The organism is Dankookia sp. GCM10030260, assembly GCF_042666655.1.
Classification (GTDB): domain Bacteria; phylum Pseudomonadota; class Alphaproteobacteria; order Acetobacterales; family Acetobacteraceae; genus Paracraurococcus.
Map to the genome: position 1 here is coordinate 504,499 of NZ_JBHTDE010000003.1, position 55,858 is coordinate 560,356.

The window sequence follows — 55,858 nt, forward strand, 5'->3', positions numbered from 1 at the left end:
GCCGGCGGCGGCAGCGCATAGGTCACGGCCCCGGTCGGGCAGACCGCGGCGCAGGCGCCGCAGCCGGCGCAGATCTCGGCGGAGATGAGGACGTGGTCCAGGGTGCGACCCGTCGCGCCGTCCTTCCCCGGCGCGATCGCCCCGGTGGGGCACAAATCGAGGCAGCGGGTGCATCCCGTGCGCCTGTTGCGGCCATGCGCGCAGAGGCCGGCCTCGAAGGTGACGAAGCGCGGCTTGTCGAATTCGCCGACCAGCCCGGCCGCCGCGGCGATGGCGGCCTCGACCGCCGCCGGGTCGCCCGGGTCGGCCCGCAGGTAGCCCTGCCGCACCGCATGCGTGGGGAAGAGCGGCGCCCCGCCGGTGAGATCCAGGATGATGTCGCAGCGGCTGGCCGCGCCATCGCGCGGCGGGCCCCAGCGGTAGGCCTCGCGCGAGGCGGGGCTCGGCGCCGCATAGCCATCGACGACGACATCGAAATTCCCCAGCCAGCCGGTCGCCGTCCGCGCCCGGCCGCGCAGCACGGGGAAGGCCGCGGCCCGGGCCGGGCTGACCGGCTCCACCCCGGTCAGCAGCACCGTCAGGTCGAGCCGGTCGGCCAGCCGCTCGGCCGCGGCGATGGCGCCGGCGTCGCGGCCGAGCACCAGGGTGACGCCCTCGCTCCGCAGCGGCACCAGCGGGGTGGGCGGCAGCGGCACCGCGGCGGCGGCCAGCAGCCCGGCCATCTTCGGCCCGGCCGCCGCCCCCTCCCGCGCCCAGCCGGCCTGTTCGCGGATATTGACGAAGGCCAGCGGCGCGGTGCTGCCGGCCGCCGCGGCCTCCTGCGCGAACAGCGGCGCTTCCTGGGTGCAGGCGACGGTGACGGGGCGGTCTTCCCCCAGCGCGCCGAGGAAACGGTCGAGCTGGGCGCGGCAGAGCTGCTCGGCGGTGCGCAATTCGGTGCCGCGGGCGGCGCAGCCGCGGGCGAGCGCCCGCGCGTCGAGGACCATCGTGTCCTCGCAGCTGCAGACGAAGGTAATGGGGCCGACCCGCTCGCTCATCCGAAACGCATTCTCCTGGGCGCGCCGCCTGGGCGCGGCGGGGCAGCGCGCATATATGCCGCGCTTCCGCCGCTTGCGACCCTTGGCCCGGAGCCGTCCCGATCCTGACCCCCGACCTGCCCGACCTGCCCAGCGTCTTCGCCCCCGTCCCGCTGCGCGAGGGCGGCGATGCGATGGCGCGCGCGGTGGCCCTGGCGGCCGGACGCGGCGCCGGCACGCTGGCCTGGGTGCGCTCCGCCGGCCGGGCCGAGGCTGCGGTGGTGCTGGAGCCGGAACTGCCGCTGGCCGCCGCCCGCCTGGCTTTCCTGGCCGCCGCCAATGCCCTGGCCGATGCCCTGGCCTCGGAGGGCCCGCCGGAGATCCCGGTGGCCTTCGCCTGGCCCGGCACCCTGCGGGTCAACGGCGCCGCCTGCGGCATGGTGCGGTTCGCGGCGCCGACCGGCTGCGCCGAGGCCGAGATCCCCGCCTGGCTGGTGGTGGGGATGGAGGCGCGGCTCACCTTGTCCCTGGCGGTCGAGCCGGGCGAGCGGCCCGACCTCACCGCCCTGTCCGAGGAGGGCTGGGAGGGGCTGGGCGCGGCGGAGCTCACCGCCGGCTGGGCGCGGCACCTGATGGCGGGGCTCGACGACTGGCAGGCGAAGGGACCGCGCCGGCTGTCGGAGCATTTCCTGGCCCGGCTGCTGGACGCGCGCGACGTGCCGGGCCAGCGGCGCGGGGTCGACCCCGCCACCGGCGACCTGGTGCTGGACCGGGACGGGGTGCGGACGAGCCTTTCCTTGCGCGAGGCGCTGGCGTGACGGCCGGAAAGGCAAGGCTGGGGGAGAAAGTATTCTCCCCCAGACCCCCTCATCTAGTTCTGGGAGTCGGGACCCGACGCGCGGCAGGTGCCATCCCACAAAATGGCGGGGTGGGGCCTGGGGAGGGGATACTTTCCCCTCCCCAGCCTTCCTGGCAGACCCCATGAAGCTCCCCCGCACCCTCCGCCTCGACCCGTCCGACCTGGTCGTCTTCACCGCCGCGGCCGAGCCGGGCGAATGGGCGGTGCCCGGCGGCTTCGCCTTCTGGGACGAGGACCCGGCGGCGCTGGCGGGCAAGCGCCGGCAGGAATTCCGCGCCGGCTTCCTCGGCCTCGGCTCCTTCGGCTGGTCCACGCTGGTCGAGGTGGCGGAGGCCTCGCCCGAGCAGCGCGAGCAGGCCACCGCCGCGCTGGCGGCGCATATCGAGGCCCGCTACGGCGCCCCCGATGCGGCGGCGGCCCGCGCCGCGGCGGAGGAGGAGATCGGCTTCGCCGCCGGCCTCTGCGACCACCCGCCCGGCACGGTCCTGGCCCTCGCCCGCGTCGTCGAGGCGGGCGCCGTACGCGAGCGCTTCCGCACCCTGCACCGGCGCGAGACCCCCCACGGCGACTTCGGCGCCCTGCCGGTCTTCGCCATCGCGGAGATCGAGGGCGAGGACCCGGACCATCCCGACCTGACCAGGCTGCCCCCCGCATGACCGATTTCTGGGTGGCCTCCGGGCACCTCTTCTGCGACCGCGATGCGGCCGGGCGGCTGCTGCCGACGCCCGACCTCTGGCGCGCCTTCCTCGCCCGGCCCGAATTGCTGCCCCCGGAGGAAGCCTGCGACGCCGAGCTGGCGTTGCACACCGGCCTGCTGGCCGACCCGCTGCGTGCCGTGCCGGCCGCCCAGGTGGCGGCGCTGGCGGACGCCGACGCGCGGGAGAACTGGCAGGTCTTCCTCGGCTTCCGCGACCGGGTCCAGGCGCAGCCCAGCCTGGAGGCCGCCTGGCTGGCGCTGTTCCGGGGCGACGTGCGCGGCGTCCCGCCGCTGTTCCTGCAGATGCTGACGCATCTGGTCGCCCGCGCCGCCTTGGACGGGGAGGCCGACCCCTACGCGCTCCGCGCCGCCGAGCTGTTCTTCCGCCCGCAGCGCGCCGCCATCCACCAGGGCGCGACCCTGCTGGCGGACGAGGAATTCCTCGACGCCCGCACCGCCGACGGCGATCTCGGCACCATCGGCCGGCTGCTGACCGAGGCCGGCGCCGCGCCGCGCGAGGTGGAGCTGGAGGTGCTGGCGGAGGCCAATGCCGCCGGCTACCGCGCGCGGTCGGACGCGCACGACCTCGCGCTCGACATCGCCGAGGACCGGCCCGGCCAGCACGGCCTGGCCCGGGCCCTCGAACGCTTCATAGGGCATGTGCTGGGAGAGGCGGTCACCATCCGCCCGGTCCCGGTGATCGAGGACCGCAACTGGACCTGGCATGTCGGGCTCGACCCGGAAGCCACGGCGATCGCCAATGACCTGTGGCACGGCAGGCCGGTGCAACAGAATCGGCTCGCGCGCATTCTGTGGCTGGGCGTTCTGGAGTTCGCGGAGATGTCGCGCGTGCTGCCACGGGCGGCGGGCCGGCCGGTCTATCTGGCCCTGGCGATGGATGCGGCGCAGCGGGTGCGGCTGAAGCCGCAGAACCTGGTCGGCCTGCCCCTGGCCTTGCCGGGGGAAGGCGCATGAGCGGCCGGCTCGAAGTCCCCGGCACGATCCGCATCCCCGTCGCGGTGCTGGTCGAGCGCCGCCCCGGCGTGACCCAATGGGCGGAATGGTCCTGGCGCCCGGTCGAGGTGCTGGAGGACGCGCCCGACCTGCCGCCCTGGACCGTGCTGCGCGAGACCGCCGGCCGCACCCTGTTCCTGGCTGGCCGGGCCGAGGTCGAGATGCACCCGACCGACACCACCAATTACCGCGACAACCTGACCTCCGCCGCGCCCTCGGCCTGGGTGGTGCTGCGGGCGACGGATGCCGCGCCGGGCCTTGCCCTGCACCTGGTCACGGTGGATGCCGGGGAGGCGCATATCTACGCCGATGCCGGCAACGACCTGCTGGAGGCAGTGCCCATGCCGCCCGGCCTGCGCGCGGCGGCGGAGGCCTTCGTCGCCGAGCACCATGTCGAACGCATCTTCCGCAAGCGTCGCCGCGACCGCGCCGACCCCGAGGCGCTGGCGCATGGCGGCGCCCGCGGCGGGACGCGGCCGGAGCCGGAGGAGGAGGCCGGATGAGCGAGGATCGTGACCAGGAACGTGCCTCCGGCTTGCATGACCAGGAACGCGCCTCCGGCGCGACGGGATTCCTCGGCCGCTGGTCGCGCCGCAAGCGCGCCGCCCTGGCCCCGGCGACGGTCGAGGCCCCGCCGGCCGCAGTGGCATCGCCCGCCGAGGCGCTGCCCGAATTCGACCCGGCCAGCCTGCCGCCGGTCGAGAGCCTGACCGCCGAGAGCGACATCGCCGCCTTCCTCCGGCCGCAGGTGCCGGCGGCGCTGCGGACCGCGGCGCTGCGCCGGGCCTGGACCCTGGACCCCGCGATCCGCGACTATATCGGCCCGGCCGACTATGCCTGGGACTTCAACGCCCCGGACGGGATGGCCGGCTTCTCGCTGGAACTCGGCGGCGACGTGAAGCGGCTGCTGGCCCAGGCGATCGGGCTGGTCGAGGAGGAAAAGCCGCCGGCGGCGGAAACGGCGGATGGGTCTGTGCCTGCCTCGGCGGAGCCGGTCGGCCTGGCCCCGGCGGAGCCGGTCGACCTGGCCCAGGCCGAGCCGCTCGCCTTGCCCCCGGCGGCGTCGGTCCGGCTGGGCGAGGCGGCGCCCGAGGCGCTGATCCGCCAGGACGAACCGACTTCCCCACCCGCGGCCGCCGCGCCGGCCCGCCGGCACGGCAGCGCCCGCCCCGCCTGAGCCCGCCACCCGGTTCATTTCGCAACCGCGAAGTGACTGTCTTGCCAAACCGGCACCGAATCGTCAGGTACACACACCAACGCGAGCGGCCGGCAGGGCCGCCGATCCAACGGGACAGCATGGCAGCAACGGACACAGTGCAACGGGATTCCGTGGAGGCGGAGCGGGCCCAGCTCTTCGCCCTGCTCGCGCGGCTGCTGGCCGCGGTCCCGGATGCCGCCTTGCTACGCAACATCGGCCGGCTGTCCGGCGATGCCAGCCCCATCGGCGCGGCGGTCGGTGGCCTGGCCCGGGCCGCTGCGGCGGCCCAGCCCGCGCCGCTGGACCGCGAGTATTTCGACCTCTTCACCGGTGTCGGCCGCGGTGAGCTGCTGCCCTATGCCTCCTATTACCTCACCGGCTTCCTGCACGAGCGGCCGCTGGCCGAGCTGCGCGGCGACCTCGCCCGGCTCGGCATCGCCCGCAGCGCCGGCGTGGCCGAGCCCGAGGACCACATCGCCTTCCTTTGCGAGACCCTGGCCGGGCTGATCGAGGGCAGGCTGGGCGCGCGGGAGGAGGCCGCACCCTTCTTCCAACGCCACATGCGGCCCTGGGCGGCGCGCTTCTTCGCCGACCTGGAGAAGGCCGAGGCAGCACGCTTCTACCGGTCCGTCGGCACGCTGGGACGCGTCGCCGTCGAGATCGAGCAAGCCGCGGCGGAGCTGCCGCAATGACGACCGGGAGGCAGGCGATGACGAAGGACGGGCTGGTCTCCGAACGGCGCGGGCTGCTCCGCGCGCTCGGCCTGGGGACGGCGGCGGCGGCGGCGACGCTGGGCGGCGCCGAGGCGCAGCGCGCGGATGCCGTCCCGGTGAAGGATGCCCGCAAGGAAAACGAGGCGCAGCGCCTGGCCGCCCGCTACCGCGAGAGCGACCACGTGAAGGCCTTCTACCGCACCAACGCCTACGAAAGCTGAGCCGATGCTGATCAAGCGCTCGGATGCGCGGGCCACGCGCACGTGTCTCGTCTCAACCTATGCGGGATTGTCCTCGGGTGGGTTGGATCGGAGAGGGTTCCTGGCGCGGGCCGGGCTGGGCGGCGCCGGGCTGGCGGCGCTGGGCACGCTCGGGCCCGGCCGGGCACAGGCCACGGGGGCGGCGACCGGCGTGCTGGACCACGCCAAGCCGGTCACCCGCGTCAAGAACATCTGCACCCATTGCTCGGTCGGCTGCACCGTGACGGCGGAGGTGCAGGCCGGCGTCTGGGTCGGCCAGGAGCCGAGCTGGGACAGCCCGATCAACCGCGGCACGCATTGCGCCAAGGGGGCCGCGGTGCGCGAGCTGGTGCATGGCGACCGCCGGCTGAAACACCCGATGAAGCTGGTGGGCGGCCAGTGGCAGCGGATCGGCTGGGACACCGCGCTGGACGAGATCGCGGCGAAGCTGGAGGCGATCCGCGAGGCATCCGGGCCGGACAGCGTCTTCTGGCTGGGCTCGGCCAAGTTCACCAACGAGGCGGCGTATCTCTACCGCAAGCTGGCGGCCTTCTGGGGCACCAACACGGTCGACCACCAAGCGCGCATCTGCCACTCGACGACGGTCGCGGGCGTCGCCAATACCTGGGGCTACGGCGCCCAGACCAACAGCTACAACGACATCCGCCGCGCCCGCACCATGATCATCATGGGCGGCAACCCGGCCGAGGCGCATCCGGTCTCGCTCCAGCACGTGCTGTCCGGCAAGGAGCTGAACCGGGCGAACCTCTTTGTCATCGACCCGCGCTTCACCCGCACCGCGGCGCATGCGACGGAGCACGTCCGGCTGCGCCCGGGCACCGACATCCCGCTGATCTGGGGCATGCTCTGGCACATTTTCCAGAACAACCTGGAGGACAAGGAGTTCATCCGCCAGCGCGTCTACGGCATGGAGGAGATCCGCGCCGAGGTGGCGAAGTGGACGCCGGAGGAGGTCGAGCGCGTCACCGGCGTGCCGGGCGAGCAGTTGAAGCGCGTCGCCGTCACCTTCGCCACGCAGAAGCCCTCCACCCTGATCTGGTGCATGGGCGCGACGCAGAAGACCGTCGGCACCGCCAATGTCCGCGCCTATTCGATCCTGCTGCTGGCCACCGGCAATGTCGGGTCCGACGGCACCGGCGCCAACATCTTCCGCGGCCACACCAACGTCCAGGGCGCGACCGACCTCGGGCTCGATGTGACGACGCTGCCCGGCTACTACGGGCTCGACGAGAATGCCTGGCGGCATTGGGGCCGGGTCTGGGGCGTCGGCTACGACTGGCTGCTGTCGCGCTTCGGCTCCAAGGCGCTGATGGAGATGCCCGGCATCCCCTCCACCCGCTGGTTCGAGGCGGTGACCATGCCGGGCGAGCGCGACAAGCGCGACAGCGACGGCCAGGCCTATGTCGCCCAGCCGAACAGCGTGAAGGCCATGATGGTCTTCGGCCATGGCGGCAATACCGTCACCCGCATGCCGGAGATGGTGAAGGGGCTGGAGAAGCTCGACCTGCTGGTCGTCGCCGACCCGCATCCCACGACCTTCGCCCAGGTCTCCGGCCGGCGCGACGGCACCTACCTGCTGCCGATCTGCACGTCGTTCGAGATGGACGGCTCGCGCACCGCCTCCAACCGGTCCCTGCAATGGGGCGCCAAGGTGGTGGAGCCGATCTTCGAGAGCCGCAACGACTACGACGTGCTCTACGCCCTGACCAAGCGGCTGGGCTTCGGCGACCGCATGTTCGCCGATATCGAGGTCAAGGACGGCAAGGTCAGCGCCGAGAGCATCCTGCGCGAGATGAACCGCGGGCTCTGGTCCATCGGCTATACCGGCCAGTCGCCGGAACGGCTCAAGCTGCACATGGCCAACCAGGACAAGTTCGACCTGGTCAGCCTGCGCGCGAAGCCAGGCGCACCGGCGGAGATCGCCGGCGACTTCTACGGCCTGCCCTGGCCCTGCTTCGGCACGCCGGAGATGCGCCACCCCGGCAGCCACGTGCTGTACAACACCAACCTGCACGTGAAGGAGGGTGGCGGCACCTTCCGCGCCCGCTTCGGCGTGGAGCGCAACGGCGCGACCCTGCTGGCCGAGGGATCCCATTCCAAGGGCTCCGAGATCCAGGACGGCTACCCGGAATTCACCGTCGCCGTGCTGAAGCGCCTCGGCTGGTTCGATGAGCTGACCGCGGCGGAGAAGGCCAGCCTGGAGAAGCACTTCGGCGCCAATATCGACCGCGCCGGCTGGGCCACCGACCTGTCGGGCGGCATCGTCCGCGTCGCCATGGAACACGGCTGCGTCCCATACGGCAACGCCAAGGCCCGCGCCGTGGCCTGGAACCTGCCGGACCCCGTCCCGGTGCACCGCGAGCCGATCTACACCGCGCGGCCCGACCTGGTGGCGCAATACCCGACCCTGCCGGACCGGCGCGGCTTCCGCATGCCGCATCTCGGGCAGTCGGTGCAGGCGCGCAGCGCCGCTGTGATCAAGGACTTCCCGATCATCCTCACCTCCGGCCGCCTGGTGGAATACGAGGGCGGCGGCGAGGAGACGCGGTCCAACAAGTGGCTGGCCGAATTGCAGCAGGACATGTTCGTCGAGATCCACCCGGCCGACGCCGCCGCCCGCAACATCCGCGACGGCGCCTGGGTCTGGGTGACGGGGCCCGAGAGCAATTCCAGGACCCGGGTCAAGGCGCTGGTGACCGAGCGCGTCGGCCGCGGCGTCGCCTTCATGCCCTTCCATTTCGGTGGCTGGTTCATGGGCGAGGACCGCCGCAAGCACTACCCCGCCGGCACCGACCCTATCGTGCTCGGCGAGAGCGTCAACGCGCTGACCACCTACGGCTACGACCCGGTGACCTTCATGCAGGAAACCAAGGTCACCCTCTGCCAGATCAAGGGGGCATGACGATGGCCCGCATGAAGTTCCTCTGTGACTCGGATCGCTGCATCGAATGCAACGCCTGCGTCACCGCCTGCAAGAACGAGCACGAGGTGCCCTGGGGCATCAACCGCCGCCGCGTCGTCACCATCAACGACGGCAAGCCGGGGGAGCGCTCGATCTCCATGGCCTGCATGCATTGCACCGACGCGCCCTGCGCCGCGGTCTGCCCGGTGTCCTGCTTCTACACGACGGCGGACGCCATCGTGCTGCACGACAAGGATCTCTGCATCGGCTGCGGCTACTGCTTCTACGCCTGCCCCTTCGGCGCGCCGCAGTATCCCAAGGTCGGCAATTTCGGCGGCCGCGGCAAGATGGACAAGTGCACCTACTGCGCCGGCGGGCCGCAGCAGGACAACAGCGCGGTCGAGTATATCCAGTACGGCGCCAACCGCATCGCCGAGGGCAAGCTGCCGCTCTGCGCCGAGATGTGCAGCACCAAGGCGCTGCTCGCGGGTGATGGCGACATCATCGCCGGCATCTACAAGGAACGCGTGCAGACGCGCGGCTACGGCTCCGGCGCCTGGGGCTGGCGCACCGCCTACAAGCAGGAGCTGGGCGCATGATCCGTCCCCTGCTCGCGGCGCTTCTCGCGCTGACGCTCTCGGCCGGCGCCGCCCAGGCCCAGGCGCCCACCCCCGGCCGCGGCACCATCTCGGCCGAGGAGATGGAGCTGCAGCGCGCGCTGCAAGGCGGCCGGATCGAGGGCCGCGTCTCCATCCCCGACCGGCGCGCCGCCAACCTGATCCAGCCGCAGGGCAAGGCCTGGCGCGACTTCCACAACAGCACGCTCACCTGGGTCGGTGGCGTCGCCATCCTCGGCGTGCTGGGCGCGCTGGCGGCCTTCTTCTTCGGGCGCGGCCGCATCCCCATCGCCGGCGGTGCCTCCGGCCGCACCATCCGCCGCTTCAACCTGCTGGAGCGGGCGAACCACTGGATGGTCGCCAGCACCTTCATCATCCTCGGCCTCTCCGGCCTCAACCTCACCTTCGGCCGGCACCTGCTGCTGCCGCTGGCCGGGCCGGAAGCCTTCGCCGCGCTCAGCGCCTGGGGCAAGCTGGCGCACAACTTCCTCGCCTTCCCCTTCACCCTCGGCATCGTCGTCATGCTGCTGCTCTGGGCGCGCGACAACATCCCCGACCGCCGCGACGTCGAATGGCTGAAGATGGGCGGCGGCTTCATCGGCCGCGGCCACCCCGTCGCCGGCCGCTTCAATGCCGGGCAGAAGGGCGTCTTCTGGCTGACCGTGATCGGCGACGGCGTGGTCGCGGCCTCCGGCTACATGCTGATCTTCCCCTTCGCGCTGACCGACATCGCCGGGATGCAGCTGGCGCACATGATCCACGGCATCCTGGCGGTGCTGATGGTCGCGGCCATGCTGGCCCACATCTATATCGGCTCCATCGGCATGGAGGGGGCGGCAGGCGCCATGGGCTCCGGCCAGGTGGACTACAACTGGGCGAAGGAGCACCACGGGCTCTGGGTCGAGCAGGTCGGCCGCGGCCACAAGCAGGCCGCCGCGCCCGGCGCGCGTGCCGCCAGCGGGGATTAGCGCCGTCGGCGCAGATTGATGCCGCCGGGCGCTGCCGCCCCGCGGCGATCTGCCCTAAGGTCCTCCGCATGAAGCTCATCGGCCTCGCCGGCTGGAGCGGGGCCGGCAAGACCACGCTCCTCACCCGCCTGATCCCCTGCCTCGCCGCGCGGGGGATCGGCGTCTCCACGCTCAAGCACGCGCATCACCGCTTCGACGTCGACACGCCGGGCAAGGACAGCTGGCTGCACCGGGAGGCCGGCGCCCGCCAAGTGCTGGTCGCCTCCGAGCACCGCTGGGCGCTGATGACCGAGAACCGCGGCGCGCCGGAGCCCGGCCTGCGCTTCCTGCTCTCCCGCCTCTCGCCGGTCGACCTGGTGATCGTCGAGGGTTTCAAGCGCGACAGCCACCCGAAGGTCGAGGTCCACCGGGCGGCCAACGCCAAGCCCTGGATCCACCCCGAGGACCCGCACGTCGTCGCCGTCGCCAGCGACACGCGCCCGCCGCCCGGTCCCTTGGCCGATCTTCCCTGGTCCCCCCTGGACGATGTCGAGGCGATCGCCGATCTGGTGCAGCGGTTCGCCGTGGATCTCGCGGCCTGGCAGGGGTGAGGCGGCTTGGCGCAGCTTTCGGATGACTGCTTCGCCTTCGGCGGCCCGCTGCTCTCGGTGGAGGCGGCCGAGGCGCTGATCGCCGACCGCGTCCCGCCCGTGGCGGGGATCGAGCAGGTGACGCTGGCCGCGGCGCTCGGCCGGGTGCTGGCGCGCGACCTGCCGGCGCCGCTGCCGCTGCCGCCCTTCGCCAACAGCGCGGTGGATGGCTACGCCTTCCGTCATGCCGACCTGGCGCCCGGGGCGCCGACCGCGCTGCGGCTGGAAGGCCGCGTCGCCGCCGGGCAGGCCGCCCGGCCGCTCGCCCCCCGCGCCGCCGCCCGCATCTTCACCGGCGCGCCGATGCCCCATGGCGCCGACACCGTGCTGATGCAGGAGGATGCGGCGCTGACGGATGGTGCCGTCACCGTTCCCGCCGGCCTCAGGCCCGGCGCCAATGCCCGCCCGGCCGGGGAGGACGTGGCCCAGGGCGCCCTGGCGCTGCCCGCCGGCCGCCGGCTGCGGGCGCCCGAGATCGGCCTGGCCGCGGCGCTGGGCTGCGCGAATCTCGGCGTCGTGCCGCGCATCCGCGTCGGCGTCTTCTCGACGGGGGACGAATTGGCCGCGCCCGGCACCCCGCTCGGCCCGGCGCAGACCCATGACAGCAACCGCTTCACCCTGCTGGCCCTGCTGGCGCGGCTGCCGGTCGAGACGGTGGACCTCGGCATCCTGCCGGACGATGCGGCGGCCTGCGCCGCGGCGCTGCGCGCGGCGGCCGGCGGGCACGACCTGCTGCTGACCTCGGGCGGGGTCAGCACCGGGGAGGAGGACCATGTCCGCGCCGCGATCGAGGCCGGCGGAAGGCTGGTCTTCTGGCGGCTGGCGGTGAAGCCGGGGCGGCCGGCGGCGCTCGGCGTCATCGGCGGCACCCCGGTGCTGGGCCTGCCGGGCAACCCGGTGGCAGCGGTGGTCTGCTTCCTCCATCTGGCCCGGCCGCTGGTGCTGCGGCTGGCGGGCGCGGCGCCCGAGCCGCTGCCCCGCTTCACCGCCGAGGCCGGCTTCGCCTACCGCAAGAAGGCTGGGCGCAGGGAATATGTGCGGGTCCGGCTAGTGCCAAACGGGGCGATGCCGGTGGCGGAGAAATTCGCCCGGGAGGGGGCAGGGCTCCTCACCTCGCTCACCGAGAGCGACGCCTTCGTCGAATTGCCGGAGGACGTGCTGGCTGTGGCGCCGGGCGACGTGGTGCGCGTGCTGCCCTTCGCGGCGGTGTTCTGACCCCACCCCGCCGCGCCCCGGGACGCGGCCGAGGACCAGTCGCCGGCCCAGCGTGACCGGCAGCGCGGCCACCGCGAGCACGGCCATCAGCACCGCGCCGCCGAGCGCGGCAACCACGAGCGTCACGGCCTCCGCCTGCGCGCGGATCGTGACCGGTTTTCGCATCGACGCCTCCCACCCATTCCAGTGCCCGACTGAATCGCACCGATGCCAGGGCGGTACGACCAACAGGCCGGTGAGTGGCGGCATGCTACGCAGGAGTTGATGAAGAACCGGTATGGGTCACCCCAACCGGCACAGGGCCTGTCAGCCCCGGCGCTGCCGGTCCGCCAGCCCCTTGCCCATGACCAGCCCGAGCTCGCCCGGATTGCCGCGGTGCTGCCGCATCGTCGGGTAGGGCACCGCGGTGATCTCGGCGATGGCGTTGAGCTTGGCCGCCAGGTCCAGCCCGCTGAACTTCCCCGCGCCGGGCTGGCGTTCATGCAGCGCCGCCACCGCCTGCAGGGTCCGCGGCGGGATGCTGGCGAGCACCGCGGCGTGTTCCGGCGTCATGTCCCGCGCGGTGAGCCGGCGCGGCGGCGCCAACGGGGCCGCGGGCGCCGCCGGCCCGGCCTGGTCGGGCCGCCGCGTGGTCAGGTCCTGGCCGGGCAGGTCCAGCTCGGCGCCGTTGTCCTGGACGATGTAGACGGTGTCGCCGTCGCATTCGACCACCCGGCCGCTGCGGCCGCTGGCCCGGTGATAGACGGTGGTGCCCTTCGGGAACATGCGGATGGGTGTCCTGCTGCGCGGGGGGGGGGAAGGGGGCGCTACCGCGCCGCGTAGGCGGAAAAATCGCGCGCCAGGACCTCGTAGATCGCCCGCTTGAAGTCCACAGCCAGGTCCGGCAGCTCCTCCAGCCGCGCCCAGCGCCAGGTGTCGAATTCCGGGTGCGGGTCGAGGTCGAGCCGGATATCGGCATCCTCGCCGAGGAAGCGCAGCGCGAACCAGCGCTGCCTCTGGCCGCGGAACCGCCCATGCAGGGCGCGGCCCATGAGGGCGGGCGGCAGGTCGTAGGTCAGCCAGTCCGGGTGCTCGGCGATGATCTCGGCGCGGGCGGTGCCGATCTCCTCCTCCAGCTCGCGGAAGATGGCGACGCGCGGGTCCTCCTCCCCGTCGATGCCGCCCTGCGGCAATTGCCAGCCGCCGGCGGCGCCCTCGGCATTGGGGAAATCGGCCCGGCGGGCGACCAGCACCAGGCCGTCGCGGTTGAACAGCACGGCGCCGACGCAGGGGCGGTAGGCCAGGGGAACGGGAGGGGCCATGGCGGGTCTCCGGGGAATCCGCCGGCACTCCTACCGGAGAACGCGGCGGCCGGCGACCACCGGGCGAAAAGACTCGATTCCGCCAGGCGATCGGCCTATAGGAACATCGTCAACGCCATGGCCAGGCCCGCCACGCCCCGCGACCCCGGCTTCAATTCTTCAAATCCGGAATCGTAAAGGCCGGCGGCGGCGCAAGCCCGGCATTGCCCGGCCTGCCGGCCGACCGGGCCGGGTCGGCCTCAACAATCCTGAGCCGAATTGGGCGGAATTTCAGGCTTTAGCCGCCTGATCTCCTCAGCGCCCGCGCACCGGCTCCTGTTCCGGCCGCCGCAGCATCGCGGTGATCGGCGCCAGCACCAGGCCGCGCTGCTCCACCCCGCCGGCCCAGGCGGCGACGCGGTCGACCAGCACCGGGGAGGCCTCGCCGGCATAGCCCAGCGCCGCGCCATGCTCCCGCGCCAGTTCCTCCAGCCGGGCCAGCTTGCGCTCGATCTCGCTGCGGGTGGCGGGTTCGTCCACGACCAGGTCGGCGCCGCGCCCCCAGGCCCGGTCCGGCGCCCGCACCGCGCCGGGGCGGGGGTCGAGGTACAGCAGCCCGCGTGCCGTCAGGGTGGTCTGCAACGCGCCCATGGATTCGCCCAGCTGGGCGAAGCGTTCCCCGCGCATCGGCCCGAGCGCGCCGATCGCCCCGACATAGCCGGTGAAGCGGGACAGCGCCCATAACAGCCGGTCGCCGTTCTCCGACTGCGAGAGCCCGGTCAGCAGCGCCCGGTTGCCCGGGTTGTTCAGCGGATAGCCGGTCGGCTCCAGCGGCAGGGCCAGCAGCACCTCCATCCCGCGCGCCCGGGCCTGGGCCAGCAGCAGCTCGACCCGCGGGGCATAGGGGCTGAAGGCGAGCGCCACCGCGGGCGGCAGGCGGCGGATCGCCTCCTCGGTCACCGCGGCATTCATGCCGAGCCCGCCGACCACCAGCCCGAGCCGCGGCCGCGGGTCGGTGCGGTCGAAGGCCCGACCATAGGCGCGGATCGAGGTCCGGCCATCCGGACCGATCCGCGGCAGCTGGCCATAGGGGCCGGATTCCAGCAGCGCCGGCTCCGCCGCCGGGATCGGCCCGGCCGGCCGCGCCGGGCTGCGGAAGGCAGCGTCGAGGATGGGGGGCGGCTCCGGCGCCGCGGCCGGGGCGGGCGGCGCGCCGCCGCCGGCAGGCGCGGCGGGCGCCTCCGCCACCACCGGCGCCGCCGGCAGCGGCCCGAGCCGGGCCAGCACGCCGGCCCCGCCGCCCATCAGCCCGAGCAGGAAGACCCAGAACAGCCCGAGGCCGCGCCAGCCGGCGACGGCACGTCTCAGGCTGGCCGCGACCGGGGGCAAGGCCGCGTCAGCGCGCCGCGGCGCGCCGCGTCGGGGTCTGCACCGCGGCCAGGTTGCGCAGCAACTGGGTGGCCTGCTGCAGCTGGAAGTCGGTCTCCGGCTTGGTCGCGTCGAAGGCAGGCGCGCCGTCGGGCGGCAGGCGGTTGACCTTCTCGGCGATGCCGGCGGGCAGTTCCAGCTTGGGGATGGCAGCCCCGGCCGGCTGCTGCACGCCGCCCTCGTTGCGCAGCGCCCGGCGCAGGTCGGCCTCGCGCTCGCGCGGGATGGAGGCGGTGGCCTGCTCGCGCTGGGCCAGCACCTCGATGTCCGGCTCGATGCCGGTGGCCTGGATCGACCGGCCGGAGGGGGTGAAGTAGCGCGCGGTGGTCAGCCGTATGGCGCCGTTGCCGGGGATCGGCATCACCGTCTGCACGCTGCCCTTGCCGAAGGACTTGACGCCGAGGACGATCGCCCGGCGGTGGTCCTGCAGCGCGCCGGCGACGATCTCGGAGGCGCTGGCGCTGCCGCCGTTGATCAGCACGACGATGTTGAGCCCATCGGCGATGTCGCCCGGCTTGGCGTTCCAGCGCTGGGCATCCTCGGTCCGCCGGGCGCGGGTCGAGACGATCTCGCCCTTGTCGAGGAATTCGTCGGAGACCTGCACCGCCTGGTCGAGCAGCCCGCCCGGGTTGTTGCGCAGGTCGAGGATCAGGCCCTTCAGCCCGGTCGCCCCGGCCTGCTGGCGCATGGTCTGGATCGCCCGGCGCAGCCCGGCATCGGTCTGCTCGTTGAAGGAGGTGAGCCGGACATAGCCGATGTCGTTGCCTTCCAGCCGGAAGCGAACCACCTGCGGCCGGATCACCTCCCGCGTCAGGGAGAGCTCGATCGGCCGGTCGGCGCCTTCGCGGCGGATGGTGATCTTGATGGCGGTGCCGCGCTCGCCGCGCATCTGCTCGACCGCCTCCTGCAGGGTCAGGCCCTGGACCGAGTTACCGTTGAGATGGGTGATCAGGTCGCCGGCCTTGACCCCGGCGCGGGCGGCGGGGGTCTCGTCGATCGGCGAGATCACCTTGATGTAGCCGTTCTCCTGCGTCACCTCGATGCCGAGGCCGCCGAACTCGCCGCGGGTCTGCACCTGCATGTCGCGGTAGGAGCGCTGGTTCAGGTAGGAGCTGTGCGGGTCGAGCCCGGTGAGCATGCCGTTGATGGCATTCTCGACCGCGTCGCGGTCGTTGATCGGTTCCACGTATTCGGCGCGGACGCGCTCGAACACGTCGCCGAACAGGTTGAGCAGCCGATAGGTGTCCGCCCGGCCGCCATCCTGTGCCCAGGCCGCCACCATGGGGCCGACCACGACCCCGGCCATGAAGGCCCCGGCCACCGCGGCCACCGTCCGAACCCTGCGCGTCATGCGGCAACCCATTCCCTGTTTTGCGGCCAGCCTGGCCGCGAGACATCTATACCGGCGACATGGCTTGCCGCATCATTTCCCCAAGCTTACCGCGCCGTCGTCATCCGCGGGAAGCGAACCAGGCCCGCGGATCGACCGGCCGCCCGTTGCGCCGCAGCTCAAGGTAGAGCGGCGCCCGGCCACGGCCTTCGGCGGCACCGAGCTGGCCGACCGGCTCCCCGGCCAGCAGGCGCTGCCCCGAGGCGGCATCCAGACGGTCGAGCCCGGCCAGCACGAAATGGTAGCCGTCGCCGCAATCCACAATCAACAACAGCCCATAGCTGCGGAAGGATGAACCGAACACGACTTTGCCGCCACAGGGACTGACCACCCGGGCACCGGGCGCGGCGGCCAGGGTCATGCCGCGCGCCGCGCCGCCTTCCCCGCCTGCGCCGAACTCCCGGGTGACGGCGCCGGCAACCGGCATGGGGCGGGCGCCGCGCGGGGTGGGGGGCGGGTCGGGGCGGATGGCGGCGGCGGCATCGCCGCCGCGGGCGGTCTCGCGCGCCTTCGCGGCGGCGGCGGGGGCATTCGCGGCCTCGGCGGCGCGGGCATGTGCCTCGCGCCGGGCTTCCTCCCGCTGCAGCCGGGCGAGCGCGCCCACCAGGTCGCCGGCCCGGGCGGCGCTGGCCTCGGCGCGGCGGGCCGCCGCGGCCTCGGCGTCGCGGGCGCCGGCGCGGCGGGTCCGGGCCTCGGCCAGGTCCTCCTCCAGCGCCTCGGTCGCGGCCCGGGCGGCGGCCTCGGCGGTCCGCAGGGCGGTGGCCTCCGCGGCGGCGGCGGCGGCGCGCCGGGCGGCCTCGGCGCCGCTGGCGCGGAGGCCCGCGGCCTCGGCCGCCAGCTGGTGCGACATGCCCTGCAGTACCAGCAGGCCGCGCAGCGCATCCTCGGCGGGCCCCGGCACCGCCAGAAGGGATTCCGCCGGCCAGAGTGCCAACCGCAGCATCACCGGGATGGCTGGGGCGAGGGCGGCGGCGCGCTGCTGCAGCAGCGCGGCGGAGTGGCCGGCGGCGGCCCCGGCCGCCTGGGCGCGGGCCTCGGCCTCGGCCAGGCGCTGCTCGGCGGCCTGGACGTGGCGGGCGCTCTCCACCCGGCGCTCGGCCAGGCGGCGTTCCTCGGCGGCGGCGGCGGCGGCGGCGCGGGCGGCGTCCTCGGCCGCCTCGCGCTGGGCGGCGGCGGCGCGCCGGGCGTCCTGCAGCGCCTGCGGTGTGGGTTGGGCAAGGGCGGCGCTGGCCAGCAGCAGCAGGAGCGCCGCCGGCAGCCGCCGCATCAGCCGCGCCGGGTCAGACGACAAGCGCCTTCCCGGTCATCGCGGCGGGCTGCGGCAGGCCCATCAGCCTGAGCAGGGTCGGCGCCACGTCGGCCAGCTTGCCTTCGTGCAGGCGGGCGCCGGCCGGGCCGCCCATCAGCAGGACCGGCACCGGGTTGGTGGTATGGGCGGTGTGCGGCCCGCCGGTCTCGGGGTCGCGCATCATCTCGCAATTGCCGTGGTCGGCGGTGACCAGGAGCGCACCGCCCTGGCGCCGCACCGCCGCGGCGATGCGGCCGAGGCCGGCATCCACCGTCTCCACCGCGCGGATCGCGGCGGCCAGCACGCCGGTATGGCCGACCATGTCGGGGTTGGCGAAGTTCAGCACGATCAGGTCGTATCGGCCGGAGTCGATGGCGGCGACGGCCTTGTCGGCCAGTTCCGGGGCCGACATCTCGGGCTGCAGGTCGTAGGTGGCCACTTTCGGGGAGGGGACCATGATGCGGTCCTCGCCTTCGTAGGGCCGCTCCTCGCCGCCGTTCAGGAAGTAGGTGACGTGCGGGTACTTTTCCGTCTCGGCCATCCGCAGCTGGGTGCGGCCGGCCCGCGCCACGACCTCGCCGAGGATGTCCTTCAGCTGGTTGGGCGGGAAGAGCGTGCCGAGGAAGGGGTCGAGCGCGGTGGAATACTGCGTCAGCCCGGCGGCGGCGGCGAAGCGGACCACCTTGGTGCGCGCGAAGCCCTGGAAGCCGGGGTCGAGCAGGGCGCCGAGGATCTCCCGCACCCGGTCGGCGCGGAAATTGAAGCAAAGGAGGCCGTCGCCGTCCCGCATCCCGGCGTAGTCGCCGATGACGGTGGCGGGGATGAATTCGTCGGTGATGTCGCGGGCATGGGCGGCCTCGACCGCCGCGACCGGGTCGGCGGCGGCGGCGCCCCTGGCCGAGACCATGACGTCATAGGCCTGGGAGACGCGTTCCCAGCGGTTGTCGCGGTCCATGGCGTAGTAGCGGCCGGTGACGGTGGCGATGCGGATGCCGCCAGCCTCGCCCAGACCGTCGCCGAGGTCGGCCAGCAGGGTGCGGAGGTAGCCGGGGGCGGCGCGCGGCGGGGTGTCGCGGCCATCGGTGAGGAGGTGCAGCGCCACCGGCACGCCGGCGGCAGCCACCGCCTTGGCCAAGGCGGCGGCGTGCTTCTGGTGGCTGTGCACGCCGCCCGGGGAGAGCAGGCCCATCAAATGGCAGGTACCGCCCGAGGCGCGGAGCTTGGCGACGAGGTCCGTCAGCGCCGGGAGCCGGGCGATCGAACCATCGGCGACCGCCGCATCGATCCGCGGCAGATCCTGCATGACCACGCGGCCGGCGCCGAGGTTGAGGTGGCCGACCTCGGAATTGCCCATCTGGCCGTCGGGCAGGCCGACCTCGTGGCCCGAGGTGTGCAGGAAGGCGCGCGGCCCGGCGTCCCACAGCGCGTCGAAATTCGGGGTGCGGGCCTGGCGCACGGCGTTGTCAGCCGGATCCTCGCGCCAGCCCCAGCCGTCCAGGATGACGAGCATGACGGGGCGCGGTTGCGGCATGGGAAGTCTCCTCGGGTGCCCCGGCCTTACTGCCGGTACCAGCCAGGAGCAAGCAATTGCCGGAACCGTCCCGCCGCCCGGCCGTTGGCCCCGGCGAACGCCGACAAGGGAGAGCCGCCATGCCCGAGACCCGCAGCGACGCCGAGGCCAAGCGCAAGGTCTGGGAGATGATCAAGGATATCGACATCGCGATGATGGTGACGGAGGACGACCAGGGTCGCTTCCGTGGCCGGCCGATGCGCGCCGTGAACAAGGAATTCGACGGCGTGCTGTGGTTCTTCGCCACCGCCGGCAGCCCGGTCACGGGCGAGGCCGCCAACGACGGCCGCGTGTTGCTGGCCTACTCCAACCCGTCGTCGCAGGACTATGTCTCGATCTCCGGCACCGCGGAGACGGTGAAGGACGTGGCGAAGCAGAAGGCGCTGTGGTCCGAGCCGCTGCGGGTCTGGTTCCCGGCCGGGCCGGAGGACCCGAAGATCGCGCTGATCCGGGTGGAGTGCGAGGGCGCCGAATATTGGGACAGCCCGAGCAGCACGCTGGTGCATGCCTATGGCTACCTGAAGGCGGTGGCGACCGGCGAGCCGCCGCATCCGGGCGCGAACGACAAGGTCGACTTCACCAAGCAGGCGGGGTGAAGGAGGGCCGGGGAGGGAAAGCCGATCCCTCCCCAGACCGCTTCTTCCTTTTCCTGCATATGCCTCATCGATCCGGGGCGGCCGGAGACCTATGTTCGGTCCCTGTTCTCCGCGTCGCCTCTGATCACCGGACGCGCTGGATGATGCCGGGACTTGGTGTCCGTCCCCGAATGCTGTCGCAACCGGATTTGGATGGCCGGGGCAGGCCCTGATTCCGACAGTCTGTCGAGGCCGGGTTGGATGGAACGGTCCGATCCGGACCCCGGCCACCCGTGCCCCTTGCAAGCGAGACGACCTGCTCGTCGCCGCTGACGCGGAACGGGCGATGCCGGCGCTTTCGCTGGTGCCCCTTCTGCGTGGGAGTGTCCGCCCGCCCGGCCGGTACGCGGAATCATCATCCCGACCTTCCAGGTCCGGCGCGGCGGCATTCGCTGGTGCATGCTGCCCGACTGCTCCCGCCGCGGCAGATCCCGGTAAGGTGTAGCTTGCTGGCGCCTCATGCCGCACCGGTTTGGCGGCGACCGTCCGAATCAACAAAGAGGCGCCGGGTGCTAGAACCAGTACCAGCAGCGCATTGCAGAGCTCGCCAAGATGCCAGGCCAGGGGATGGCCCGGTGGCACGGGATGCGGCATTCCCAACCCCCTCCGTGCCGGCCCCGCACGGGCGCTGGAGGCAGCCTGCCAGGTTCGGCTCAGTTGCACCGGTTCTGTGCCATAGGGCCTGGGATCGCGCCTCTCGTATCGCGCCATGAGGTCCTCCTGGCCATCTGAGGCATCGCAGGCCAGGGTGCGGCAGGCGGCGGGGCAGGGCGCCGGCGATGCCGTGCAGGACGCAACGGCGAAGCACGCGCATGCCCTACCGCGACCGCGGCCCGATCGGGGCGTCCCGCTTGCCGCCCTCCAGCCCCGCCCAGGCGCGGGCAAACTCGGCGCCGAGCAGGAAGATCTGCGCCGAGTAGTAGACCCAGAGCAGCACCACCACGAGCGCGCCGGCGGCGCCATAGCTGCGGGCCATGCCGCTGCCGCCGATGTACCAGCCGATCACCGCCTTGCCGACGCTGAACAGCAGCGCGGTGGCGAGCGCGCCTACCGCCACGTCGCGCCACGCCAGCCGACGATCAGGCAGCACTTTGTAGATCGCGGCGAACAGCGCGGCGGTGAGGGCGAAGGAGACGACGAAGCCGAGCGCCGCCAGCACTTGGACCATGCCGGGGAATTGGCCGGCCACCCAGGCCTGGACCGCCGCCAGGGCGGCGCTGGCCAGCAAGGACACCAGCAGCAGGAACCCGGTCGCCGCCACCAGGCCGATGCTCAGCAGCCGTGCCCGGACCAGGTAGGAGACGGTGATCGCCTGCGGCGTCGCCTTCCAGATCGCGTTGAGTGCGGATTGCAATTCGGCGAAGACGCCGCTCGCGGTGATCAGCAATACGCCAATCCCCACTACCGCCGGAACGCCGCCGGAGCCGGGCTCGCCGGTTGGGCCGACACCTCGCATCATCGCCTGCACGGCATCCGCCCCCTGGCGCCCGACCAGGGCGCGCAACTGCTCGCCCAGGGCGCCCTGCACCGCCGCCTCGCCGAAGGCCAGGCCGGCGATCGCCACCGCCACGACGAGCAGCGGCGCAAGCGAGAACATGCTGTAGCAGGCGATCGCCGCGCCGCGGGTCATCGCCTCGTCCGCGATGTAGCCGGCGACCGTCTCCTTGATCAGCCCCCATGCGCGGCTCGGCAGCGTCGCCCCCACGTCCAGCCTTTCCTTTCATGTCGGGAACCGGGGCGGCTTTGCCGAGACCTGGCTGGAACCGCTCCGGTCTAACCCGGACGGCAACGGAACCGCCTGGGCACGCCGAGGTTTCAGCCCGCAGGCGCTCGGCGCACCCCCGCATCGAACCCATGCCGACCGGCGCTGGCCCGACATGCTACCGCATGGACCGGACGGAGCCGAAGCTTCGGGGGTGGCGAGAGGCCTGCCCGGCGGATCACCGTGATGCCGGACGCGGTCCGCACGGCCGGGCCAGGCCGTGGCACCGCGGGTGGGTGAAGCGCCGGCCGGTCCGCAGCGGCACCGGCCGGCGGCATCGCCGGACACGTCGGACCATGTTGGCGCGTGCCCTTCCACTGGTTCGACCGCATGGTGGGTCGTAGCGCGGAAGGCGCGGCGCATGCCGTCGGCCGCCTCGCGCGATGTCTCGCGTTCTTCGCCATCGGCTTTCTCGCATTCGTGGCGGCGACGGCCAGGCTGTTCCAGCAGCGGCCGACAGCCTTCGTGCCGCAGGAGGACCAGGGCTACTTCCTCGCCGACGTCGCCCTACCCAAGGGCGCCTCAGTGGAACGGACCGTGGCGCTGATTGAGCGCCTCGGCGAGGCGCTGCTTGGGCATCCGGCCGTTGCCGGCAGCAGCGGAGTCGCGGGGCGTGGCATCCTGTCCGACACCACCGCCTCCTTCTTCGGTTTCCGGATCCCCACCCTGAAGCCCTGGGGCGAGCGGGCAGGCGTGGCGGCTGTGATCGCAGACATCCGTGCCGCCTTCCGACACGACCCTGACGGGCAGGTGCGCATCGTCAATCCCGCGCCGCTGCCCGGTCTCGGCTCGCGCGGCGGCCTTACGCTCGAGCTCCAGGACCGCAGCGGCCAGGGTGGGCTGGCACTGACCCAAGCGGCTGATGCCTTCCTGGCGGAGGCGAGCGCATTGCCCGAGGTCGGCCGCGCGCTGCCGACCAGCAGCTACGGCGTGCCGCAAATCCGGCTCGACATCGACCGCGCCAAGGCGGAGCAGTTGGGCGTGAAGCTGGAGACGCTGTTCGACACGCTCGGCACCTATGTCGGTTCGTCCTTCGTCAACCTGCTTAACCAGTTCGGCTTTGTCTACCAGGTCTATGTCCAGGGCGAGGGCTCGGCGCGCCGTACATTGGAGGACCTCGAGGCACTGACTGTGCCCAACATGCGGGGCGAGCCGGTTCGGATCGGCTCGCTGATCTCGGCGCAGGTCGTCGCTGGGCCAACCGCCGTGCTGTCCTACAACACCTACCCGGCGATCGAGGTGGCGGTGGAAACGGCCGCGGGGTTCAGCTCCGGTGCCGCGATCGCGGCGATCGAAAGGCTGGCCGAGCGCCGCCTGCCAACCAACCACGCCGTCGCCTGGACCGACATGGCCTACCAGGAGAAGCTCGCGGGCGGCTCTGCGCCGCTGATCTTCGGCTTCGGCATCTTCATGGTGTTCCTGGTGCTGGCCGCGCAGTACGAGAGCCTGCGGCTGCCGCTGGTCATCCTCCTCGGCACGCCGCTGGCCGTCTCCGGCGCGCTCGCGGCGCTGGCCTTGCGCGGCCTGCCGCTCGACATCTTCGGCCAGATCGGCCTCCTGCTGCTGGTCGGCCTGGCCGCCAAGAACTCCATCCTGCTGGTCGCCTTTGCGCAGGAAGCGCGCGAGCGGGGCGCGGACGCGACGGCCGCGGCGCAGGAGACGGTGCGGCTGCGCCTGCGGCCCATCCTGATGACCTCCTTCGCCTTCATCCTGGGCTGCGTGCCGTTGGTCATCGCGTCGGGGGCCGGAGCGAATGTCAGCATCTCGATCGGCACCGTCGTGATCGGCGCCCTGCTGCTGGTGCCTATCCTCTCTCTGGTGGTCACCCCCGGTGCTCTACATCGCCTTCGAGCGCCTGCGCGAGGCGACCAGCCGCGGGTCGCGGCAGGACGCCGCCAGTCCCGCGGACCCGGCCGACCAGCAGGCGTGAGGCCGGATGGTCGCGGTCAGTCGGCCGATGCCAGAGGGCCGAGGGCGCGCGCATAGCGTGCCTCGATCGCGGCCAGGGCGGCGCTGTCCTGCGTCGCCGCGGTGGCGGCGTCGCGGGTCAGGACGATGTGCCGGCGCAGGCTGCGGCGCCGCTGGGCGTCCTGCTCCACCGCCGCGACCTCGTCGAATATCTCCAGCATGCGGATCATCACCGCCGGCGCGCCCGTGCCGGCCTGGCGCAGCATGTGGAACATCGCGTCCACCAGGCCCGCATAATCCGTGGTGCCGCGTGACAGCCGGAACTTCCCGTCGCGCCAGTGGCAGCCAGAGGGCAGGTCATGTGAGGCCAGCTCGCACAGCGCGGCACCGAGCCGGTCGAGCACGGCCATGGCGGTGAAGGGGTCGTTGATGCCGGGGGACAATGCCCGCAAGCCGATCTCCACCAACCGCCGCACCGCGAATTCCAGGTCCTGCTCGACGCTGCGCGTATCGCCCAGCGCCAGGGCCCGGCCGAGCGCCGACTGCGCGTCATCGACCAGGCCGGCGGGCACCACCCGACCGATGACGCTGCCGGGGAAGACGAAGTCGCCCGGGCGGATGCGGAGCCACAGGCGGGCGTCCTTGTCCTCCGCCCATTGCCCGAGCTCCGCGTCGTCGAGCACCTGCAGATAGCCGCCGCCCGGGGCGCGTAGCGGCGCACCGGATTCGTCCGGCGTGGCGGGCTCCGCCGCGGCGTCGGGCGGCCCGCTCCGGCGCGGCAGTCGCCGCAGCGCCGCCGAGAGATCGCCATGGACCAGGGCCACCACGGTGTTCACGTTGATCGATGTAGCGACGTGATGGATGAACCAGATCAGCACCCCGACGCAGCCGAAGGCGAGCAGCAGCCCGACCGAGACCGCGAGTTGCGGCACGAAGGCGCCGTCCTCCGCGTCGTGTACCGACCGCAGCGCCATCAGCGCAAACGCAAAGGTGGAGACGAGGGCGCCGAGCGCATACTGGTTGCCGGGATCGCTGGTGAAGTTGCGCAGCAGCCGCGGTCCCATCTGGCTCGATGCCAGACTGAGCGCCGCCACGGTGATCGAGAAGGTCGTGCCTGCGACCCCGATCGTCGCCGAGGCTACGGTCCCGAGCACGTCGCGGGCGCCCGCGGTGCCGCCGGCATAGACCCAGCCCTCGAGCCAGGATGGCAGGCTGATGACGCCGTCGGCGCGGATCAGCAGCTCGGCCAGCACGATCGCAAGCAGGGTCATCACCGCCGGCCGCAGCCAGAAGGAGGCGCGGAGATCCGCCCAGAACTGCCGGAAGCGCGCAGTCGTCACTGCGCCGCGGCCTGGCGGAGCTCGACCGTCGCGGCCAGCGCCGGCCGCGCCCGTACCAGCACGCGGTCAATGACGTCGCGGGCCTCGACCCGCCGTGGCGGATCGATCCAGAGAAACAGGTCGAGTTGCACCGCCGTGGCGCCGAGTTCCGCCACCCGCACCGCGGGCGCCGGCTCGGCCAGCACGCCTTCGACACCCAGCGCCGCCCTCAGGATGGCGCCCTTCGCCTCGGCGATGTCGTCGTCCTGGCCGATGCCGAAGCGGATGGACAGGCGCCGCTTGTCATAGGCGGTGTTGACCAGCACCTTGCCGGAGAAGAGGTCGCTGTTCGGGATCACCGCCCGGCGGTTGTCATAGGTGCGGATGGTGGTGGCACGAACCTGGATGTCCTCCACCGTGCCTTCGAATTCCCCGACCTTGATCTGGTCGCCCAGGCGAAAGGGATGCGTCAGCAGCAGCAGGATCCCGGCCAGGGAATTCTGCAGGATGTCACGGAAGGCGAAGCCGATGGCGACGCCGCCGATGCCCAGCACGCCGAACAGGTCGGCGGCGTTGATCGAGGGGAAGGCGATCGCCGCGCCGACGAAGATACCGACCAGGATGGTCAGGCCGCTGCCGATCCGGCCGAGCACCAGGGCAACGCCGGGCGAGGCGGTCCGCAGTCCGACGGCACGGGCGATCGCCGTGCGCACGGCGCCGGCCAGCAACCAGGCCAGGCCGAGGACCAGTAATCCCAGCAAGAGTCCCGGCAGCAGCGTCAGCGCTGCATTGGCCAGGCCACGGACGCGGGTGAGCAGGGTATCGAAGTCCATCCATCTCTCCATGCATGCCGGCTCCAGGCGGGTTCACGCGGCCTGGGCCGGACCGCGCACGCCCTGCAGCACCTCCGCCTCCCGGCCATTCGTGGCAGAGCCGGGAACCACGCTGAGGCTGCCATCGGTTTCGAGCACCACGGCCGCCGCATCCTCTGGCCGCGCGACGCCGGAGGCGCGCAACGCGGAGACCACTTCCTCGCGCGTCACCCGCTGGCCGCGCATCGTACTGTCGAGGAAGTGGCCACGATGCAGGAGCAGCGTCGGTTCGGACTTCACCAGGGCGCCGAAGCGCGCGGAACGCACGGAGCCGAAGGCGACCAGCCATTGCAGGCCAGCCAACAGCATGAAGCCGACCACGCCTTCGGCCAGGGGGACGGAGCGGTTCAGCAGCACGGTCGCAAGCGTCGAGCCGAGTGCGACCGTCACCACCAGGTCGAAGGCGTTGAGCTTGGCGAGTGTCCGCTTGCCGGAGATGCGCAGCATGAGCACCAGGGCCACATAGGCCAGCGTGCCGACGACGACGACCCGCAGCAGGGACGACCAGGACTCAAAGAACATGCGTCAGGCCTCCGAAAGGCGGGCAGCGGAGGCGCCGCTTCGCAGCCAGGGTCCGCAGGAACGGAACGGCCGCCAGGAGCGGCCGTTCCCGCGGGCGCCGGGCGCCTGCGTTGCAAGCCACGTCAGCCGGAATTGCTGGTCTCCTGCTGCTGCCAGAAGCGATCGATCTCCTGGCGGCGCTGGTCGTAGCTCTGCGTGTCGAGGAAGGCCTGCAGGTCGACCTTTGGCGACTTCTCCAACTGGGCGTCGGTGGTGTTCTGAACCGCCCCGGGTATGCGGGAGGCCCCAGCGGTTGAGAGGATGGGGCAATGACCTAGAAGAGGTCGAACCTATATTCGCTTGAAGCCTGGCGGCGTGCGGTGCGGAAGTTGCTGGACCATGGGGGCGACCACGCCTCTCAGTGGGCCACGATTGGGTCGATCGCGGCCAGGATCGGCTGCACGGCCGAGACGCTGCGGAAGTGGGTGCGGCAGGCCGAGCGCGATGCGGGCCAGAGGTCCGGCGCGTCGCCGGAGGAGCGAGAGCGCATCAAGGGGCTGGAGCGCGAAGTCCGCGAGCCGCGGCAGGCCAATGAGATCCTACGCAAGGCTTCGACGTATTCTGCGATGGCGGAGCTCGACCTCGCCGATCAGCGTGCGCGGCTTGGCCCGTCCATCTCGCCGGGCGTCAGCACGGCCGTCTCCGGCAGCCGCTTGCGCCATTTGGACACCCAGGGCGGGCTGATCTGCAGGGCCTTGGCGATGAACCGGATCGGCTCACATGCTTCGGCGCGACGAACCGCGCGTTCCCGCAGATCCTTGGGGTATGACCGCATCCATGCTGGCCTCCAGATCCCAGCAGGACGCTTGAAGCAGAACTCGACCCGCTTCGGGGTCCCGATCCCGGTTAGATGCGGCTTGCGCCAGGACGCAGGTAAGACGGTCAACGGCCGCGAGTGCCAGGCCATGGGCGGGTGCGTCCGCTGTAGTCACCGCTGGTCGGCCAGCTCCGTGATGGCCAACACCAAGTTGCCGCTGACCCGCTGGTTCCTCGCCATGCATGGGATGATCGGCACCGAGCACGGCATCTCGGCCATCGAACGCGACCGCTTGGTACCTGAATAAGCACCGGTAGCGCGCCAATGGTCAAAGCCGATGACGTCTGCCGCGGAGGTGAGCGCAACCAGGGCAGAGGCACCGCCGGCAAAACCCGCGTCATCGCTCGCCTTCGATCGTCTGCCCGACGATCACATGGGCCATGTCGTCATGCAGGACGTCGACAGCGTCACCGTGGCCACGTCCCGTCGCTCCAAAACGCACACATTGCCGCAGGGCCTTGGTCCATACCGACGGGCTGCCCGGCCTCGCCGATCCCGCCAGCCAACGCACCCGCTGGATGACGGTCACCGGCGCCAGGCTCCCCGATCGTGCGCGGGCCGGCCGCCTTCTGGATCAGTACCGCCGTCGTCGACCTCAGCACCGCGGTCGAGGCCATCTACGAGGCCGCTCCGCACAGCACTCGCCCCATTATCTCGGCGCGTTCTGCTGGACCACGAAACATCGCAGAAATATGGGCAGGATGAACAGCGTCGTCTGCCGCGCCGTCGCAGCGTCAACTGCATTCACCCGAAGCGCGGCATGCGCAAATCCTGGCAGCGCAACTGGATGATACGCGGGAGATGCTTTCCGCCGAACCCGCCCCTTTTGTCGCCTGGGCTTGCCTCTAGCCGCGCGGCGAGTGCCGACTCAAAAATAGCCGAGTGTCCAGGAAGAATACTTCCACCCTGGTCTTGCTGCATTTACGGCATGATGTTGGCCGCATCGCACGCCGCCGGGATCACCGCCTCGGCCGTCACGTCGCCGGCTTGGTAGCGTTCCAGCAGCGCGCGGAAATCGCGATATCCCTCGCCGGCCTGCTGCGCGCGGCAGGTCGTGGACATCCCGACCAGTTCACGCGGCATGCCGCCATTCTCCTCGACCAGTTGTTTCATGCGCTCGCGCACCCGGGCGAACTCGGTGCGGGTGGCTTGCTGGTAGTGGCTGCGCGCCGCCGGCGAGAAGGGGCATTGCGCGAAGCGTTCCGCGAGCGCGCGGCGGAACATCCGCCCGGCCAACGCATCGCCGCAGGCATCGAACTGATAGAGCGAGACAGCGAAGCCGCGCTCGAAAGCGGCCGGGTTGGCGAGCTGCGGGGCTTGCGCAACGGCGCTGCCGGCCACCAGCAGCACGCCACCGAGGACCATCGCGCGGATCATTCGGGCCGTTCCAGGTAGACCGCAAGTGCCGCGATGTCGTCGTCGGTCAGTCCACCCGCCGCCTGGTTCATCGCCGCGACGCCGACGCTGGGTCGGGCATTGCTGCGGTAGTCGCGCAGCGCCTTCGCGGTATAGGCCCGGGTCTGGTGCGCGACCGCCGGCGCGGCCTGGCTGCCGCCATAGTCATCCTGGTGACAGGCGGCGCAGCGGTGCCGCGCCGCTGCCTGCCTGCCCTGTTCGTGCAGCACCGAGTCGGGCGCGCCGGCCGGTGGGTTGGCGCGGGGGAGAAAGGCGAAATAGGCGCCGAGGTTGCGCAGATCCTCGTCCGACAGGTCGGCCGCCAGCGGCCCCATGATCGGGTTGGCACGGCGGCCGTTGCGGAAGAAGACAAGCTGCCATTGCAGGTAGCGTTCGCGCTGCCCGGCGAGCGACGGGATGGACGGATCTGCGGTGATGCCGTCCGCGCCATGGCAGACCACGCAGGTCTCGGCCCGCTGCCGGCCGGCTTCGATATCCGCGGCGGCGAGCGGCGTGGCGGAGAGACACAGGGCCACGAAGGCGGCCATCACAGGGCGCATGCAGGGATCCATGAGAAGCGGCAAGCGGCCGCCCGCCGGTGGTGGGCGGCCTTCGTCACGTCAACGGGAATAGCTGATCCGGTAGATCGCGCCGGCCCAGTCGTCGGCCACCAGGATGGCGCCGTCCTTGGCCACCAGGATGTCGTTCGGCCGACCGGAATATTCCTGCTTGCCGGTGAGCCAGCCCTCGGCGAAGACCTCCTGCTTGGCGTTCTTGCCGTCGGCGTCGACCGTCACCCGCATGATCCGGGCGCCCTGATAGGTATGGCGGTTCCAGGAGCCGTGCTCGGCGATCAGGATGTTGTTCTGGTACTCGGCGGGGAACTGGTTGCCGGTATAGAATTTCATCCCGAGCGGGGCGACATGCGCGCCAAGGTTCAGCACCGGCGGCGTGAACTCGTCGCACTTGTGGCCCATGGCGAATTTTGGATCCGGCATGTCGCCCTGGTGGCAGTAAGGATAGCCGAAATGCTGGCCGAGCCGCGTCACGTGGTTCAGCTTGTCGCTCGGCAGGTCGTCGCTGATCCAGTCGCGCGCATTCTCCGTGAACCAGTACTGGCCGGTGCGTGGGTCGATGTCGCCGCCGACGCTGTTGCGGACGCCGAGCGCGATGATTTCGGCCTGGCCGTTCGGGTGCACCCGGCGGATCTGCGAGACGCTGGTCGGCGGGATGCCGATGTTGAAGGGCGGGCCGAAGGGCAGGTACATCGCGCCCTCCTTGTCGGTGACGATGTATTTCCAGCCATGTGCGACGTAGGACGGCATGTCGTCATAGACCACGACCGGCTTCGGCATCTCGTCGAGCTTCGATTCCGCGCCGTCGTAGCGCAGCAGCTTGTCGATCGCGATGACGTAGAGCGCGCCGTTCCGGAAGGCCACGCCGGTCGGCATGTTGAGGCCCTTCAGGATGGTCTTGACCTCGCGCTTGCCGCCCTTGTCGGTGACCGCATAGACATTGGTCGCGCCGAAGGAGCCGACGAAGAGCGTGCCGTCGTCGCCCCAGGCCATCTGCCGCGCTTCCGGGATGCCGGAGGCATAGACTTCGATCTTGAAGCCGGGCGGCAGCTTGATACGCTTGAGGTTCTCGTTCAGCTCGGCCAGCGGGGTCGGCGTGGCCGGGCCGACCGGCGGAGCCTGGCCCTTCTGCGCCTCCGTCTCGTCGCCGAGGAACCAGTCGGGCGGCGGGTTCTGCCAGAAGCTGGGCTTGCTGCTGTCGTAGCTCTTCAACTGCGCATGGGCGGCGCCGCCGCCCAGCGTCAGCCCGGCGGCAAGGATCGCCGCGGCTATGACGGGCTTGCGGCACGTGAATGACTTTTTTGTCATGGACGATCCCCAGATCTTCTTCGCACGGCACCGTTCAAGTGCCGCTGCCGTCACGGAACCACGCGCCGCGCCGTGATTGCAAGCATCTCCAAGTTGGAACGCTACGCCACCTCACGCTGCGCCGCGCGCAGGTCGGCCACGAACCGGGCGTATTCCCGTTCCTTGCTCTCGGGGTCCGGCAGCCGCAGCAGGTAGGAAGGATGCACGGTGGGAAAGACCCGCAGCCCGTCCGCCGTCTCGATCAGCTCGCCGCGCACCTTGGTGATGGCCAGCGGCTTGCCGGTCAACGCCCGCAGCGCGGTGGCGCCGAGCGAGACGACCAGTCGCGGTGCGACCAGCTCGATCTCCCGCTTCAGGAAGGGCCGGTACCAGGTGATGTCACCGGCATTCGGCGACTCGTGCAGCCGGCGGCGGCCGGTCGGCTTGAACTTGAAATGCTTCACCGCATTGGTGACGTAGGCGGCGGGGCGGTCGATGCCGGCCTCGGTCGCCGCGCGGTCGAACATCCGCCCGGCCGGGCCGACGAAGGGGCGGCCGGCGAGGTCTTCCTCGTCGCCCGGCTGTTCGCCCACGAATAGCAGCGGCGCGCCGATGGGGCCTTCGCCGAAGACCATCTGCGTCGCCGCGCGGGTCCATTCCGGCAGGTCGGGGCGGGCCGTCATCTCGGCGCGCAAGGCGGCCATGGCGGTGGCGGGGTCGTCGATTTGGGAGAAGAGATCGGCTGGCATGCCTTCGGCAACCGCCGGCGGGGCTGCCGGTTGCACGAAACGCTGGCGCCGTTCCGCCGCCGGCGTCGCGCCGCGCGCGACCATTTCCGCCACGCGCTGCGGCGCCTCGGCCATCAGGCGCGGGATGTCACGGGCTTCCGGCAGGTTCTTCCAGTATTTTACCGGCATCTCGGCCCGCATGGCGGCCGGCTTCATCCGAGCGGGGTTGAAGATGCTGCGGTAGTAGGCGCGCCAGAGTTCTTCGTGCGCATCCTCCGAAGGAGCCTCGGCGCGACTGCCGCCTGCACCCATGCGCAGCGTCTCGCCGTCCCAATGCGCACTCGCCTCCGGCGTCAGGATGGACCAGCGCAGCGCGGCGAAGCGGCGGATGAAGAAGCCGGTCTCGGCTTCCAGGATGTGGTGGTCTGGCTCGAACCAGGCGACGTATCGTTCGCCCGGACTGTCCGGCCCGGCCGCTTCAGGGCTGCCGGCTTCGCCTTCCACCGATCGGGCGGGCATCTCGATCCCGCGGAAGCGCAGGAAAGCGTGCATCTTGTGCGCATCCCGCCGCACCGCCTTGGTCATCGCCTGCAGCCGGACGATGTCGGCATCGGTCGCCACCTGCATCAGCCCGTGCTCGCCCCGCACGATCCGCCACAGGATGCGATAGAGCAGCGCGAAGCGTTCCGGGTCGCGGTGGCGGATGGCGACCTCCGCCTGGTCGAGGAAGGCGCGCGGGACGCTGGCGGTGACCGGGGCGGCTTCGGCCGGCAGCGGCGCGCCACCGAACAGACCGGGCGGGTCGCCGACGACGCGCCACTCCACTTGCTCCGGCGGCACCGCGGCCGCCAGCAGACGGCGCGCCTGCTGCCGCCAGGCGACGAAGTCGGCCTGTCCCGGCAGCAGGATTCCGATGCTCATAGCAGCGCCAGCTGCACCGGCCGGGCCGTTGCAGCGAAGCCGGTGCGCGGGGCGACGATGCGCCGGAGGTCGGCGCGGTCCAGCAGCCCGCCGCGCGGCTGGTGGTCGGCGGTGACCAGAAAGGGCAGCAGTTTCGCCAGCGGCAGCCGCAGCCGGGCCAGGTCGTCGCTGCGGATGCCGCGGTGCCGCCGGGCCGAGAGCAGCCGGTCCACCGTCTTGGCGCCGAGACCGGGGACACGCAACAGCATCTCCCGCGGCGCGCGGTTGACGTCGACCGGGAAACGTTCGCGGTGCTTCAGCGCCCAGGCCAGCTTGGGGTCGATGCCGAGGTCGAGGTTGCCGTCCTCGCCGCCCGCCATGATCTCGTCCAACTCGAAGCCATAGAAGCGCAGCAGCCAGTCGGCCTGGTAGAGCCGGTGTTCCCGCACCAGGGGCGGCGCCGCCGGCGGCAGCAGCGCGGAGGCATCCGGGATCGGCGAATAGGCCGAGTAGTAGACCCGCCTGAGGCCATAGCTGGCATAGAGGTTGGCCGTGGTGCCGAGCACCGCGCGGTCGTCCGCCGCATCGGCGCCGATGATCATCTGCGTGCTCTGCCCGGCCGGGGCGAAGCGCGGGGCGGCGGTGCGGCGCTCGGTGCGCCTGGCCTCCTTCGCCTCGTCGATCCGCAGCCGCATGCGGGCCATGGCGCGGCGGATGCCGGGGGCGTCTTTCTCCGGCGCCAGGGTCTTCAGGCTTTCGGCCATCGGCAGCTCGATGTTGATCGACAGCCGGTCGGCGTAGCGGCCGGCCGCGGCCAGCAGATCCGGCGCCGCATCGGGGATGGTCTTTAGGTGGATATAGCCGCGGAAGCCATGCACCTCCCGCAGCTGGCGGGCGACCTCGGTGATCTGCTCCATGGTGTAGTCCGGCGAGCGGATGATGCCGGAGGAGAGGAACAGCCCCTCGATGTAATTGCGCCTGTAGAAATGCAGCGTGAGGTCCACCAGCTCCCGCACCGTGAAGCGGGCGCGCTGCACGTTGGACCCGGCGCGGTTGATGCAGTAGGCGCAGTCGAAGACGCAGGCATTGGTCAGCAGCACCTTCAGCAGCGAGACGCAGCGGCCGTCCGGCGTATAGGCGTGGCAGATGCCCATGCCCTCGGTACTGCCGATGCCGCCCTTCCTGCTGTCCCGCTTGTCGGTGCCGGACGACGCGCAGGAGGCATCGTATTTCGCGGCATCCGCCAGGATCTCGAGCTTGCGGCGCAATTCCATGGTCGGCCTTTCCGTAGGTTCACTATATGTTCTGTAACGATCGCGGCGCAAGCCCCCTTGCCATCGTCGCGCCCCGGTTCAGACTGCCGGCAACGCAATTCGGGGGGAATTCCATGGCCAATCGCATCGCCATCATCGGCGCGGGGGCGGTCGGCGGTTATGCCGGCGCGCATATGGTCCGGGCGGGGGAGGACGTGACCTTCGTCGACATGTGGCCCGAGCATGTCGAGGCGATGCGAGCCAAGGGCCTCCGCATCTCCCACATCAAGGACGTGCCGGAATTCACCGTGCCGGTGAAGGCGATCCACCTGACGGAACTGCAGCAGGTCTCGAAGGAGAAGCCGTTCGACATCGCCTTCATCTGCACCAAGTCCTATGACACCGCCTGGGCCACGATGATGGTGCGGCAGTACCTGGCGCCGGGCGGCTATTGCGTCTCCCTGCAGAACTGCATGAACGAGGAGACGATCGCCGAAGTGGTCGGCTGGGGCCGCACGCTGGGCGCCATCGCGTCGTCGATCACCGTGGAGCTCTGCGAACCCGGCCATGTCCGCCGCGCTTCCGGCAAGGGCGGCGCCGCGCATACCGTCTTCCGGGTCGGCGAGGTGCATGGCCGCATCACCGACCGCGCGAACGAGGTCGGGCGGCTCTGCGCGTTGTCCGACAGCTGCACCGTTACCTCCAACCTCTGGGGCGAGCGCTGGTCGAAGCTCGTGACCAACGTGATGGGGAACGGCATGTCCGCCTCCACCGGATTGATCAGCCGCGACATCCTGCTGGACGACACGCTGCGCGCCTTCACCGCGCGCCTCGGCAGCGAAGCCATCCGCGTCGGCCAGGCGCTGGGCTACACGCTGGAGGAGATCCACCACATTGACCCGGAGGTGATCGCCCGCGCCGGCGAGGGCGACGCCGCTGCCCGGCACGAATATGACGAGCACCGCCTGGCCGAGGCCCGCAAGCCCGGCGGCGGCGCGCACCGGCCGTCCATGGGCCAGGACATGGTCAAGGGTCGGCGGACCGAGATCGAATTCCTCAATGGCTTCGTCTGCGACAAGGCCAAGGATGTCGGCATCGCCACGCCGGCGAACGCGGCGCTGACCGACATCGTCAAACGGGTGGAGAAGGGCGAGATCCCGGCCGACCCGAAGCATATCCGCGAGCTGCGGCTGAACTAGGAAAGGAGAAGGCTGGGGAGAAGGCATTCTCCCCGGACTCCTCATCTGTTTTTCCGAGTCGGGACCCGCCGCGCGGCAGGTGCCAACCCACAAAAAAGGCAGGGTGGGGCTTGCGGAGGAAATACATTTCCCTCCCCAACCTTGCCTGCCATCCGGGAGGAAACAACCGATGCGCCCAACGCGCCGCCACCTGCTCGCCGCCCCGTTGCTCCTCGCCGCGCCTGCGCTGCGGGCGCAGGAGGCCTTCCCCAGCCGCCCCATCACCATCATCGCCGCCGGCGCCGCGGGCGGCCCGACAGACACCATCACCCGCATCGTCGCCGACAGCATGGGCCGGCAGCTCGACCAGCCGGTGGTGGTCGAGAGCATCGGCGGGTCCGTCGTCGGGCCGCAGCGCATGGTGCAGTCGAAGCCCGACGGCTACACGCTGCTGATCAACAACATCGGCATGGCCGCCAGCGCCACGCTGTTCCGCAAGCTGCCCTACGACGTCCCCGGCAGCTTCGCCCCGCTCGGCCTGGTCTCCGACGCGGCCATGACCATCGTCACCCGCCCCGGCTTCGCGGCGGAGAACCTGGCCGGCGTCATGGCCGACCTCAAGACCCGCGGCGATGCGCTGAACATGGCGACGGCCGGGCTCGGCTCGGCCGCCAATCTCTGCGCCCTGCTGGTGCAGCAGGCGGCGGGCAACCGCGCCACCATCATCGTCTTCCGCGGCACCGCGCCGGCGATCGCGGAACTCATGGCCGGGCGCATCGACCTGCTCTGCGACCAGGCGACCAACACCGTCCCCTATATCCGCGACAACCGGGTGCAGGCTTGGGGCGTCAGCAGCGCGCAGCGGCTGGCCGGTCTGCCCGATGTGCCGACCACGGCCGAGGCCGGCTTCGGCGGGGTGGCGATGAGCACCTGGCACGGCGTCTACGCCCCTGCTGGCACGCCGCAGCCGATTCAGGAGAAGCTCTCGGCCGCCATGCAGGCCGCCCTGCGGGAGGAGAAGCTGCGTCAGCGCTATGCGGAACTGCTGACCGACATCCCGGCCCCGGAACGCCAGACCATCGCCTTCCACCGCCGCTTCCTGGCCGAGGAGGTGGCGCGCTGGCGGCCGATCATCCAGGCGGCCGGGGCCTATGCCGACTGAAACTGGCAACATGATCCCGGTACGTCCCGGCTGGCCGCCGCGTTCCGCGGCCCTGCCGAGGAATCCCACCCGTCATGCTGCTCGACTGTGCGCCGCCCACGGCCTGGATCGCCGCCCCCGTCGACGCTCCGCGACCTGAGTTTCCGGGCCGCAGCCTCAACCAGGTGCTGGCGGCCCTCGTCGCCAGACAGCCGGATCATCCAGCGGTTGTCACGGCGACGCAGGTCGTCACCTTCGCCGGGCTGCTGGGCCGCGTCGGGACCCTGGCGGCGGCGATCCGGGCGGCGGCCGCTGCGCCCGGCCCGCTGGCGCTGCTGCTGCCGAACGGGCCGGACTACATCGCGGCGGTCTTCGCGGGGATCGCCGCCGGCCGTCCGGTCCTCGTCCTGGAGCCGGCTCAGCCGCCGGCCCGCCTGGCGGCATTGCTCGACGCCGCCGGCGCGGGGCTGGTGCTGCATGACGGCAGCCAGGCGGCGGCGGCGGCCGGGCGCCACGTCCTGGTGCCGCCCGCCGCGTCCGCCCCGCAGGTACTGCCGGCCGAGCCGCTGACCCGACACGACCCGGCCTTCCTGTTCACCACCTCGGGCAGTTCCGGCATGCCGAAGCTGGTCGCACATAGCCAGTCCACGCTGATGCTGCTGCTGCTGGACTATGTCGGCCGGTCCGCGATCACCTTCGCCGACCGGCTGATGCTGGTCGGCTCGCATGCGAATTATGGCCCGCTGGTCAATGTCCTGGCCTATCTCCTGGCCGGCGCCACGATCTGCCAGCAGGACCTGCGCGACGACGGCGCGGCGCAGGTCTTCGCGGCGATCCGGCGGCACCGGGTCACCACCCTGCGCCTCGTGCCCTCGGTGTTCCGTATGCTGGCACGGCTGCCGGAGGCCGGGCCGGCGCTCGCCGAGGTGCGGCGCATCCGGCTCGGCGGCGAGCCGGTGCTGCGGACCGACCTGCTGCTGGCCCGGGAGGTCACCGACCCGCGCTGCCGCATCGAGAATTCCTACGGCGCGACGGAAAGCATGGTGATCGGCTGGGTCTCCCCGCCGGAACGCCTGCCGGATGGCGCGGTCGTGCCGGCCGGGACCATCTGCCGGAATGCCGAATACCTGTTGCGCGACGATGCCGGGGACCCGGTCGCGCCTGGTAGGGTCGGCGAGCTGGTGATCAGCAGCCGCGGCAATGCCCTGGGCGACTGGGACCGGGGGAGCATCGACACGACGCGCTTTCCGCCCGACCCCCGGCAGCCCGGCAACCGGCTGTATGCCACAGGCGACCTCGCGCGGCTGCTGCCCGACGGCAACCTGCTCGTGCTCGGCCGCAAGGACCGCATGCTCAAGGTCAACGGCCAGCGGGTTTCGCCGCTCGAGGTCGAATCCCATCTCCAGGCCATGCCGGGCTGCGGCGGCGCAGCCATCCTGCCGCTGGAGGCAAAGGGGACGACGCGCCTCATCGCCTTCCTGGTGGCGGACCCGGCGCGCGGCCTGCCGGTGGACCCCGCGGCCTGGCTGGGCGAAAGGCTGCCGCGCTACATGGTGCCTTGCCGCTTCGAGCGGGTGGCCGAGTTGCCCCTGCTGCCGGGCGGCAAGATCGACCGCCTGCGGCTGCGCGAATGGCTGGACGCCCTGCCCGCCGCCAGCCCGCCGCCCGCCGCCGGTGCCCCTGCCCACGTCACGGGCCTCGTCGGCGAGATGACCCGGCTATGGGCCGAGATCCTGGGCATCCCCGCACCGGATGCGACAGCGGATTTCTTCGCGCTGGGCGGCGACTCCCTCGGGCTGGTGCAGCTCGGCGCCGCCATCGAGCACCGCTTCGGCTGCCAGTTGACCACCGAGGCGCTGGGCGGGAGCATCACCATCGGCGGTCTGGCCGCCCTGATCGCGGCGGGCCGGATCCCGGCGGCGGAGGCCTCCCCGCTGGTCGCGCTTCAGCCGCTGGGGTCGGAGGCCCCGTTCTTCTGCGTGCACAGCATTGGCGGCGGCTTCCTGCATCTGCGGCACCTGGCGCGGCATATGGGGGAGGAACGGCCCTTCCTGGTCTTCCGCACGCGCGACGGCGACAGCATCGCCGAAACCGTCGAGCAAATGGCGGCACGCTACCTCCGCGCCCTGCGTGAGCGGCAGCCGCATGGGCCATACCTGATCGGCGGGTATTCCTTCGGGGCCGTCGTCGCCTACGAGATGGCGTGCCAATTGCTCGATCAAGGCGAGGCGATCGGGCTGCTGGCGGTGCTGGATGCGCGCTGGCCGGGATGGACCCCGTCGTGGCGGACCTTGCCCGCGGCGGCCAGCCTCTGGCTGCGCAACCTGCCGGGTTTCGTCGCCGACGAGGCGGGGCATTTCACCCTGCCGCGCCTGGCCGGACAGGTCCGGCGCACGCTGCGCGGCCTGGGGCGGCGGCTGGCGCGGCGGCAGCGGGACGTCGCCTCGGTGCTCGACCTCCGGCTTTTCGATCCGCGCCACCATGCGATGCTGGACGCGCATCTGCGGGCGCAGGATCGCTACCGGCCGCGCCGCCGGCCGATGCCAATTGCGGTCTTCCGCGCCGCGGTGCAGCCGGTTCGCGGGCTCGCAGGCGACCGGGCGCTGGGGTGGGGCACGGTGGCGGCGAGCGGCGCCATGGTCGATGTCGTACCGGGCAACCATGTTTCGATGATCGAGGAGCCGCGGGTGGCGAAGCTCGCCGCGGCGCTGGCCTGCGCCATCCGGTGCGCAACGCGTCGGCCCGGACCCGGGTGAACCTTTTCGACCGGCCGCTGTTGCTTCGGCAACGCCTGCCGGCGCCGAGCGAGTCCGGACCCGCACCATGCAACATCTACGTCAAAGTCTCCTTATTCTGTGCGCCTTTCAGGTTGGCTTCCCCGCAGCGGCGCAGACCGCCCAACCCGACCGGGGTCAACAGGAGCGGCCCCAGCAGGACCGGGCCGACCCGGCCTGGCTGACCACCGACCAGGTCCGCACCGTGCTGCGCGCCCGCGGCTATACCGAGATCGGCGGCCTGACACGGGAGGACGACATCTTCAGGGTCACCGACGCCGTCCGCTACGGGGAGAAGGTGCCCGAGCTGCGGATCGACGCGCTGACCGGCCTGCCGCGCGAGATGGCGCCGTTGACCGAAGGGCAGGCACGCAGCCTTCTGCTGGAGCGCGGTTATTCCAACGTCGAGGAGATGGGCCGGGAGGGGGAGGTGATCCACCTCCGCGCCCGGCAGGGCGAGACGCCGGTGGAGTTGCGGGTCAATGCCCGCACCGGCGCGCTGGTGCGCTGACCGGCGCGGCCTGATCCCGGCGTGAGGTGCTGTATGGGCAGGCATTCACCCGATCCGTAGCCCGGCCGACGCGCAGGCCATCGACCACTCGGTGCTTTTCGCCCCCTCGCCCCCTGGCACAAGCGCTGCCCGTTGCGGCAAGCTGCAGCGTAGGAGGGCTCGCGATTGCGCGAATTCGATGGAGCCGGCGTGGATCCGCGGCCGCGCCTGGCACTGACCGGCATCGTCAAGCGCTACGGCTCGATGCTGGCGAATGACGACGTGGCGTTGAGCGTCGCGCCGGGCGACATCCACGCGCTGCTAGGCGAGAACGGCGCTGGCAAGTCCACGCTGATGAAGATCGTCTACGGGGTGGCGAAGCCCGATGCCGGCGCAATCGTCTGGGAGGGCCGGCAGGTGCAGATAGCCGCCCCAGACGCCGCGCGGGCGCTGGGCATCGGCATGGTGTTCCAGCATTTCTCGCTGTTCGAAACCCTGACGGTGGCCGAGAACATCGCCCTCGGCCTGGGTAGCACGCAGACCATTGCCGAACTGACCGCCGAGATCCACCAGGTCGCCGCCCACTACGGCTTGGCGGTGGAGCCCGGGCGCCACATCCACCACCTCAGCGTCGGTGAGCGCCAGCGGGTCGAGATCCTGCGCTGCCTGCTGCAACGGCCGAAGCTGCTGATTCTGGACGAGCCGACCAGCGTCCTGACGCCGCAGGAGGTGGAGGGCCTGTTCGCCATGCTGCGGCGGCTGGCCGCGGACGGCTGCTCGGTGCTCTATATCAGCCACAAGCTGGAGGAGATCCGCGCGCTCTGCACCGCCGCCACCGTGCTGCGCGCCGGCCGGGTGGTGGCCCGCTGCGACCCACGGATCGAGACCGCGGAATCGTTGGCCGAGATGATGATGGGCGGCGCCCTGGCCCGGACCAGCCGCCCCGCGACCCATTCGACCGGCGCGCCTTGCCTGGTGGTGGACCACCTGACCATGGCCGCGGACGAGCCCTTCGGCACCACGCTGCGCGACGTCTCGCTGGAGTTGCGGGCGGGCGAGATCCTCGGCATCGCCGGGGTCGCCGGCAACGGCCAGAAGGAACTGCTGGCGGCGCTGGCCGGCGAACGCCGTTCGGCGCCCGGCACGGTGCTGCTGGAAGGCCGGCCGATTGGCGCGCTGGGCCCGGCCGAGCGCCGCGCCCTTGGCCTGGCCTTCATCCCGGAGGAGAGGCTCGGCCGCGGCGCGGTGGCGGAATACTCGCTGGCGGAGAATGCGCTGCTGACCCGCATCGACGCGGTGACGGCGCCGCGCGGCCTGCTGGACCTGGGGGCGGTCGATGCCCTGGCCGCCCGGCTGATCGCCCGCTTCGGCGTGCGCTGCGCCGGCATCGCCGCACTGGGGCGCAGCCTGTCCGGCGGCAACATGCAGAAATTCATCGTGGGGCGGGAGATCGATGCCGGCCCGCGCGTGCTGCTGGCGGCGCATCCGACCTGGGGCGTCGATATCGGCGCGGCGCTTTCGATCCGCCAGGACCTGATGACCCTGGCCGCGTCGGGCGCCGGCGTGCTGGTCGTGAGCGAGGACCTCGACGAGTTGCTGGAGATCGCCGACCGCATCGCAGTGCTCGGTGGCGGCAGGATTTCCCCGCCGATGCCGGTGGCGGAGGCGACGATCGAGGGGATCGGCCTGCTGATGGGCGGCGCGGACCGGGCGGGCCATGCGACTGCGGCTTGAGGCGCGGCCCGAGCCGTCGCGCGCCATGCTCTGGCTGTCGCCGGTGCTGGCGGCGCTGCTGGCAGCGATCGGCGGCGGCGTAGTCTTCGCGCTGCTGGGCCATGACCCGCTGACGGCGCTGGCGACGCTGTTCCTCGCACCGCTCTCGAGCCTCGACGGGCTGACCGAGCTGGGGCTGAAGGCGACGCCGCTGCTGCTGTGTGCCATCGGCATCGCCGTCGGCGTGCGGGCCAGCGTCTGGAACATCGGCGCCGAGGGGCAGCTGACCATGGGCGCCATCGCCGGTGGCGGCATCGCACTCGCCTTCGGCGGGGAGGGGCACTGGTGGGTGCTGGCGCTGATGCTGCTGGCGGGTGCGGCGGGCGGCGCCGCCTGGGCCGCCATCCCGGCGCTGCTGAAGACCCGCTTCAACGCGCATGAGATCCTGACCACGCTGATGCTGAGCTACGTTGCGGTGCAGTTCCTCGGCTGGCTCGTCCACGGCCCCTGGATCGATCCCGAGGGCTTCAACTTCCCGCAGACCAGGATGTTTGCCGACGACGCGCTGCTGCCGGTGCTGGTGGAGGGATCGCGGCTGCATGCCGGATCCCTGCTCGCGCTGCTGGCGGTGCCGCTGGCCTGGCTGCTGCTGAGCCGCACCGTCGCCGGCTTCCGCCTGCGCACCGTGGGCCTCGCGCCGGAAGCGGCGCGCTATGCGGGCTTCTCCGCCACCGGCGCGGTCTGGTTCAGCCTGGTGCTGTCCGGCGCCCTGGCCGGGCTGGCCGGAGTGCTGGAAGCAGCCGGGCCGGTCGGCCAGCTGCAGCCGACGATGTCGCCGGGCTACGGCTTCGCCGCCATCATCGTCGCCTTCATGGGACGGCTGCACCCGTTCGGCATCCTCGGCGCCTCGCTGCTCATGGCGCTGCTGTACCTGGGCGGGGAGCAGCTGCAGGTGTCCATGCAACTGCCGATCGCCGCGACCGGGACCATCCAGGGCATGCTGCTGTTCTTCCTGCTGGCCACCGACGTCTTCGTCGACCAGCGGCTGGTCGTGCAGCGGGCGGTGCGGCATGCCTGACGGCTTCGCCCTGGTCGCGCTGCTGGTCGCCACCCTCCGCGCGGCGACGCCGCTGCTGCTGGCCGGATTTGGTGAACTGGTCACGGAACGCTCGGGCGTGCTCAACCTTGGCGTCGAGGGGATGATGCTGGTCGGCGCCGCGGCCGGCTTCATCGCCACGGCCTCGACCGGCAACCCGCTGCTGGGCCTGGCGGTCGCGGCAATGGCCGGCGCGCTGATGGCGCTGCTGTTCGGTGTCCTGACGCTGACCCTGCGGGCCAACCAAGTGGCGTGCGGCCTCGCCTTGACCATCTTCGGCGTCGGGCTCTCGGCGCTGATCGGCCTGCCCTACCAGGGCACGCCGATCACCGGGCTGGCCACCGTGCTCTGGCCGAACCTGGATGCGGCCAGCCCGATGGCGCAGCAGTTCATGCTGCTCGACCCGGTGGTCTGGCTGGCGCTGGCCACGCCCTTGCTGGCCTGGGTCTTTCTCTACCGCACCCGGCGCGGGCTGGTGGTGCGGGCGGTGGGCGAGAGTCACGACGTGGCGCACGCGCTCGGCTATTCCGTGCTTCGGGTGCGCTATGCCGCGGTGCTGTTCGGCGGGGCGATGAGCGGCTTGGCCGGCGCCTATCTCAGCCTCGTCTACACCCCGATGTGGACCGAGAACATGGTGGCCGGGCGTGGCTGGATCGCCCTCGCTTTGGTCGTCTTCTCCGCCTGGAAGCCGGCCTGGCTGGCGCTCGGCGCGGTGCTGTTCGGCTTTGTCACCATCGCGCAATTCCATGCCGGCGCCTTCGGGCTGGATGTGTCGCCGCACCTGCTGTCGATGCTGCCCTACCTCGCCACCGTGGTGGTGCTGGTGCTGATCTCCCGCGACGCGACGCGGCTCAAGCTCAATGCCCCAGCGGCGCTGGGCAAGCCGTTCAGCGCCGCCCGCTGAACCCCGAAACCTGGCATAGGACCGTCTGCATGAGCATCCATCGTCGTTCGCTGCTCGCCGCGCCGCTGGCGCTGCCGGCGCTGGCCTTGTCGCACCGCGCCGCCGCGGCCGACCCCTTCAAGGTCGGCTTCGTCTATGTCTCGCCCATCGGCGATGCCGGCTGGACCTTCCAGCACGAGATCGGCCGCCGCGCAGTCGATGCCGCGCTGGGCGCCGCGGTGAAGACCAGCTTCGTCGAGAACGTGCCCGAAGGGGCGGACGCCGAACGCGTCATCCGCCGCCTGGCGCAGGACGGCAACCAGCTGATCTTCACCACCAGCTTCGGCTACATGAACCCGACCGAGAAGGTGGCCAAGGCCTTCCCGAAGCTGAAATTTGAGCACGCCACCGGCTACAAGCGCACCCCGAATCTGGCGATCTATTCCGGCCGCTACTACGAGCCGCGGTATCTCACCGGCATCGTCGCCGGCCGGCTGTCGAAGACCGGGGTCATCGGCTACGTCGCCGCCTTCCCGATCCCCGAGGTCATCCAGGGCATCAACGCGGTGCTGCTCGGCGCCCGCAGCGTGAACCCGAATGCGACGATCAAGGTGATCTTCACCAGCAGCTGGTTCGACCCGGGCAAGGAACGCGCCGCGGCCGACACGCTGGTGGCGCAGGGCGCCGACTACCTGACCCAGCACACCGACAGCACCGCGGTGGTGCAGGCAGCCGAGGAGAAAGGCGTGTGGTGCAGCGGCTATGACAGCGACATGCTGAAATATGGCCCGAAGACCCACACCACTGCGGTCGAGATGCACTGGGACGACTACTACATCGACCGGGTGAAGCAGGCGATCGCCGGCAATTGGACCAGCGGCGACGTCTGGGGCGGCATGGCCAGCGGGATGGTGAAGTTGTCCAGGCTCAACCCGTCCCTGCCGCCGGCGCTGGTGGCCGAAATTGCCGCCGGGACCGAGGCGATCAAGTCCGGCAAGCTGGTGGTCTTCAGCGGCCCGTTGAAGGACCAGGCCGGCACGGTGAAGATCCCGGCCGGCAAGGCGATGACGGATGCCGAGATCCTGTCGATGAACTGGTTCGTCGAGGGCGTGCAGGGGAAGGTCTGATGCCCGCAGGCCCGCCGCGGGGTGGTCAGCCGCCTCGCAGCACCTCCAGCGCCTGCGAGGTGTAGAAACCGCGCGCCACGCGATGGGTGCGCGCGGTGCGCCAGCCCTGGAAGGCCGGGTCGGCCTCGATCCGTCGGCGCAGCTTGTGCTCGGCGACCGGGACGATGGCCGGCGACCGGTCGCCGCGCGGCACCAGCCGGCCGACCGCGAGGAAGGCCTGCAGGAAGGCGCTGCTTGGGGCGAAGGTGAACAGCATGGAATCGCCCGTGCGCGCCGCCATCCCGGCCAGCACCCGCACCACGTCGGCCGGCTTGTAGTGGATCAGGCTGTCCATCCCAACCACATGGTCGAAATGGCCCCAGGCGGCGTCGAACATGTCGCCGACCCGGAACTCGATCCGTCCCCCGCCATGGTCGTGGCCGATGCGGTCCTGCGCCAGCGCCACCAGTTGCGGCGACAGGTCCACGGCCACCACATGCGCGCCGCGCCGCGCCGCCTCGATCGCCAGCGCCCCGGTGCCGCAGCCGGCATCGAGGATGCGCCGCCCGGTCAGGTCCACCGGCAGCCAGTCCAGCAGCGTCGCCCGCATGCTGTCGCGCCCGGCCCGCACGGTGGCGCGGATGCCGCTGACCGGCGCGTCGGAGGTCAGCCGCTTCCAGGCCTCGACCGCGGTGCGGTCGAAATAGGTTTCCAGCTGCTGGCGGCGATCCGCATAGGTGGCGGTCGGCATCACATGACTCCCGTTCAGGCGGCGACGCCTTCCAGCCTGTCTTCCAGTTCCTCGCCCGCGCGCCGCAACCGGTCGAGCACCGAGGCATCGGGTGACCAGTAGTTGCGCTCCTGCGCCTCGAGCAGCCGGTTGGCGATCTTGGCCGAGGCGGTGGGGTTCAGCTTCGCCATGCGGTCCCGCATCTCCGGGTCCAGCACGAAGGTCTCGGCCAGTTTCTCGTAGACCCAGGGGGCGACGTCGCCGGTCGTCGCCGACCAGCCCATGGTGTTGGTGACATGGGCCTCGATCTCGCGCACGCCCTCGAAGCCGTGCTTCAGCAGGGCCTCGTACCATTTGGGGTTCAGCGCCCGGGTCCGGGTTTCCAGCGCAACCTGCTCTGAGATGGTGCGGACCACGCCGTCGCCGCGGGTCTGGTCGCCGATATAGACCGCGCTCGCGGTGCCGCCGCGGGCCCGCCGCACCGCGCGGCTGATGCCGCCCAGCGTGTCGAAGTAATGGTCCACGGTGGTCACGCCGACCTCGATGCTGTCGAGGTTCTGGTAGGTCACCTCGACGGTCGCCAGCACCGCGTTCAGCACCGCATCCGACCGCGCCGGCTTGCCGTCCACGCCATAGGCGAAGCCCTTGCGCTTGACGAAAGCCTCGGCGAGCTCGTCCTCGTCGTTCCAGGCGCCCTCGCCGACCAGCGCATTGACGTTGGCGCCATAGGTGCCGTCGGCATTGCAGAAGACCCGCAGCGCCGCCTGCTCGATGCTGCCGCCGTGCTGGGCGACATGCGCCAGGGCATGGGCGCGGAGGAAATTCTGCTCGACCGGTTCGTCGGCGGAGGCCGCCAGCAGCGCCGCTTCAGCCAGCAGCTTCATCTGCAAGGGCAGCAGGTCGCGGAAGATGCCGGACAGCGTCACCACCACGTCGATCCGCGGCCGGCCGAGCTCGGCCAGCGGCAGCAGCGCCGCACCCGCGAGGCGGCCATAGCTGTCGTAGCGCGGCGTGGCGCCCATCAGCGCCAGCACCTGGGCGATCGGCCCACCCTCGGTCTTCAGGTTGTCGGTGCCCCAGAGCACCATCGCCACCGTCTCCGGCAGCCCGTTGCCATCGGCCGCGTGGCGGTCGAGCAATCGCTGCGCCTGGCGGGCGCCATCCTGCACCGCGAAGGCGGAGGGCAGCTTGAAAGGGTCGAAGCCGTGCAGGTTCCGCCCCGTCGGCAGCACGTCCATGCTGCGCAGCAGGTCGCCGCCCGGGGCCGGGCGGATGTAGCGGCCATCCAGCGCGCGGAGGATGCCGGGCAGCTCGTAGTCGGTGCCGAGCAGCGCATCGAATTTCGCCCGCTCCACCACATCCGTCACGCCGGCGGCGTCCAGCATCTCCGCCCGCTGCTCGGGGTTGGGCGGCTCGCCGACAACATGCAGCCCGTGCGGGATCAGCGTGTATTCGAGTTCGAGCAGCGCGCGGCCGAGCCTGTCGATCTCGGCGGTCGCGGTGTCGCCCCAGACCGGCTCGGCGGTCGCCAGGTTCACCTCGGTCGCCTGCGCCTGGATCAGCCCGGACAACGCGGCGCGCTGGCCGATATCGGCATCCGGTTCCAGCCCGCGCCAGCGGTCGATGCTGGCCTTGAGGTCGAGCAGCCCGCGATAGAGGCCCGCCGAGGCGACCGGCGGCGTCAGGTAGCTGACCAGCGTCGCGCCGGCGCGGCGCTTGGCGATCATGCCCTCGGACGGGTTGTTCGAGGCATAGAGGTAGAAGTTGGGCAGGTCGCCGATCAGCCGATCCGGCCAGCACTGGCCAGACATGCCGGCCTGCTTGCCCGGCATGAATTCCAGCGCGCCATGGGTGCCGAAATGAAGCACGGCATGCGCGCCGAAATCCTCCCGCAGCCAGCGGTAGAAGGCGACGAAGGCGTGGGTCGGGGCGAAGCCGTGCTCGAAGAGCAGGCGCATCGGGTCACCCTCGTAGCCCATGCCCGGCTGCACGCCGACGAAGACGTTGCCGAGCTGCACGCCGAGCACGAAGATGTCGCGCCCGTCGGTCAGCTGCCGGCCCGGCGCCGGGCCCCAGGCGGCTTCCACCTCGGCCAGCCAGGGGGTGCGGCGCAGCTGGTCGTCGGCGCTGATCCGCGCGGCGACATTGGCGGTGGTACCGTGCCGCTCGCGGTTGCCGTTGATCACCATCTCGCGCAGGGCGTCGACGCTCTCCGGCACCTCCACGGTATAGCCGGCCTCCCGCATCGCCCGCAGCGTGTTGAGCAGGGAGGCGAAGACGCCGAGATAGGCGGCCGTGCCGGTGGTGCCGGCATTGGGCGGGAAGTTGAACAGCACCGTCGCCACCTTGCGCGACGCCCGCTCGCTCCGCCGCAACGCCACCAGCTTGGCGACGCGCGCCGCCAGCATCGCCGCGCGCTCGGGGTGCGACACCATGTCGCGGGCGCAGTTCACGCCGTCGCAGCCGGGGCAGCGCTCGGCCGGCTGGTCGGAGGCGCCGCAGCGCCCGCCGAAGGTCATCGGCCAGACCCCGCCGTCGAGCTCGGGGATGGCGACCATCATGGTCGCCTCGACCGGCAGCAGCCCGCGCTTGTCGGCGCTCCATTGCCGCATGGTCTGGAATTCGAGCGGATGGGCGGTGATGTAGGGCACGTCGAGCGCCGCCAGCGCTTCCTCCGCGGCATGCGCGTCGTTGTAGGCCGGGCCGCCGACCAGGGAGAACCCGGTCAGCGAGACCACCGCATCCACCTGCGGCACGCCGTCCCGCATGAAGAAGCGTTCCATCGCCGGCCGGGCATCGAGGCCGGAGGCGAAGGCGGGCACCACGTTCAGCCCCTGCGCTTCCAGCGCCGCGATCATGCCGTCGTAGTGCCTGGCGTTGTTCGCCAGCACATAGGCACGCAGCAGCAGCAGGCCGACCGTGCCGCGGCTGCCGGGGCGCGGCAGCGTGGCCAGGTCCTCGGTCACCCTTTCCTTCGCGCGCGGGTGGTACAGGCCGCATTCCGGATATTCGATCGGCGGCGCCACCTTCAGCGTGCCGGCCAGCGCGCGGCGCGGCCCGGCGGCATAGCGGTTGACCAGCAGCGCCACCATGTTGGCCAGGTTGTCGGACGACCCCGCCAGCCAGTAGGACAGGGTCAGGAAATAGGCCCGCAGGTCCTGCGCCGTGCCGGGGATGAAGCGGAGCAGCTTCGGCAGTTCCCGCAGCATCTTCATCTGGCCCTTGCCGCTGGCGGCTGCCCCCTTGGGCTTGCCGCGCAGCCGCTTGAGCAGGCCGACGATCCCCTTGGCCTCCCCCGCCATGCTGAATTTGCCGAGCCGGGTCAGCCGCATGACCTCGGGCGCCGAGAGGCAGCAGACCAGCGCGTCGCAGTCGTCGCGGCGGGCGGTCAGCGCCGGCTCGACCAGGCGGATATGGTCTTCCAGGAACAGCATGCCGGCGATGATGATGTCGGCCCGGCCGATATCCTCGAGGCAGGCGGCCAGGGCGGCGGGTTCGGTGGCGAATTCGTCGGCTGCGTGCAGTACCAGTTCCAGCCCGGGCAGGCTGCGGCGCAATTGGCTGCGAGCGGCGGTGACCGCCCCGCCGAAATGGCTGTCCATGGTGACGATTGCGACCCGGATCGGGGTGCTCATGACCAGAAATGCCTCATCCGGGAGCCCTGGTCCCTCTCTGCGCGGCTTGGGCCGGTCGCCTTCACGGACTTCCCCTTCGGAACAGGCTTCGGTCAGGCATTTTGGACCGGGCACGCGAAGTGTCAATCAAAACTGACGTCCAGATATGTTGACGGTCCGCGGCGCCGCGAACTGTCCTGGAATGATTTGCGTCAGGCTGATGCAAAGCCGATCATGCGGCGCCATGTCTCGGCCGGCCCGAAGCCCCGGCCCGAACCCAAGGACCCCGCCGTGACCAGCCGGATACGCCGCGAGGAACTGGTCTTCAGCCGCCCCTTCCGCCTGCGCGGCTGGAAGGAACCCCATCCCGCCGGCACCTATGCACTGGAGACGGAAGAGGAGTTGATCGACGGCCTGTCCTTCACCGCCTACCGCCGGGTCGGCACCACCCTGACGCGGGAAGCGACTCCGGGCGGCCAGTGCCGTCAGGTCATGCCGGTCGAGCCGGCCGACCTGGAAGCGGCGGTGGCGGCGGACCAGGCCTCGGCCGCGGCGCCGGCTGTCATCCCGCAGACCTGAAACAGGAGTAGGACCGCATGGCCAAGGGCCAGAAACGCAGCACCCGCGAGATCAAGAAGCCGAAGGCCAGCGCCAAGAAGCCGGCGGCGACCAGTTCGGTCTCGCCCTTCTCGACCCCGCCGGCACCGCCGCGCAAGCCGGCGCGGGAGGCCTGAGTTTGGGCCGCCTACTACGCTTGCTGTTCGGCCGCCGGCGCTACCAGCGGCGCTGGGGGCGGATCGCCGCCGCTGCCACGCTCACGGCCGACCGCGCGACGGCGGCGTTGAACCGGCCTAATCCGACTCGGGCCGCCCGCGCATCCGCTTGACGTCGCCGCGCTTCGACTTGCCCTCCAGTCGGCGGGTTTTCGACCCCAGGGTCGGCTTGGTCGGCCGGCGCGGCGGGGGCGGCGGTGCCGCCGCTTCCCGGATCAGGTCCAGCAGACGTTCCAGCGCATCCTCCCGGTTGCGGGCCTGGGTGCGGTGGCGCTGGGCGGTGATGACCAGCACGCCGTCCTGGGTGACCCGCCGTCCGCCCAGCCGCAGCAGCCGCTGCCGCACCGGCTCCGGCAAATTGGGGCTGTGGGCAACGTCGAAGCGGAGCTGGACCGCCGTCTCCACCTTCTGGATGTTCTGCCCGCCGGCGCCGGAGGCGCGCAGGAAATCCTCCTGCAGCTCGGAATCCTCGATGCTGATGCGCGGCGTGACGCGGATCAGCATGGCGGCAGCAACGGCACCGCGGGCTGCTCGTCCTTCAGCGTAACCCCGGTTTCGCCCAGCCGCAGCGCCGCCCCGGCCAGCCAGGCCAGCTTCTCCGCCGCCTGGGCGGGGGACAGCCCGCCGGGCCGGATGTTGGAGATGCAGTTGCGCTCCGCGTCCGTCCGCCCGGGCTTTGGCGCGAAGGTGAGATAAAGGCCGAGGCTGTCGAGCGCGGTGAGCCCCGGCCGCTCGCCGATCAGCATCGCCACCATGGCGGCACCCATCGCCCCGCCGATCTCGTCGCCCAACGCGACTCGGGCCTGGTCGGCGACGACGACCGGTGCGATCTCCATCCCCGCCCGGCGCAGCAGCGGCAGGGCAGCGGCGATCAGCGTCGGGGCATGGCGCTGCACCCCGGTGGCGCAGAGCCCGTCGGCGACCACGAACAGGAAGGCCCCGGGCGCGGCCGGCAGGCGGTCCCGGTCGCCTGCCCGCAGCCGGCGGCCGAGGTCGGGGCGCAGCAGGTAGCTGCGGCGGTCCGGCGCCTGGCTGGCGACCCGCACCACCGGCAGGCCGAGCGGCACCAGCGCGGCGTCGAGCGCCGCGGCGTCGAGGCTGGAATGCACCGCATCCCGCGCCTGCGCATGCGCTTCCTGGAAGTCGAGATGCGCCGCAGTCGGCAGGCCGTTCCCGGCGCGGCCGAGCGCCACCCGCGCGGTGGTGAAGCGGCGCAGCTCCGTCCAGGGGACCGGCGCGCTCATGCCAGCCCGACCAGGGCCGGCGCCATGCGGCCGGGCAACGCGCCGGCCCCGCTCGCGGCCTCGATCCCCATCGCCTCCATCCAGGCCTCGAACTCCGGCGCCGGGCGACGGCCCAGCGCGGCGCGGAGGTAGAGGCCGTCATGGAAGGAGGTGGACTGGTAGGCCAGCATCACGTCGTCCGCGCCCGGCACGCCCATGACGTAGGTGACGCCGGCGACGCCCAGCAAGGTCAGCAGCGCGTCCATGTCGTCCTGGTCGGCCTCGGCATGGTTGGTGTAGCAGACATCCACCCCCATCGGCAGGCCGAGCAGCTTGCCGCAGAAATGGTCCTCGAGCCCGGCGCGGGTGATCTGCTTGCCGTCGAAGAGGTATTCCGGGCCGATGAAGCCGACCACGGAGTTCACCAGCAAGGGCGAGAATTCGCGCGCCACGGCATAGGCGCGCGTCTCGATCGTCTGCTGGTCGCAGCCGTGGTGCGCCTCGGCGGAAAGGGCGCTGCCCTGGCCGGTCTCGAAATACATCACGTTATCGCCGAGGGTGCCGCGCTTCAGCGACAGCGCCGCCTCGCGTGCTTCCTTCAGCAGGGCCAGGGAGACGCCGAAGCCGCGGTTCACTCCCTCGGTCCCGCCGATCGACTGGAAGACGAGATCCACCGGCGCGCCGCGCTCGATCGCCAGCAGGCTGGTGGTGACATGCGCCAGCACGCAGGTTTGGGTCGGGATGGCGTAGCGCTCGCGCACCGCGTCGAGCAATTCCAGCACCCGCACCGTGGTGTCGATGTTGTCGCTGGCCGGGTTGACGCCGATCACCGCATCGCCGGCGCCGAGCAGCAGCCCGTCGAGGATGGCGGCGGCCACGCCGCGCGGGTCGTCCACCGGGTCGTTCGGCTGCAGCCGGATCGACAGCCGCCCGGACAGGCCGAGCGTGTTGCGGAAGCGTGTGGTGACGCGGCACTTGGCGGCGATCGCCACCAGGTCCTGGAGCCGGCAGATCTTGCTGACGGCGGCCACCATTTCCGGCGTCAGCCCGGGCGCCAGCGGGGCGAGGTCGCCGGGCGCTGCCAGCAGCCAGTCGCGGAAGCCGCCGACGGTCAGATGCCGCACCGGGGCAAAGGCGGCGGCGTCGTGGCGGTCGAGGATCAGCCGCGTCACCTCGTCGGCCTCGTAGGGAATCACCACCTCATCAAGGAAATGCGCCAGCGGCAGATCGGCGAGCGCCCGCTGCGCCGCGACGCGTTCCTGCGCGCTGGCCGCGGCGACGCCGGCCAGCACGTCGCCCGAGCGCAGCGGCGTCGCCCGCGCCAGCAGGGTCCGCAGGTCCGGGAAGACATGGCGCGTGCCGCCCACCACCTGCGCGAAGCCCATCCACCCTCTCCATCCGCGGAAGCGCAGCAGTAGCACGGGATGCGGGCGCCTCGTCACCCGTCGGCGCTTGACGGTTCCGGCCACGGCGGACCAGCCTTGGCCCCAAGGCCCGGCAAGGCCAGGAGGATGCGCGCATGATCAACACCCCGGGCCACCCGTTGCCGACCATCCGGCCGGAGGAGGTCGGGCTGTCATCGGCGCGGCTTCGCGCCATGGGCGCGGTGCTCGACGAACGCATCGCCGCCGGCCATCTGCCGGGCGCCGTGGTGCTGGTGGCGCGGCAGGGCCAGGTCGCCTGGCACGAGGCCTATGGCCGGCGCGACCCCGCCGGCGGCGCGCCGATGCGGACCGATACGATCTTCCGCATCTATTCGATGACCAAGCCGCTGGTCTCGGTCGGCGTCATGATGCTGGTCGAGGCTGGCCGGCTGTTGCTGGGCGAGCCGATCGGCAAGTACCTGCCCGAGCTGGCGGACATGCAGGTGGCGGCGGCAGGCGGCGGCACGGTGCCGGCGGCCTCGCCTATCACCATCCAGGACCTGCTGCGGCATACTTCCGGCCTCACCTACGAATTCCGCGGCAACGGGCCGGTGCAGCAGGCCTATACGGCGGCCGGGATCGCCCGGCGCGGCCAGTCCAATGCCGGCCAGGTGGCGACGCTCGGCCGCCTGCCGCTGCTGCACCAGCCGGGGACCCGCTGGGAGTACAGCCGCTCGACCGACGTGCTGGGGCGGCTGATCGAGGTGGTCTCGGGCCAGCGCCTCGGCGAGTTCCTGGCGGCGCGGATCTGCGGCCCGCTCGGCATGGTCGATACCGGCTTCCATGTCCCGCCGGCGCAGCAGGGAAGGCTGGCCGAGGGCTTCGCCACGGATCCGGATACCGGCGCAGCGGCGATGACGCTGCTGGACGTGCGCGAGCCGCCGGAATTCGAGTCCGGCGGCGGCGGCATGGTCGGCACCGCCGCCGACTACCTGCGCTTCGCGCAGATGCTGGCAGACGGCGGGCAGTACCACGGCACGCGGCTGCTCTCGCGCAAGACGGTGGAACTGATGGCCAGCGACCACCTGGGCGGCATCCCGGGGGCCGGCGATATCCTGCCGCTCGGCCATGGCTTCGGCCTGGGCTTCGCGGTGCGGAAGGACCGCGGCATGGCCACCGCGCCCGGCTCGGTCGGCACCTTCTTCTGGAGCGGCATGGCTGGCACCTTCTTCTGGATCGACCCGGCGGAGCGGCTGACCGCGGTCTTCATGATGCAGGGCGTCGGGCAGCGCGAATACTACCGGAACCTGATCCGCAACCTGGTCTATGCGACGATCGTGGATTGATGCCGATGCGCTGGAAGGTCGGGCAGGTCACCATCACCAAGGTGGTCGAGCTGGAGATGGCCGGCGGCAGCCGCTTCCTGCTGCCGCAGGCGACGCCGGAGGCGGTGCGCGAGATCGACTGGCTGGTCCCGCATTTCGCCGACGAGGCCGGCAAGTTGCGCATGAGCATCCATGCCCTGATCATCGAGACGCCCGGGCGGCGCATCCTGGTCGATACCTGCCTCGGCAACGACAAGCAGGGCCGCCGCATCCCGCACTGGAACGCCCGGCAGGGCACCTTCCTGGAGGATCTGGCGGCGGCGGGCTACCCGGCCGAGAGCATCGACACCGTGCTCTGCACCCATCTGCATGTCGACCATGTCGGGTGGAACACGCGGCTGCAGGACGGGCGCTGGGTGCCGACCTTCCCCAAGGCGCGCTACATCTTCGGTGCCCGCGAATATGCCCATTGGTCGAACCCGGAGGCGGGCGAGGAACCGCAGCGCGCGGTCTTCGCCGACAGCGTGCAGCCGATCATCGAGGCCGGCCTGGCCGAGCTGGTCGAGGCCGACCACAGGCTCTGCGAGGAGGTGCGGCTGATGCCGAGCTTCGGCCATACGCCGGGGCATGTCAGCGTGCTGATCGAATCCGGGGGCGAGGAGGCCCTGATCACCGGCGACATCGCCCACCACCCCTGCCAACTGGCCCGGCCACACTGGAGCTCGACCGCCGACAGCGACCCGGCCCAGGCGGTGGCGACGCGGCACGCGGTGTTCGGCGGCCTCGCGGGCCGGCCCGTGCTGGTCATCGGCACGCATTTCGCCGGGCCGAGCGCCGGGCGAATCACCCGCGACGGGGAAGGCTACCGGCTATTGGTCTGCTGGTAGCCCGAGCCGGGCCACGCCCTCAGGCGTGGACGTGCATCGGCGACTCGCCGCCGAAATACGTCCGCTCCAGCCGGTGCGGCAGGTTCGGCTCGTCGGCCTTCGCTTCCAGCGCGATGTTCCCCTGCACCATGGCATAGACCCGGTCGGAGACGGCGAGCGCCTTCTCGATCAGCTGCTCCACCAGCAGCACCGAGGTGCCCTTCGCCCGCAGCGCGCCGACCACGCCGAGCACCCGGTCGACCAGCACCGGCGAGAGCCCGGCCGAGGGCTCGTCCAGCATGATCAGCCGCGGCCGCCGCACCAGCCCCTGCGCCACCACCAGCATCTGCTGTTGCCCGCCGCTGAGCGCGCCGCCGCGGTCCTGCCGCTTGGCGGCGATCTCGGGGAAGTATTCCAGCGCTTCCTCGATCCGCTGCGCGCGCTCGCTCCGTGGCAGGTCGTAACCGGCCAGCAGCAGATTGTCGGCGACCGAGATCTGGGTGAAGACCCGGTGTCCTTCGATGACATGCACAAGCCCGGCGCGCGCGGCCTCGCGCGGCCCGGTGCCGCGCATGTCCTGCCCGGCGAAGCGCAGCGTGCCGGCGGTCAGCGGCAGCAGGCCCGACATGGCCCGCAGCAGCGTGGTCTTGCCGGCGCCGTTGGGGCCGAGCAGCGCCACGACCTCGCCCGCCGCGATGCGCAGCGAGACGCCGTGCAGCACGGTGATCTTGCCGTAGCCGGCTTCCAGGCCCTGCGCTTCAAGAAGAGATTCTCTGGCCGGCCGATTCATGGCTTCGGGCGTATGCGCCCGCTGCCGATCGGACGGCGATTCACCCGCCGAGATAGGCACTGACGACCTCCTTGTGGGTGCGGATCTCGTCCGGGGTGCCGGCGGCCAGCACGCGGCCGAGGTTGAGGACGGTGATGCGGTCGCAGATCTCGAAGATCAGGTCGGCGTGGTGCTCGACCAGCAGCACGCCGGTGCCCTGCCTTCCGACCGCGCGGATCAGCTGGTCCAGTCGCTTGATCTCGTCGGTCGAAAGTCCCGCGGCCGGCTCGTCCAGCATCAGGAAGGCCGGCCGCAGCATCAGCGCGCGGGCGATCTCCATGAAGCGCAGCTCGCTGTGCTGCAGCCGGTCGGCCCGCACCTCGGCCAGCGCGCCGAGCCCGACGGCGGCCAGGGCCTGGCGGGCGCGGGCCGTGGTCTCCCGCTCCTCCCGCCGCTGCCGCGGCAGGGAGAGAAGGGCTTCGAGGAAGCCGGCGCGGCCCTCGATCATGGCGCCGACCATGACATTCTCCAGCACCGAGGCCTCGCCCACCACGCGCGGGGTCTGGAAGGTGCGGGCGATGCCGCGGGCGGCGCGGCCCACCGCGTCGCCGGCCGGCAGCGGCGAGGCGTCGCAGGTCATCGTCCCGGTCTCCGGCCGGTAGTAGCCGGAGATGACGTTCAACGTCGTGGTCTTGCCGCTGCCGTTCGGGCCGATCAGCCCGTGCACCTCGCCGGGGCGCAGGTCGAGGTCGAGCCCGTCGATGGCCCGCACCCCGCCGAAGGCCAGCACGATGTTCCGCAAGCTCAGCCCGGCATGCGGCGGCTGCTGGCCGAGCAGCGCCGGCAGCAGGTCGGGGCGGGGAATCACCGCGCGGTTGTCGGGCAGGGCGCGGCGGCTGCGCGGGTCGATCAGCGCGGCGATGCCGCCCGGGATCGCCAGCACGATGACCAGCAGCAGCGCGGCATAGAGGAAGGTCGACCAGGCGGCGAGCGGCGCCGCCACTTCCGGCAGCAGGGTCAGCAGCAGGGTGCCGAGCAGCGGCCCGAGGATGGAGCCCCGCCCGCCGATCAGCACCGCGATGAAGAACAGCAGCGACAGGTCGAAGGTGAAGGCGTCCGGGGTGATGTAGGTCTGCAGCGTGGCAAACAGCCCGCCGGCGAAGGCCGCCAGCGCGCCGGCCAGGATGAAGACCCAGATCAGCAGCCGCGGCTTGGCGATGCCGCTGGCCTCGGCCGCCACTTCCGCATCCCGCACCGTGACCAGGGCGCGGCCGAAGCGGCTGCGGGCGATGTTGCCGGTGATCCAGGTGCAGAAGGCGGCGACCGCCAGACAGGCATAGTAGAAGCCCCATGCGGTATCGAGCGGCGCCGGCATGGACGGCCCGACGATGCCGATGCCGCCCCCCGTCACGTCCTGCCAGGCCAGCGCCACTTGCGTCACGATGGTGGCGAAGCCGAGCGTCGTCATGGCGAAATAGAAGGTGCGCAGCCGCAGCGCCGGCAGGCCGACGACGACGCCGAAGAACGCCCCCACGAACGCCGCGATGGCCAGCGCCAGGAAGGGATGCACCGGCTCGAACAGATTGCCCGCCGCCAGCACGGCGGCGGTATAGGCGCCGATCGTCAGCAGCGCGACATAGCCGATGGCGAGCTGCCCGGCATAGCCGACGATCAGGTTGAGGCCGGAGACCAGCACCCAGTAGATGCAGGCGCGCGTCGCGATCAGCGCCCAGTACTCGTTCCCCGTCAGCGGCAGC

50 protein-coding genes and 1 pseudogene (2 of these 51 running past the window's edge) are annotated in these 55,858 nt (G+C 71.6%); 27 read left to right on the forward strand and 24 right to left on the reverse strand.

Going from position 1 to position 55,858, the window contains the following annotated elements:
• Positions 1-1,037, reverse strand: the 5' portion of a protein-coding gene (locus tag ACFQS7_RS13915; protein WP_380067683.1) for a 4Fe-4S dicluster domain-containing protein. 1,024 nt of this gene lie to the left of the window's left edge; the window shows 1,037 of its 2,061 coding nt (coding positions 1-1,037); its start codon is at positions 1,035-1,037; its stop codon lies off the left edge, out of view.
• A 125-nt stretch (positions 1,038-1,162) separates the two neighbouring features.
• Here ACFQS7_RS13915 and ACFQS7_RS13920 point away from each other — a divergent pair, with 125 nt between their 5' ends.
• The 12 genes from ACFQS7_RS13920 (at position 1,163) to glp (ending at position 12,088) form a co-directional block, all read left to right on the forward strand.
• A complete protein-coding gene (locus tag ACFQS7_RS13920) occupies positions 1,163-1,834 on the forward strand; it encodes a biotin/lipoate--protein ligase family protein (RefSeq protein WP_380068020.1) in 672 nt (223 codons plus the stop codon).
• A gap of 163 nt (positions 1,835-1,997) precedes the next feature.
• Positions 1,998-2,531, forward strand: a complete 534-nt coding sequence (locus tag ACFQS7_RS13925) for a DUF6505 family protein (RefSeq protein ID WP_380067684.1) — start codon at positions 1,998-2,000, stop codon at positions 2,529-2,531.
• On the forward strand, positions 2,528-3,547 hold the full coding sequence (locus tag ACFQS7_RS13930; protein WP_380067685.1) for a DUF6352 family protein: 1,020 nt from the start codon (positions 2,528-2,530) through the stop codon (positions 3,545-3,547). The genes ACFQS7_RS13925 and ACFQS7_RS13930 overlap by 4 nt, the downstream gene beginning before the upstream one ends.
• The gene (locus tag ACFQS7_RS13935) at positions 3,544-4,089 is read left to right on the forward strand and encodes a DUF3305 domain-containing protein (protein ID WP_380067686.1); all 546 of its coding nucleotides are present in this window, start codon (positions 3,544-3,546) and stop codon (positions 4,087-4,089) included. Before ACFQS7_RS13930 ends, ACFQS7_RS13935 begins: the two co-directional genes overlap by 4 nt.
• Positions 4,086-4,763 carry a DUF3306 domain-containing protein gene (locus tag ACFQS7_RS13940; protein ID WP_380067687.1) on the forward strand — a complete coding sequence of 226 codons (678 nt, stop codon included), beginning with the start codon at positions 4,086-4,088 and terminating at the stop codon, positions 4,761-4,763. The genes ACFQS7_RS13935 and ACFQS7_RS13940 overlap by 4 nt, the downstream gene beginning before the upstream one ends.
• A 137-nt stretch (positions 4,764-4,900) precedes the next feature.
• Positions 4,901-5,476, forward strand: a complete 576-nt coding sequence (locus ACFQS7_RS13945) for a molecular chaperone (RefSeq protein ID WP_380067688.1) — start codon at positions 4,901-4,903, stop codon at positions 5,474-5,476.
• A complete protein-coding gene (locus ACFQS7_RS13950) occupies positions 5,473-5,718 on the forward strand; it encodes a hypothetical protein (protein ID WP_380067689.1) in 246 nt (81 codons plus the stop codon). The genes ACFQS7_RS13945 and ACFQS7_RS13950 overlap by 4 nt, the downstream gene beginning before the upstream one ends.
• A gap of 4 nt (positions 5,719-5,722) precedes the next feature.
• Positions 5,723-8,659, forward strand: coding sequence for a formate dehydrogenase subunit alpha (locus tag ACFQS7_RS13955; RefSeq protein ID WP_380067690.1), 2,937 nt, complete (start codon positions 5,723-5,725; stop codon positions 8,657-8,659).
• A gap of 2 nt (positions 8,660-8,661) precedes the next feature.
• Complete coding sequence (fdh3B, locus tag ACFQS7_RS13960) at positions 8,662-9,258, forward strand: formate dehydrogenase FDH3 subunit beta (protein WP_380067691.1); 597 nt, start codon at positions 8,662-8,664, stop codon at positions 9,256-9,258.
• Complete coding sequence (locus tag ACFQS7_RS13965) at positions 9,255-10,244, forward strand: formate dehydrogenase subunit gamma (RefSeq protein ID WP_380067692.1); 990 nt, start codon at positions 9,255-9,257, stop codon at positions 10,242-10,244. The genes fdh3B and ACFQS7_RS13965 overlap by 4 nt, the downstream gene beginning before the upstream one ends.
• A 68-nt stretch (positions 10,245-10,312) precedes the next feature.
• On the forward strand, positions 10,313-10,834 hold the full coding sequence (gene mobB, locus ACFQS7_RS13970) for a molybdopterin-guanine dinucleotide biosynthesis protein B (protein WP_380067693.1): 522 nt from the start codon (positions 10,313-10,315) through the stop codon (positions 10,832-10,834).
• A 6-nt stretch (positions 10,835-10,840) separates the two neighbouring features.
• Entirely contained in the window at positions 10,841-12,088 is a 1,248-nt protein-coding gene (gene glp, locus ACFQS7_RS13975) for a gephyrin-like molybdotransferase Glp (RefSeq protein WP_380067694.1), read from the forward strand.
• Between the two features lie 306 nt (positions 12,089-12,394).
• Here the strand turns inward: glp and ACFQS7_RS13980 are convergent, their stop codons facing one another.
• The 6 genes from ACFQS7_RS13980 to gpmI form a co-directional block, all read right to left on the reverse strand.
• Entirely contained in the window at positions 12,395-12,853 is a 459-nt protein-coding gene (locus ACFQS7_RS13980) for a hypothetical protein (protein WP_380067695.1), read from the reverse strand.
• A 41-nt stretch (positions 12,854-12,894) separates the two neighbouring features.
• Positions 12,895-13,389 carry an RNA pyrophosphohydrolase gene (locus ACFQS7_RS13985; RefSeq protein WP_380067696.1) on the reverse strand — a complete coding sequence of 165 codons (495 nt, stop codon included), beginning with the start codon at positions 13,387-13,389 and terminating at the stop codon, positions 12,895-12,897.
• Positions 13,390-13,683: 294 nt separating this feature from the next.
• A complete protein-coding gene (locus tag ACFQS7_RS13990) occupies positions 13,684-14,757 on the reverse strand; it encodes a divergent polysaccharide deacetylase family protein (protein WP_380067697.1) in 1,074 nt (357 codons plus the stop codon).
• A 7-nt stretch (positions 14,758-14,764) separates the two neighbouring features.
• Positions 14,765-16,147 carry a S41 family peptidase gene (locus ACFQS7_RS13995; protein ID WP_380067698.1) on the reverse strand — a complete coding sequence of 461 codons (1,383 nt, stop codon included), beginning with the start codon at positions 16,145-16,147 and terminating at the stop codon, positions 14,765-14,767.
• 100 nt (positions 16,148-16,247) lie between these two features.
• Positions 16,248-17,477, reverse strand: coding sequence for a murein hydrolase activator EnvC family protein (locus ACFQS7_RS14000; protein ID WP_380067699.1), 1,230 nt, complete (start codon positions 17,475-17,477; stop codon positions 16,248-16,250).
• A complete protein-coding gene (gene gpmI, locus ACFQS7_RS14005) occupies positions 17,467-19,005 on the reverse strand; it encodes a 2,3-bisphosphoglycerate-independent phosphoglycerate mutase (protein WP_380067700.1) in 1,539 nt (512 codons plus the stop codon). Before gpmI ends, ACFQS7_RS14000 begins: the two co-directional genes overlap by 11 nt.
• Positions 19,006-19,124: 119 nt before the next feature.
• Here gpmI and ACFQS7_RS14010 point away from each other — a divergent pair, with 119 nt between their 5' ends.
• Positions 19,125-19,640: a pyridoxamine 5'-phosphate oxidase family protein gene (locus tag ACFQS7_RS14010; RefSeq protein ID WP_380067701.1), complete on the forward strand. Its 516-nt coding sequence runs from the start codon at positions 19,125-19,127 to the stop codon at positions 19,638-19,640.
• Positions 19,641-20,496: 856 nt separating this feature from the next.
• Here the strand turns inward: ACFQS7_RS14010 and ACFQS7_RS14015 are convergent.
• A complete protein-coding gene (locus ACFQS7_RS14015) occupies positions 20,497-21,384 on the reverse strand; it encodes a YihY/virulence factor BrkB family protein (RefSeq protein ID WP_380067702.1) in 888 nt (295 codons plus the stop codon).
• Between the two features lie 363 nt (positions 21,385-21,747).
• Between ACFQS7_RS14015 and ACFQS7_RS14020 the strand changes: the two genes are divergently transcribed.
• Positions 21,748-23,427, forward strand: coding sequence for an efflux RND transporter permease subunit (locus ACFQS7_RS14020; protein WP_380067703.1), 1,680 nt, complete (start codon positions 21,748-21,750; stop codon positions 23,425-23,427).
• Here the strand turns inward: ACFQS7_RS14020 and ACFQS7_RS14025 are convergent.
• From ACFQS7_RS14025 to ACFQS7_RS14035, 3 genes are read right to left on the reverse strand one after another with little or no spacing between them, the layout of a single operon-like run.
• Positions 23,388-24,689, reverse strand: coding sequence for a DUF2254 domain-containing protein (locus tag ACFQS7_RS14025; RefSeq protein WP_380067704.1), 1,302 nt, complete (start codon positions 24,687-24,689; stop codon positions 23,388-23,390). The genes ACFQS7_RS14020 and ACFQS7_RS14025 overlap by 40 nt on opposite strands.
• Positions 24,686-25,501: a mechanosensitive ion channel family protein gene (locus tag ACFQS7_RS14030; RefSeq protein ID WP_380067705.1), complete on the reverse strand. Its 816-nt coding sequence runs from the start codon at positions 25,499-25,501 to the stop codon at positions 24,686-24,688. The genes ACFQS7_RS14025 and ACFQS7_RS14030 overlap by 4 nt, the downstream gene beginning before the upstream one ends.
• A 33-nt stretch (positions 25,502-25,534) precedes the next feature.
• Positions 25,535-26,062 (reverse strand): DUF421 domain-containing protein, encoded by a 528-nt coding sequence (locus ACFQS7_RS14035; protein WP_380067706.1) that lies wholly within the window; start codon positions 26,060-26,062, stop codon positions 25,535-25,537.
• A gap of 359 nt (positions 26,063-26,421) precedes the next feature.
• On the opposite strand from ACFQS7_RS14035, the pseudogene ACFQS7_RS14040 reads away from it, so the two are divergent.
• Positions 26,422-26,684, forward strand: a pseudogene (locus tag ACFQS7_RS14040) (transposase); the annotation flags it as partial.
• A gap of 571 nt (positions 26,685-27,255) precedes the next feature.
• Here the strand turns inward: ACFQS7_RS14040 and ACFQS7_RS14045 are convergent.
• From ACFQS7_RS14045 to ACFQS7_RS14070, 6 genes are all read right to left on the reverse strand, one after another.
• Positions 27,256-27,447, reverse strand: coding sequence for a hypothetical protein (locus ACFQS7_RS14045; protein WP_380067707.1), 192 nt, complete (start codon positions 27,445-27,447; stop codon positions 27,256-27,258).
• Between the two features lie 392 nt (positions 27,448-27,839).
• On the reverse strand, positions 27,840-28,295 hold the full coding sequence (locus ACFQS7_RS14050) for a hypothetical protein (RefSeq protein ID WP_380067708.1): 456 nt from the start codon (positions 28,293-28,295) through the stop codon (positions 27,840-27,842).
• The gene (locus ACFQS7_RS14055; protein WP_380067709.1) at positions 28,292-28,873 is read right to left on the reverse strand and encodes a c-type cytochrome; all 582 of its coding nucleotides are present in this window, start codon (positions 28,871-28,873) and stop codon (positions 28,292-28,294) included. The genes ACFQS7_RS14050 and ACFQS7_RS14055 overlap by 4 nt, the downstream gene beginning before the upstream one ends.
• 60 nt (positions 28,874-28,933) lie before the next feature.
• Positions 28,934-30,196: a PQQ-dependent sugar dehydrogenase gene (locus ACFQS7_RS14060; RefSeq protein ID WP_380067710.1), complete on the reverse strand. Its 1,263-nt coding sequence runs from the start codon at positions 30,194-30,196 to the stop codon at positions 28,934-28,936.
• A 101-nt stretch (positions 30,197-30,297) separates the two neighbouring features.
• The gene (locus ACFQS7_RS14065; RefSeq protein ID WP_380067711.1) at positions 30,298-31,824 is read right to left on the reverse strand and encodes a UdgX family uracil-DNA binding protein; all 1,527 of its coding nucleotides are present in this window, start codon (positions 31,822-31,824) and stop codon (positions 30,298-30,300) included.
• On the reverse strand, positions 31,821-33,077 hold the full coding sequence (locus ACFQS7_RS14070) for a putative DNA modification/repair radical SAM protein (protein WP_380067712.1): 1,257 nt from the start codon (positions 33,075-33,077) through the stop codon (positions 31,821-31,823). Before ACFQS7_RS14070 ends, ACFQS7_RS14065 begins: the two co-directional genes overlap by 4 nt.
• 113 nt (positions 33,078-33,190) lie before the next feature.
• On the opposite strand from ACFQS7_RS14070, the gene ACFQS7_RS14075 reads away from it, so the two are divergent.
• The 8 genes from ACFQS7_RS14075 (at position 33,191) to ACFQS7_RS14110 (ending at position 43,458) form a co-directional block, all read left to right on the forward strand.
• Entirely contained in the window at positions 33,191-34,255 is a 1,065-nt protein-coding gene (locus tag ACFQS7_RS14075; protein ID WP_380067713.1) for a ketopantoate reductase family protein, read from the forward strand.
• 169 nt (positions 34,256-34,424) lie between these two features.
• Positions 34,425-35,396, forward strand: coding sequence for a tripartite tricarboxylate transporter substrate-binding protein (locus ACFQS7_RS14080; protein WP_380067714.1), 972 nt, complete (start codon positions 34,425-34,427; stop codon positions 35,394-35,396).
• A 74-nt stretch (positions 35,397-35,470) separates the two neighbouring features.
• Positions 35,471-38,131: an AMP-binding protein gene (locus ACFQS7_RS14085; RefSeq protein ID WP_380067715.1), complete on the forward strand. Its 2,661-nt coding sequence runs from the start codon at positions 35,471-35,473 to the stop codon at positions 38,129-38,131.
• A gap of 67 nt (positions 38,132-38,198) precedes the next feature.
• Positions 38,199-38,660, forward strand: coding sequence for a hypothetical protein (locus ACFQS7_RS14090; RefSeq protein ID WP_380067716.1), 462 nt, complete (start codon positions 38,199-38,201; stop codon positions 38,658-38,660).
• A 165-nt stretch (positions 38,661-38,825) separates the two neighbouring features.
• Positions 38,826-40,373, forward strand: a complete 1,548-nt coding sequence (locus ACFQS7_RS14095) for an ABC transporter ATP-binding protein (RefSeq protein WP_380067717.1) — start codon at positions 38,826-38,828, stop codon at positions 40,371-40,373.
• The gene (locus ACFQS7_RS14100; RefSeq protein WP_380067718.1) at positions 40,357-41,430 is read left to right on the forward strand and encodes an ABC transporter permease; all 1,074 of its coding nucleotides are present in this window, start codon (positions 40,357-40,359) and stop codon (positions 41,428-41,430) included. Before ACFQS7_RS14095 ends, ACFQS7_RS14100 begins: the two co-directional genes overlap by 17 nt.
• A complete protein-coding gene (locus tag ACFQS7_RS14105; protein WP_380067719.1) occupies positions 41,423-42,352 on the forward strand; it encodes an ABC transporter permease in 930 nt (309 codons plus the stop codon). The genes ACFQS7_RS14100 and ACFQS7_RS14105 overlap by 8 nt, the downstream gene beginning before the upstream one ends.
• Before the next feature lie 29 nt (positions 42,353-42,381).
• The gene (locus ACFQS7_RS14110; RefSeq protein WP_380067720.1) at positions 42,382-43,458 is read left to right on the forward strand and encodes a BMP family ABC transporter substrate-binding protein; all 1,077 of its coding nucleotides are present in this window, start codon (positions 42,382-42,384) and stop codon (positions 43,456-43,458) included.
• A 25-nt stretch (positions 43,459-43,483) separates the two neighbouring features.
• Here the strand turns inward: ACFQS7_RS14110 and bchM are convergent, their stop codons facing one another.
• Positions 43,484-44,188 carry a magnesium protoporphyrin IX methyltransferase gene (bchM, locus tag ACFQS7_RS14115; protein ID WP_380067721.1) on the reverse strand — a complete coding sequence of 235 codons (705 nt, stop codon included), beginning with the start codon at positions 44,186-44,188 and terminating at the stop codon, positions 43,484-43,486.
• A gap of 14 nt (positions 44,189-44,202) precedes the next feature.
• Positions 44,203-47,802 carry a magnesium chelatase subunit H gene (locus ACFQS7_RS14120; RefSeq protein ID WP_380067722.1) on the reverse strand — a complete coding sequence of 1,200 codons (3,600 nt, stop codon included), beginning with the start codon at positions 47,800-47,802 and terminating at the stop codon, positions 44,203-44,205.
• Positions 47,803-48,072: 270 nt separating this feature from the next.
• On the opposite strand from ACFQS7_RS14120, the gene ACFQS7_RS14125 reads away from it, so the two are divergent.
• Both ACFQS7_RS14125 and ACFQS7_RS14130 read left to right on the forward strand, forming a co-directional pair.
• A complete protein-coding gene (locus ACFQS7_RS14125; RefSeq protein ID WP_380067723.1) occupies positions 48,073-48,360 on the forward strand; it encodes a hypothetical protein in 288 nt (95 codons plus the stop codon).
• Positions 48,361-48,377: 17 nt separating this feature from the next.
• Entirely contained in the window at positions 48,378-48,515 is a 138-nt protein-coding gene (locus tag ACFQS7_RS14130; protein WP_380067724.1) for a hypothetical protein, read from the forward strand.
• A gap of 117 nt (positions 48,516-48,632) precedes the next feature.
• Here ACFQS7_RS14130 and arfB read toward each other — a convergent pair whose 3' ends face one another.
• The 3 genes from arfB to ACFQS7_RS14145 are packed head-to-tail and all read right to left on the reverse strand — an operon-like array spanning position 48,633 to position 51,162.
• Positions 48,633-49,055 carry an alternative ribosome rescue aminoacyl-tRNA hydrolase ArfB gene (gene arfB, locus ACFQS7_RS14135; RefSeq protein WP_380068021.1) on the reverse strand — a complete coding sequence of 141 codons (423 nt, stop codon included), beginning with the start codon at positions 49,053-49,055 and terminating at the stop codon, positions 48,633-48,635.
• A complete protein-coding gene (gene eutC / locus ACFQS7_RS14140) occupies positions 49,052-49,798 on the reverse strand; it encodes an ethanolamine ammonia-lyase subunit EutC (protein ID WP_380067725.1) in 747 nt (248 codons plus the stop codon). The genes arfB and eutC overlap by 4 nt, the downstream gene beginning before the upstream one ends.
• Positions 49,795-51,162: an ethanolamine ammonia-lyase subunit EutB gene (locus ACFQS7_RS14145; protein ID WP_380067726.1), complete on the reverse strand. Its 1,368-nt coding sequence runs from the start codon at positions 51,160-51,162 to the stop codon at positions 49,795-49,797. The genes eutC and ACFQS7_RS14145 overlap by 4 nt, the downstream gene beginning before the upstream one ends.
• 134 nt (positions 51,163-51,296) lie before the next feature.
• On the opposite strand from ACFQS7_RS14145, the gene ACFQS7_RS14150 reads away from it, so the two are divergent.
• A complete protein-coding gene (locus tag ACFQS7_RS14150; RefSeq protein ID WP_380067727.1) occupies positions 51,297-52,487 on the forward strand; it encodes a serine hydrolase domain-containing protein in 1,191 nt (396 codons plus the stop codon).
• Between the two features lie 5 nt (positions 52,488-52,492).
• Entirely contained in the window at positions 52,493-53,353 is an 861-nt protein-coding gene (locus ACFQS7_RS14155; RefSeq protein WP_380067728.1) for an MBL fold metallo-hydrolase, read from the forward strand.
• 19 nt (positions 53,354-53,372) lie between these two features.
• On the opposite strand, the gene ACFQS7_RS14160 is transcribed toward ACFQS7_RS14155, so the two are convergent.
• Positions 53,373-54,122 carry an ABC transporter ATP-binding protein gene (locus ACFQS7_RS14160; protein ID WP_380067729.1) on the reverse strand — a complete coding sequence of 250 codons (750 nt, stop codon included), beginning with the start codon at positions 54,120-54,122 and terminating at the stop codon, positions 53,373-53,375.
• Between the two features lie 40 nt (positions 54,123-54,162).
• Positions 54,163-55,858: the 3' portion of an ABC transporter permease subunit gene (locus ACFQS7_RS14165; protein ID WP_380067730.1), read on the reverse strand. The gene runs 107 nt beyond the window's last position; only the last 1,696 of its 1,803 coding nucleotides appear in the window; its start codon lies beyond the right edge, outside the window; it ends in the stop codon at positions 54,163-54,165.

What these genes read in the sequence shown, in the direction of transcription:
- ACFQS7_RS13935 (WP_380067686.1), top strand. Translation starts at nt 3,544, where the DNA reads ATGAGCGGCCGGCTCGAAGTCCCCGGCACGATCCGCATCCCCGTCGCG.
- ACFQS7_RS14085 (WP_380067715.1), top strand. Translation starts at nt 35,471, where the DNA reads ATGCTGCTCGACTGTGCGCCGCCCACGGCCTGGATCGCCGCCCCCGTC.
- ACFQS7_RS13980 (WP_380067695.1), bottom strand. Translation starts at nt 12,853, where the DNA reads ATGTTCCCGAAGGGCACCACCGTCTATCACCGGGCCAGCGGCCGCAGC.
- ACFQS7_RS14120 (WP_380067722.1), bottom strand. Translation starts at nt 47,802, where the DNA reads ATGAGCACCCCGATCCGGGTCGCAATCGTCACCATGGACAGCCATTTC.
- ACFQS7_RS14030 (WP_380067705.1), bottom strand. Translation starts at nt 25,501, where the DNA reads ATGGACTTCGATACCCTGCTCACCCGCGTCCGTGGCCTGGCCAATGCA.
- ACFQS7_RS13965 (WP_380067692.1), top strand. Translation starts at nt 9,255, where the DNA reads ATGATCCGTCCCCTGCTCGCGGCGCTTCTCGCGCTGACGCTCTCGGCC.
- ACFQS7_RS14035 (WP_380067706.1), bottom strand. Translation starts at nt 26,062, where the DNA reads ATGTTCTTTGAGTCCTGGTCGTCCCTGCTGCGGGTCGTCGTCGTCGGC.
- gpmI (WP_380067700.1), bottom strand. Translation starts at nt 19,005, where the DNA reads ATGCCGCAACCGCGCCCCGTCATGCTCGTCATCCTGGACGGCTGGGGC.
- ACFQS7_RS13950 (WP_380067689.1), top strand. Translation starts at nt 5,473, where the DNA reads ATGACGACCGGGAGGCAGGCGATGACGAAGGACGGGCTGGTCTCCGAA.
- mobB (WP_380067693.1), top strand. Translation starts at nt 10,313, where the DNA reads ATGAAGCTCATCGGCCTCGCCGGCTGGAGCGGGGCCGGCAAGACCACG.
- ACFQS7_RS14130 (WP_380067724.1), top strand. Translation starts at nt 48,378, where the DNA reads ATGGCCAAGGGCCAGAAACGCAGCACCCGCGAGATCAAGAAGCCGAAG.
- ACFQS7_RS14100 (WP_380067718.1), top strand. Translation starts at nt 40,357, where the DNA reads ATGCGACTGCGGCTTGAGGCGCGGCCCGAGCCGTCGCGCGCCATGCTC.
- ACFQS7_RS14080 (WP_380067714.1), top strand. Translation starts at nt 34,425, where the DNA reads ATGCGCCCAACGCGCCGCCACCTGCTCGCCGCCCCGTTGCTCCTCGCC.
- ACFQS7_RS13930 (WP_380067685.1), top strand. Translation starts at nt 2,528, where the DNA reads ATGACCGATTTCTGGGTGGCCTCCGGGCACCTCTTCTGCGACCGCGAT.
- ACFQS7_RS14145 (WP_380067726.1), bottom strand. Translation starts at nt 51,162, where the DNA reads ATGGGCTTCGCGCAGGTGGTGGGCGGCACGCGCCATGTCTTCCCGGAC.
- ACFQS7_RS14160 (WP_380067729.1), bottom strand. Translation starts at nt 54,122, where the DNA reads ATGAATCGGCCGGCCAGAGAATCTCTTCTTGAAGCGCAGGGCCTGGAA.
- ACFQS7_RS13940 (WP_380067687.1), top strand. Translation starts at nt 4,086, where the DNA reads ATGAGCGAGGATCGTGACCAGGAACGTGCCTCCGGCTTGCATGACCAG.
- ACFQS7_RS14070 (WP_380067712.1), bottom strand. Translation starts at nt 33,077, where the DNA reads ATGGAATTGCGCCGCAAGCTCGAGATCCTGGCGGATGCCGCGAAATAC.
- ACFQS7_RS13925 (WP_380067684.1), top strand. Translation starts at nt 1,998, where the DNA reads ATGAAGCTCCCCCGCACCCTCCGCCTCGACCCGTCCGACCTGGTCGTC.
- ACFQS7_RS13985 (WP_380067696.1), bottom strand. Translation starts at nt 13,389, where the DNA reads ATGGCCCCTCCCGTTCCCCTGGCCTACCGCCCCTGCGTCGGCGCCGTG.
- ACFQS7_RS14090 (WP_380067716.1), top strand. Translation starts at nt 38,199, where the DNA reads ATGCAACATCTACGTCAAAGTCTCCTTATTCTGTGCGCCTTTCAGGTT.
- ACFQS7_RS14155 (WP_380067728.1), top strand. Translation starts at nt 52,493, where the DNA reads ATGCGCTGGAAGGTCGGGCAGGTCACCATCACCAAGGTGGTCGAGCTG.
- ACFQS7_RS14060 (WP_380067710.1), bottom strand. Translation starts at nt 30,196, where the DNA reads ATGACAAAAAAGTCATTCACGTGCCGCAAGCCCGTCATAGCCGCGGCG.
- fdh3B (WP_380067691.1), top strand. Translation starts at nt 8,662, where the DNA reads ATGGCCCGCATGAAGTTCCTCTGTGACTCGGATCGCTGCATCGAATGC.
- ACFQS7_RS13955 (WP_380067690.1), top strand. Translation starts at nt 5,723, where the DNA reads ATGCTGATCAAGCGCTCGGATGCGCGGGCCACGCGCACGTGTCTCGTC.
- ACFQS7_RS14050 (WP_380067708.1), bottom strand. Translation starts at nt 28,295, where the DNA reads ATGATCCGCGCGATGGTCCTCGGTGGCGTGCTGCTGGTGGCCGGCAGC.
- ACFQS7_RS14065 (WP_380067711.1), bottom strand. Translation starts at nt 31,824, where the DNA reads ATGAGCATCGGAATCCTGCTGCCGGGACAGGCCGACTTCGTCGCCTGG.
- bchM (WP_380067721.1), bottom strand. Translation starts at nt 44,188, where the DNA reads ATGCCGACCGCCACCTATGCGGATCGCCGCCAGCAGCTGGAAACCTAT.
- ACFQS7_RS14150 (WP_380067727.1), top strand. Translation starts at nt 51,297, where the DNA reads ATGATCAACACCCCGGGCCACCCGTTGCCGACCATCCGGCCGGAGGAG.
- eutC (WP_380067725.1), bottom strand. Translation starts at nt 49,798, where the DNA reads ATGAGCGCGCCGGTCCCCTGGACGGAGCTGCGCCGCTTCACCACCGCG.
- ACFQS7_RS13995 (WP_380067698.1), bottom strand. Translation starts at nt 16,147, where the DNA reads ATGACGCGCAGGGTTCGGACGGTGGCCGCGGTGGCCGGGGCCTTCATG.
- ACFQS7_RS14110 (WP_380067720.1), top strand. Translation starts at nt 42,382, where the DNA reads ATGAGCATCCATCGTCGTTCGCTGCTCGCCGCGCCGCTGGCGCTGCCG.
- ACFQS7_RS14010 (WP_380067701.1), top strand. Translation starts at nt 19,125, where the DNA reads ATGCCCGAGACCCGCAGCGACGCCGAGGCCAAGCGCAAGGTCTGGGAG.
- ACFQS7_RS14105 (WP_380067719.1), top strand. Translation starts at nt 41,423, where the DNA reads ATGCCTGACGGCTTCGCCCTGGTCGCGCTGCTGGTCGCCACCCTCCGC.
- ACFQS7_RS14075 (WP_380067713.1), top strand. Translation starts at nt 33,191, where the DNA reads ATGGCCAATCGCATCGCCATCATCGGCGCGGGGGCGGTCGGCGGTTAT.
- ACFQS7_RS14055 (WP_380067709.1), bottom strand. Translation starts at nt 28,873, where the DNA reads ATGCGCCCTGTGATGGCCGCCTTCGTGGCCCTGTGTCTCTCCGCCACG.